The organism is Lysinibacillus sp. NPDC096418 (assembly GCF_044762775.1).
Classification (GTDB): Bacteria; Bacillota; Bacilli; order Bacillales_A; family Planococcaceae; genus Lysinibacillus.
Window position 1 is genome coordinate 1 of sequence record NZ_JBIWEY010000009.1, and the last position, 57671, is coordinate 57671.

Genomic DNA, 57671 nt, shown 5'->3' on the forward strand with positions numbered 1-57671 from the left:
TACTTGCGAAACGAATCGAAGATAAGCGTCTGCTTAAGTTAATCCGTAAATACTTGAAATCGGGCATCATGATAAATGGTATCGTGACAACTAATAAAGAAGGTACTCCGCAAGGAGGTCCCCTAAGTCCACTGCTTTCCAACATCGTACTTGATGAACTGGACAAGGAATTGGAGGAAAGAGGTCATAAATTTGTAAGATACGCCGATGACTGCAATATCTATGTGAAAACAAAGAAATCAGGCAATCGGGTCATGAACTCTGTTACTTGGTTTATTGAAGGGAAACTTAAGTTGAAAGTTAATCTGAATAAGTCAGCAGTAGACCGTCCTTGGAAAAGGAAGTTTCTTGGATTCAGTTTCACTAATGGTATAGAACCAAAGGTTCGCATCGCCAAAGAAAGCGTGAAACGGATGAAGAACAAAATCCGAGAGATAACCTCTAGGAAGAAACCTTTTTCGATGGATTATCGAATCCAGGAACTCAATCAATACCTGATAGGGTGGTGCGGTTACTTCGTATTGGCAGATACGCCAAGTGTTTTCAGGAACTTCGATTCGTGGATCAGAAGAAGACTTCGAATGTGTACGTGGAAGGATTGGAAGCTACCAAGAACCAAGGTGAGGAAACTCATAGGGTTAGGCGCCTCGAAAGGAAAGGCTTACGAATGGGGCAACTCACGTAAAAGTTACTGGAGAATATCCAAAAGCCCAATACTAGACAGAACCCTCGGCAATACCTATTGGGAAAGCCAAGGGCTGAAAAGTCTGCAAGTTCGTTATGAAAATTTGCGTTATGTATCTTAGTTGAACCGCCGTATACGGAACCGTACGTACGGTGGTGTGAGGGGTCGGGAGTTAATCACTCCCTCCTACTCGATTCGACCAATTGTAACAGCTAAATCACTATGCCCAAGAGCCTTACTAATAAGAGCTATAATTACTACCTTTGTGCTACGATACCCTACCGCTTCACAGGAGGCGGAGACTAATTCTACGACCTCCCATGAAGTTATTCCTTCACGTCATACATAGTCATTGGCAATTCTCCCATTTCTGTTTATTTCCGTAGAAGTTATCAAGATCATCAAACGAAGCTCTGAAAATATTTAAATTAAAGTCATTCACCTCCAGCGTACCTTGAATGAAACCTAGCATGTCTTCTGAGACGTTAGAAGCGTCCTCAGCCCATTCGTTCACCACTTTGTATACTTCTTTGTCGTAAGCTGTTGAGCGGGTCATAAGGACCGATGTACCTAAGTTCTTAGTGATGCCGTTATAAGCGTTGATTGCATTATCGAAATTTAGTGATCCACCTTCATTAAGTGCCACACGTTTAAACTCTAGGTAATTCGCATACATTTCGTCTAAAGTGATTGCGTTTTCAGGTGACAGACAAAATTTATCAGTAGCAGGCTCGTGGATCACCTCAACCGCTTTTACCTCTTCGGATTCTACTAACTTAGCAATTTCACCTTTCGAGCTCAAACTTTCTTGCTTGATCTTTGTAGGAAAACTATCGGTAGATATGAGATACCATATAACTATGATACCGATCACTATAATAGATGTTAAAAATGCAATTATTACTTTGTAAACGTTATTCTTTTTCATTGTTCAATAACCTCCAAATTGTTCCCAGGAATATAACCAAGTTTTGTTTCTCCACCACTACATTCTTAACTAACCATAAATCTTTCGTTGTTTTTAAGTTATATTTTACCATAATAGGAAGTGTTGTGTGGGTAAAATATGTTTCCTGCTTTTTGAGGTAGTCAACATGACGCATAAGATTCCAAGTGGTACTAATGAAAGAATAGTTAAATTTTAAATGGATTGTTATCATGTACGGCAAAGAAGAAGTGGAAGAGGGGTATCAGAAGAGCAGAGCATTGTAGATAAGCTGTATATGCTGATTGTGAATGATAAAAGCATTAAGGATACGTAAGCGAACAAACGGTTTTCTGAAATGGTAGAGGTAGAGTATTTATATAAAATCAACGGTAGAGGTGAAGTGGACACACCTGTAAGAATAAGGATTGCCTAGCAATTAAACTTCTTAAACAGTTCGGAAGAACCTTAGAAGCTCCCACTTCAAATTTGCGATAGCTAATTAGTTCACGATACATCAACTGGATATATAATGGAAAACTAGGGGCGTTTTTTGGAAAGAAGAAGATAAAGAAAATGATTACAGGGTATTTCCCCAGTGGGAGTTAATGCAAAGCTTCGGTAAAAGGGACAACTAAATTATATCATCAGGATTGGGGAATTGGCATACCCTCATTTGGTGAGCCGTAAATTAGAAAAACGGCGCTAAGTTTTGGGAAGGGCCAATGCTCGTGCCGCGATTACCAACTTTATGTATTATAGGAGTCTCTAAAGTTGGTAGTTCAACAATTATTGGCAGCAGTACTTCATTATTTCGAGTAAAACTCGATTAAATGTAAAAGGGGTGTATTGTCATGAAAAAATTATATGTATTATTCTTTGTTTTAATAATTTATGGATGTGATGCTACAAGTCAATCACATGATATTAATATGGACCCTGATATATTTCCTTACCCTCAGCTGTTAGAAGATATAGTTGACAAGCAAAGTGAAATTAAGAATAAAGAGCGATTTGAAACGTTTTATAATAATGTTAAACAAAACAGATAGTATAAGATTGGTCAGATATACACATGAAGGTAATCTGGTGTTTTATTACCTTGAATACCAGAAAGAAATAATATATTTAAACATTGATACTCGAAGCAATAATTATGAGGAAAAAAGTCTTATTCAAACAAATTGTGACTCACTAAAAAAAGTTCAAACGAACATTGATGAAAAATACTCAATTATAGGCTGTGATCAACCTATCGACAATAACATTTTAATTATTGGAAATAGTAGTTAGTATTTAATTTGAAACTTTTCAATAAAGGGATTCTCAGTTTTTTACTATTTGGAATTCAATTAAATCTTTTAATTAGAAGCCGCCTAAACGTGTAATTCGTGTACTGAAGCAATATCTCTTTAGGAACATGCTTTACGATAGTTAGCAAAGAAGGTAGATCATTTTCTAGAGCGTATTCGTCCCATGTCGGTGTTGAAAAATGCGTTCCATGTTTCTTTACAATATCAATTAAAAATTCCTTATCATATTTTTCTCCAAGCCCGACACCAGCACCTTTATTTCCAACTGCTATTTTAACCTCATTCCAAGAGTCAAAAATACGAATAAGCCCAAAACTAGCATTTACTCTATATCAAGGATTTAATGTTTCTACAGTTAGTTTAGATAATGAAAAAAACTACTAGATAGTCTCGTGAGGTCAGATAAACGTAAGTAGTACGTACCTTTTGATTTCATTTTAACGCTCGTATCATACAATCTTTCACCAGGCTTTAAAGTCCATTTTAATCCAGATTTCCCTAACATAAACATTATATAGATAAAAATAACCAGCTTTATAAATTGTTTCATTACTTCCTCCAATTATTTTTGTAAATGTTATATATTTTATTATTTTTATAAAAATAATGTTTTTGTAAAAGATTGATATGAGACGAAAGAAATTAAATAAGACAAATAATATACCACTTTCAATTCTTGTTTTAGTTTATTTTAACAAGCCCACTTAAACTAACCTGCTCTGTGTTAGTTTAAGTACTTTTCTTCACAATCTCTCCTTAATTTTAACATAGTTAACCAAATATTCCTCATTATGTTATTCAATTAAATGGCCCGTTTTTTGAATAGAATGACTAATATAAATTGTTGTTTGGCTTAAATGTACCATCGGGGTAGCCTGTTGTAATATTAGCTGCAGCTAATTGGCTAACTGCTTCATAGGCTATGTGTCCTTTTTTTACATCACTAAATGTTTTTGTTCCTGTAGGTAAATCAAACGCTCGGGCGATGAAGGCAGCCATATGTCCTCACGTAACCTTGTTTGCCCATTTGAATGTATCATCGTTATATCCATTGATAATACCAGCCTCAACTGCTGATTGTATGTATCCACTGTTTGGATTTGACTTAGGGACATCTTTAAATTTTGTAGTACGGGGCGCTCCATCTAGTTTCACGGCTTTGGCAACAATGACACCGTGCTCCAGTAAATACAAAATGTCCTTGAAATTACTATGGCTTGGTGGTACGTCGGTAAATACTTGACTGGCACTTGCATTCTGAATTGGCAAAGTCATTGCTAGTACCAATATGAAAGCAAAAAAACTCAAAAAATATTTTTTTATATAAAATCCTCCTAGTAATAATTATAGGGGGTGATAGAATGTTTAACAATTATTCAGTATCAAAGAAGTATTATAGGTATTGATTAGCATATTTATATTATTTATTGCATTGTTAAAAATAGAAAGATGTTTTATCTTCTTAGAAAGGGGCAATTCGTAGGCTGTGAACGTTGATTTTTCACGAAATAGACTCACGTATTTGAAACAAAAATTGTTCGATATACGTGAAGTTAATTATCTTTTGTTATAGTATTCGAAATATTAAAGATGATAAAAGTGAATAAGAAATTATGAATATTATAACTGTAATGATAGTTGTTCTACCGTAGGTAAATCATAAAATTCAAGAGAAGGAAATCGTATGTATTCGTTAAGATTCTAGATGTATTATGAATCTACTTCTAAATAAAACTGTAAAACTTAATAATATTTAACATATAATAAAAATATAGGTGATGTTAACAAATCTTGTGTAAGAAGAAATAATACTTATAAATTGGGGATGGTTAATTTATGAAAAAAAAATCATATTTACTTGTTTTGTTTACTTTGGGATTTTTAATTTCGATTTCTCTATATTTTTTTAGTTCATCATCTTCGATTGATGAAAGATACTGTAAGAAATTCACGGATTTTTTTGATGAGAAATTTATTTGTGAGGAATTAATATTAATTGATACGATGAATGGTGTCGCAATTGTTCGTTCCAATGATAGTATTGTTTTTGCATTTTTAGATAATAAAATGAATTTTAAGAATTCAATTAGGTCTTTTGCTTTAGATTCATTACAGCTTTCTGGAGATAAAATAGAGTGGCGTGCAACGTCACATGAAACTTCTAACTATATTTTAGGTATCGCAACAAATGATGTAGAACAAATAATTATTCAAAGTCCTTCACATATGATACCGAATAATATCAATTATAATGGAATCAGGATTTTTTATAGTGTTTTTAGTAGTTCGGACGAATTACTACCAGTCTTTATTAATGGTTTTGACGGTGAAGGTAGTCTTATATATGGAAAAGAAAAATAAACTAAGGGTATGTTTGTTTAAATCTCGTATATAGCAATACAAAAAAGAGTTGACTTATTTTTATAGGTTCAACTCTTTTTTGTATGAAAATTAACGACAAAAAATTGGAACAGCGATATATCATGTCCTTACGAAATGACTTGTTTGAAATGCCTATTAATAGCTATATCAATGTAACTTGCGGTTATTTTCCGACAGGGGTATTGTCGGTCAACGACAGGGGTATTGTCGGTCAACGACAGGGGTATTGTCGGTCAACGACAGGGGTATTGTCGGTCAACGACAGGGGTATTGTCGGTTGAAATGTAAGTGATTGGAAAGGTAGTATTATATTAACTCGAGTGAAAGAAATAGAATTACCAGGCACTTAGTAAAGAATCTACAAAATGATACATGTATTGTTTGATATCAGATGATCTATTTTAATTGCAGATGTGTATATTCAAAAGAAACAATATTTAAAATAACACTAAGGAGTGGTTTGATGATAAAAAAATTATTGTCAAGTGCATTTGTATTAGCAATTATGCTGCCTAGTCCGGCCCTTGCTAAAGAAGATTCCAATTTAGATAACTTTAACTTACCTGTAGGAAATGTAGATATAACAGAGTTACCACTTGAATATCAGGAAACACTTGCTAAGCGTACTAAAGAAGTTGATAAGTACTTTGAAGAAATTGGGAAGTTAAGAGCGGAAATTAATTTTAAAGAAAGTGAAATTAAAAATCAGAGAGAACAAGGTTACGTAACAGCCAATATGTTTTCGAACTTGGATGCCCTTAATGATCAATTAGAGTATTTCGAGAATAATTCTTTAGAAATGGCAGGTTTAGAAAAAATCGGAACACAAGAACCACAAATACAACCATTCTCTAATAATAATCAAGCTGATGTTTCTCCACCAACAATATATTATGATGCTGATACAAATAGCTATGTATTATCAAGTGGATGGAAGTGGAATACAATTAATCCCGATAATAATAACAGTTACTACGATGCATTTGGAATTAGGGTTAATCAGGAGCCAGTATCTGTATTCTCATACGGAATATCAACTTATGACTATTACGGAAATTCCTACAAGCCTGCGTTTACTGAGCCAGAAAGTAGCACTTACGGATACATGCTGACTTTTGAAGATAAAGCAATTGGTCGTAATTATACTGCTCATAGTGGAACCTCATTCATGTTTTTCAAATACTATAATGGAATTCCTAATGGCAAGACAGTTAATTTCAACAGTGAGTATGTTCACACATATGAAAAAACTACTCTAAATAATCCAGGCGTCGGAATTAATTCTTTCTTTGGAACATTTTCTTCTAAAGAATCAGGATGGAGAGCCAAAAATTCATCTTTTAAAACATATCAGTAAATGGTTTTTCTGTATCTAAAGAGATTTTTAAAAAGTGTTTTTACTTAGGAGGTAGGAAATTATGAAAAAGAAAATATTGGCAGGTATACTAGGGTTATCTATTTTACTTCCAACACAAGCATTCGCTAATGAGACAGTTACATTTGATAAGTTAGATGTTCCAGCGGGGAAGGTTGATTTAACGGAATTACCACTCGAACACCAAAATAAATTATCAGAGCGTAGTAAAGTAATTGGTAGTTATTTTGATGAATTAATGAATATTAGAGCAGAAATTAGTTCTCTTGAAATTGAAATGTCACAACAGAGAAATCTTGGGGGAATCAGTCCATATAAACTGACTCACCTCAATGAATTGAATGAGAAATTGAATTATTATGAAAATAATTCATTGGAAATTGCAGGCTTAGTAGAGATTGATCCTGATTCACAGGATTCTTTAGTGCAACCATTTTCTAGTAAAGATCAAGTGACAGTAGACAAGCCGAAAGTATATTTTGATAATGATTCTAAGCTTTATGTCGGTGAAACGAATTGGAGATGGACATCAAATTCTGATATTAACAACTCGGGAAATGATGGAATTGGTATTACTAATACTCAAGAGACACTGTCTATTTTTGATTTTTATGTAAATACATGGGATCAGAAGGGGAATAAATATTATAATATAGGTCTTAACCCAGAAACTAGTAGTGCGGGTTATCACCTGGAATTCAACGATAGTTCTAACGGTGCCACATATAGAGGACACATAGGACAATCATGGTTCTTTTTCAAATTCTATAATGGAACACCAGTTAATAAATCTGTGAATTTTAATACTACTTACACTCACACTTATAGCGGTACACTAATAGATAGTGTTACAGTAGGTTGGGGAACTTTTAGTATAGGATTTATAGGTAGTAATAAATGGGATAGAAAGAATGAAGCAGCAATTTCTTTCTAGAAGCCAATAAAATAATTATTATTTGAAAATGGGGCTATCCCAAAAGTCAGTGATAACTGACTTTTGGTGATAGCCTTTTTAATTAAGCAGGAAATATTCAAGTATTTCATAAAAACTTGATTATATATCCTGGTTTTTTATACATAGTCCTTTTGGTTTGGGGGGAAGTATAATTATGCAGACATCACTTTCGGTGGTTAATTACAGTCCTTTATTGTATGCGATGTAACTAAACCCTCCATACGTTTATCATTCAAGGCTTTCAGTGCGTCGATTTTATCTGAATTCGCCATGTTAACATATAGGGAAGTGGTTTCTATGCTAGAATGTCCCAAGAGATCCCTTAAAATCGTAATGTCTCCGCCGTTTTTAACAAAGTCAACGGCGAAAGAGTGGCGGAGCTTATGAGGGTAAACGCCATTATCAAAATAAGCTTCCGTATACTTACATACAAAGTATTGAATTGCTCGTATACTTATTGCTTTTGAAGGTCTACGAAAACTGGTGAATAGGAAAGGGCAAATAACCGCATTAGGATAACGGTTATTACGAACATCAATAAATTGCTTTAGATAATGAAAAGCAAAGTCCATTACATAAAATGTATCCTTTTTATTCCCTTTTCAGACAATCTTGATTGTCTGATTTGTAAAATTAATGTCTTTCATTTCAAGTCTGGCTAATTCTCCAACGCGGATTCCGGAGGCCAGGAGTAACGATATAGCCGCCGATTTCTATCAATGAGTTGTTAAGCTGTTAACTGAGAAGGCTCGATTCCTAAATAATGAATTACAAAAGAGATACTAGTAGGCGAATAAGCATTTATCTTATCATCCAAATAATTGAACATTTCTTTGATTTTGATTTTATTATCTCTTTCATCAAAGTACTTATAAGTAAATGCTTTTAATAATGTTGTATATGTAATAACCGTTTGCTTTTTAAATAAGCCATTTTTTAATAGTATGGTAAATCTTATATCTTCAGATATTTCCTCGTTTTTAGAAATATGGTGATTAGCTGCTTTGAAATTGAAGATCTTTGCAATGCAATATACCATATAATTTATATTTGTCGATATCAATATTTCCAGTTATTTTAGATCTTGCTGCTTCTTCACATGCAAATGCATATACGACATTACCTTTTGTGTGTTTGATAACCTCTATAGTTTTTAAGAACTCTTTTTCTTGAGATTTATAATGTTTTTTAAATTGTTGAATATCTGTAATGTAATATCGATCTATTATTGCAAAATTGGTATCTAATATAAACAGAAATTTTGTTGATTTATTTTGAATTAACAAATCGTCAATATCGTTTATTTTTCCATCTATCCATGCAGTTGATAATGTTGTCATTTTCTCAGCTCCTTTTAAATTAATCAGATATCGCCTTTTATCTCAATTTGATAAGGAGGAACATTAGTATAGTACTGTTTTCGAATACCTATAAAGTGAATGCTAGTAATTTTTCCGTTACTTAAATGGAATTTAAGTTGTTCTATATATTCTACAGTGCCAGTGAGAATTAGATAACCTATGGCTATAGTCCTTATTCGAGTAGGAGAATAATTTTCATCTTGTAAAGTAGAAATTAAATTAGGAATAACCTCCTTTAGACTACTGTTTGTAGGATTAATAATCATGGTTTCTAAAAGAATATTTGTCATGTCACTTGTATTTGAAGAAGAAGGAATATTTAATAAAATTCGCTCAGCTCTCATCTTAGCTATTTCATCATCTGAAACAGATTTACCCATACCAATTCCTACAGCCATTCCTGATAATGCAGAGCTATGAGTACCATTTACAATTTCTAAATCTACTTCAATTTTTTCCATGCTATTTTCTACAATTATATTGCTATTTTTTACTTTAACTAGGTATGCTTGATTTCTGAAAGAAAATGGGATAATATTTTTTTGTTGATTTAATTCTCTAAGTTTACGTTCTATAGAATTAGGTGGATTTAAAATAGTCATTTTATAAATATTAGAACTTAATTCAATGAAGTTATCATATTCATAACTAATTGACCCTAACCAAAAGCTATTCTGTGAACTATTAATTTCTTCAGTTTGAGAGGATAGTATGTCTTCCTTAACTCGTGAAGTTATACGTTTTATTTCAACTGGAACTCCTGATAATGTTGAAGAGTGTAGAACAGGAATTTGTTGCCCTGAAAACTCAATAGATAGTTTATTTGTAATGAATGAGTAAAGGTTGTAAATATCAATTATTCCATCTGCATTCGCTGCAGAACCAGATAACCCTTGAATTAGATAATCAGTAAAAGCACCATGTCCTTTTCGGTCATAAGCATACTGAGAAGGTTGACACGCTGCAATAATTATTTTACCAGAACCTGTTATTTCTAATCCTCTAAGTACCTCTCGTCCTCTAACAATAGCTCCACTATGGCAAGTATCGAGTAAAGTTATGACTGTTTTAGCACTACAATTTTCAATCCAAGTATTCACATCACTCATTCTAATCATAGTGTTAGCAGTATCATTTGTTAAACCGTCATAAGGTACTAAAAAACCTTCTTCTTGATATAGATGACCATGTCCAGCCCAGAAAAGAAATAAAACATCATCTGCTACAGCAGATTCGAAAAAATCTTGTAAAGCAAAATTAATAAGGCGATTTTTTACAATGTTCCCAGTGTATTCTTGAACGTTTTCGTCTTCAAAATTTGAAGGTGCTTCAGTTAGTAATGTTTTGATTTCTCTAACATCATTTAATGTATTCGGTAAAGAAGAGAAACCTGGATCAATATTTAAATTTGCTGCTACTAAAAACGCTTTATATGCCATTTATTTACACTCCTTTTTAAGAAATAAATATAATTACTATATTATAACATGTGTGGAATATTATAAATTACAATATATATAATAGTAGAAACTAATTATTATAGTGATTACATAATTAGTGTTTTATTAGACAAAACATTATTAAAAATGGAATTAGCACAATATAATAAAATGGAAACTAAAAAAGCACCTTGAATGTTGATGTATCAAAGGTGTATAGTGATTTACATTTTTAAAAGTAACCATAAGCTGGTATTGATGGTGCGGTGAAAACTACACAATTGAATTTACTGTACGACTAATTAACAAATCAAACATATGAAGTTGTTATAACTAAGGAACCAGGGGGTACTTATGCTGGTGGTAAACACGGATTTAATACATTTTTTAATTAGTTTTAATCAATCTTTTTTATAAAAACTAATTACATATTAAATAGAAACCCATTCCTTTTGATCAATCTTTTTTCAAAACGAATGGGTTTCTTCTGTTATAAAATCAACGTTTGCGGCAAACTTTTGATCAAACTTTTGATCAAACTTTATTCAAAACCAACATCTATCTCGTCAAATTTGACGGATAGACACTTTTTGGTGTGGGGGATACTTAAAGTGTAGACGGTTTGTGAGGGAAATATTCAAAAAAACAGCCTGCCTTTGCCAAAAAAATCGACCTAGACAAACTGTTTATTATTAAGTATGAGTCATACTTCTTTTTAGTTTTACTGCTAGGAATAGCATGATGATACTACCTACCATAATGACAGCAAATGCTGCATGAATGCCTGATAGTTGCGCTTGGATGTTTGCATCAGGTAGATGCTGTAATTTTTCGTAAGAGCGTGCACTTACCGTTGATAAAATAGTCGTTAATAGCGCTGTTCCAATTGAACCAGCGAGCATACGCGTCGTATTTGTCACTGCGGCGCCGTGTCTGCTAAGTTCAGTTGACAACTGGTTCACACTATAGGTAGTCATTGTCATCATCATAATGGATACACCGAATAAAAATAATGTATAGATAATAGAGATGACTATTGCGTTCGTGTCTAACGTAATGCGTGTGTAGCCTAAAGAAGTCATGAAGACAACCGTCAAACCGACTAAAACAAGCGGTCGTATACCTTGTTTATCGAGTATAGATCCCGCTATTGGAGACATGATCCCCATAATAATGGCACCAGGTAATAGTAAAAGCCCCGTTTGAAGTGTAGACTTTTGCATTATTTGTTGAAGGAGTACAGGTGTTAATAGCTCCACACTATACATGGCTAATGCAATGAACGCACCGATGATTGTGGCGAATAAATACTGTTTATGAGTAAATACACGAAGATTGAGCATAGGTTGTTCAGTAGTAAATTGACGCCAGATGAATAGTGCAATAAATAATGCCCCGACACCGATAATGATTTGAATAGTGATAGAGCCAAACCCTTGTGTTCCGGCCATAGAAAAACCATATAGTAGTGAACCGAAGCCAATAGTAGATGTTAGAACACCGAAAATATCGAAGCGGGGCGAAGTCGTCTCTGTTACATTTTTTAAAAAGAAATAACATAATACGATATTTAGTAATGTAAATGGTAAAACGACGTAAAATAATGCACGCCATGAGTAATGCTGTAGGAGCCAACCAGATAATGTTGGTCCGAGTGCAGGCGCAAAGGTCATTGCAATACCAATCATCCCCATTGCCTTACCTCGCTCATTGGGTGGGAATAGACTAAATATGACAATGTGCACCAAAGGCATCATTACGCCTCCAGCTACAGCTTGGATTAAGCGTCCAGTGAGTAGCATATAGAAATTTGTAGCAAAGGCACTAATAAAAGTACCTGTCGCAAAGATTATTAGTGCGCCAATAAATAATTGTCGCGTTGTGAATTTACCAATTAAGTAGGCACTCATTGGAATGACAATCCCGTTTATTAGAAGGAATCCTGTTACTAACCACTGAGCAGTGCTGAGCTCAATATTGAAAATATTACTGAATTTTGGGATAGCAACATTCAGTAATGTTTGATTGAGTAGAGAAGTGAAGGAGCCAAGAACTAAGAGAATCAGCATGATAGTCCGTTTTTTCGGCTCTAATTGAATTGTTGGTTGCATAATAAATCCTTCTTTCTAGTTGCACATGCAACTAATTTGGTTGATACTAATACAATAAATGCAATTAGTTGCAAGTGCAACTAAAATAACTTAATCTTATTTTGAAAGGAGTTAAAAGTATGTCAAACCAATTACCAGAGTCAATCGGGCAATTAAACTCGATGTTATATCGGTATGGAAATATTTATATGAATGAGCAACTAAAGCCTTATCAGCTAAGTGCAGGGCAATATCAATTTTTACTCGTATTATTTTACCGTGAGGGTATTTCTCAGGATGAAGTAGCGTCTATTCTTAAAATGGACAAAGGGACAACTGCACGAGCCGTTGCTAAGTTGGAAGCTGAAGATTATGTGAGACGAGAAGTAGATGTGATGGACAAGCGTGCGAAAAAGCTCTTTCTGACAGAGAAGGCACGCCAATTTGAAAAGCAGTTGAGAACTATTTTAGAACAATGGAAAGCGATTTTAACAAGTGATCTGACAGAGGAAGAGCAAGAACAAGCCTTTGAATTACTTGGGAGGATTGCAAAAAACGCAGAGCGTTATTTAGAGAAAGCAGAAGATTAATGACTGGGAAGAGGAGTAAGGAATGGTTTTTTCTTTTTTGAGAAAAACTTCGCAAGAAACCACAATTATGCATGATGATCGAAGAAAAAGCCATGGTGGAAACGATTATTTGTTTCCACCATGGCTAAATTCATTTTATGGACTTTTTCAGCGCCTTCCAGCGTTTGCGAGCAGTTTTAATTAATCGTGATTTAATTCTAAAGCAATTTCTGGGTTTTTTTCGACTTCGCGTAACTTATTGAAAGAAGTGATCGCAACTTCGACTTGCGCGTCATTTGGTTCGCGTGTCGTTAACAATTGTAGCCATAAACCCGGGTAGCCAAGGAAACGTAATACAGGGATGTTACGGCAAGCATTTGTTGCTTGTAGTACTTCAAACGAAATTCCAAGTACGACAGGGATTAATAAAATACGGTTCACGATGCGTAACCATAATGGATCAGTTGGTACTAAGAAATACACGAACATTCCAACAATTACAGTAAATAATATGAAACTACTACCACAACGATAATGTAAACGAGATTGGGCTTGTACATTTTTTACTGTAATTTCCGCACCGGATTCATAGCAATTAATGACTTTATGTTCTGCGCCGTGATATTGGAATACACGTTTAATAATTGGTGTTAACGAGATCAAATATAAGTACGTCAATAATAAAATAAGCTTAAAGCCGCTTTCTAGTAAAATCTGTCCGGCTTTACCAGTTACCCATTTTGAAAATAACTCTGCTAAAAAGACCGGTATTAGCGTAAAGGCAAACTTACCAAATAAAAAGGACAGTACACCAACAAGTGCAACTCCTAATATCATCTGAAGCTTAGAGCCTTCCTCTACATGTTCTTCTTCCTCACCAGGAGTTACATCATAGCGATCCCCTGAAAACTGCATATGTCGCGATCCGATACCTGCAGATTCGATAAGTGCTACAACGCCACGAACAAAAGGAATTTTCTTTAGCTTTTGCAGGATAGGTTTTTGAACTTTTTTATAATGATAATAATCGATGGAATCATCGTTACGGCGAATGGCTGTAATCGTATGTTCCTTTCCTCCGAACATAACACCTTCTAATTGTGCTTGTCCCCCATATACAGGTGAATTGCTCAAGGCTGACACCACTCTCTATAATTATTTCAAATTTGCCTTGGCGTCACAGTACATTTTAGTCCAGTAACATGTCTGCCTAAATTTTGAATCGTGTTTCCACGATTATGTTTGTAAAATTTGTAGCAGCGCCGGAGGCTAATTAATATATTCCTGTATTATTGTACTAAATTTAGCGAAAAACCTCTAGAGGATTGCATAGCAAAATTTTTAAGTGGCAACACTAGTTGTATTATTTTGTCCGTTACGCGATACGGATGAAAGTACAATATGTTTTAGTAAAATGCCTAAGTAATTCCAAATAGGGGGAGAAAAAATTGAAAGTTGCCAGTATTACAGCAATTGTAAGTGCGATTACTTTAGCTATTTGTTTAAAGGGGCTACACTATTTTCATTTAATTAAATGGAATCCGATTGGTTTTTATAAAAAATGGGAACTTTTTGAGGGAAGTTCAAAGTTGTTTCAATGGAGCACGTTAACGCTTCTTTTATTTTTGTTTGCATTTCTTTTATATGTTATTTTGCAATACGTCCATATCATTCCTGCAGTTTTTTCATCCTTATTATTAGGTTTACTGTTCACTTTAATAATTGAGTGGGTTGCACTTGATTTGCCTTTACAGCTGGATTCCTTTAAAAAATTATCGATCCCATTTATTGTCGTTGTGGTTTGTTTATTACGATTTTTACTGGAAACAGCGAATTTCCATATGAAAGAGCATACAGCCGAAAAAGGAAATTAGTTGCCGTGGACATTCGATATGATAAAATTAAGTGCAATTACATAGAAAGAGGCGAATGCGCTTGAAGTTATTATGTTTAAATGGACCGAACTTAAATAGACTTGGTAAAAGAGAGCCTACAATATACGGCTATGAATCGTTAGATGATGTGAAAAATAATGTACAAAACCTCGCACAAACACTAGGTGCTACAGTAGAATTTCGTCAATCCAATCATGAAGGTGTTTTAGTGGACTGGATACACGAGGCAGAAGATGAACAATATGATGGTATCATTTTTAACCCAGGTGCATATACCCATACAAGTATTGCTTTACATGATGCGATTGCGGGGGTAACGGTACCAGTCATTGAGGTACACATCTCTAATATTCACAAGCGTGAAGCATTCCGTCATCATTCATATCTTGCACCCGCGTGTCTCGGACAGATTTGCGGGCTAGGTACGAAAGGATATGAGCTAGCACTACGCACTTTCATCGAGAGGGGGAATTGATTTGCTAAAATTGCAAAAGCTACGTACAGAACTGCAACATCAAAACATCGATGGTATTTTAATTTCGAATGAATATAATCGCAGGTATATGACAAATTTTACGGGGACTTCAGGCATAGCCATTGTTTCTCAAAATGATGCAGTTTTTATTACAGACTTTCGTTATACAGAACAAGCAGCTGCACAAATCAAAGACTTTCGCATTGTGAAGCATGAAGCAACAATAATTGAAGAAATCGCGAAGCAAGTAAAAGAAATGGGTATCAAATCATTGGGGTTTGAGAAAGATACTGTAAGCTATGGCACGTTTGAACTATACAAAAGCGTGATTCAGGCAGATTTAATACCGATTTCTGGGCTTATTGAAAAAATTCGCTTGATTAAGACGGAGCAAGAGATTAATATTATTAAGGTTGCGTGTGAAATTGCTGACCACGCATTTACACATATTTTAAACTACATTAAGCCAGGAAAAACTGAGCTTGAAGTTTCGAATGAATTAGAATTTTTCATGCGTAAACAAGGGGCAACACAGTCTTCATTTGATACGATTGTAGCATCTGGTCTTCGATCTGCATACCCACATGGTGTGGCGACGAACAAAATCATCGAAAAAGGTGATTTTGTCACACTTGACTATGGTGCACTGTATAATGGATATATTTCAGATATCACACGTACAGTAGCAGTCGGTGAACCTTCTGAAAAATTAGTGGATATGTACAATGCTGTACTCGCTTCTCAGCTTTTAGCAGTTGAAAAAGTTGGTCCTGGTTTAAAAGGGATCGAGGCGGATGCAATTGCACGTAATTACTTAAAAGCAAGAGGTTATGGTGAGGCGTTTGGTCATTCATTAGGACATGGGATTGGCCTTGAAGTACATGAAGGTCCTGGTCTATCAATGCGTTCGGAAACGGTCCTTGAGCCGGGTATGACTGTCACAATTGAGCCAGGAGTTTATTTACCAGGTATCGGTGGTGTTCGTATCGAAGACGATATACTAATCACAGAAACAGGAAATGAACGTCTAACACATTCAACTAAGGAACTTATTATTTTATAATCAATGGAGGAAAACAAATGATTTCAGTAAACGATTTTCGTACAGGTCTAACAATTATTGTGGATGGCCAATTATACCGTGTAATGGATTTCCAACACGTAAAACCAGGTAAGGGTGCTGCATTCGTACGTTCAAAATTACGTAACTTACGTAATGGTAACGTACAAGAGAAAACTTTCCGTGCTGGTGAGAAAGTAGAAAAAGCACAAATCGATAACCGCAAAATGCAATATTTATATGCACAAGGTGACGAGCATGTATTCATGGATATGGAATCTTATGATCAAACAGAATTAGCTTCTTCTGCAATCGAGTATGAGCTGAAATTCCTTAAAGAGAACATGGAAGTACACATTCAATCTTACCAAGGTGAAATGCTAGGTGTAGAGTTACCAAACACTGTTGAGCTAGAAGTAACAGAAACTGAACCAGGTATTAAAGGTGATACAGCTTCAGGTGGTACAAAACCTGCAACACTTCAAACAGGTCTTACAGTTCAAGTACCATTCTTCGTTAACCAAGGCGATATCTTAATTATCAACACAACGGATTCTTCTTACGTATCTCGTGCGTAATATAAATATGTTTTAATCATAAAAACCTGTCCTTTAGAAAAAAGGGTAGGTTTTTATGTTGTTTTATACATAGGATTGTTTACTTTCTTAAAATTGTGACATTAGGGTAGGAAATAGTCTATATTTTAGTAGAGTAGAAGATAAGATTGTATCCTCCGATAGATGGTCAGAAATAGAAGGAATGTATACAATTAAATCAAGAGGTGAGAGATATGTTACATACATTTGAAATGCAATATCCAATTATTCAGGCACCAATGGCTGGTGTCACGACACCAAAGTTTGTGGCAGCTTGTGCAGAGGCAGGCATTCTAGGTGCTATCGGGGCAGGTTATTTAGACGGAAAGCAAACACAAGCGTTTATTCAAGAGGTTAAGAAGCTTAGCGCAAAACCGTTTGCGGTGAATTTATTTGTACTTGAAGAGCCACGTATCGATATCGATGTATTGCAAAAGGCACGTATGGCTCTACAACCCTTTTATGAAGAGCTTGGGCTTTCACCTGTGCAAAGTGTAATGTCGAAGGATTTATTTGAAGAACAGGTCCAAGCTGTAATTAATGAGGAAGTAGCAATTTGTTCTTTTACATTCGGTATTCCCACTGCAAACACAATACAACGTCTTAAAGAAAAAAATACGTATCTAATCGGTACGGCGACTACTTTAGAAGAAGCCAAACTTGTAGAAGCGGCAGGACTGGATGCGGTCGTGTTACAAGGTAGTGAGGCTGGGGGGCATCGCGGCTCATTTACGGAGCCGATGACACTTCTCACACGTAATGAGCTACTTCGTCAAGTGGTGGGTGAAATAGCCATCCCAGTAATTTCAGCAGGGGGAATTATCAGTAAAGATGATGTGACAGAGGCACTAGCGAGTGGGGCCCAAGCAGTACAAATTGGTACAGCTTTCTTAGTGGCAGAAGAATGTGAAATTAATGCAACCTACAAAGCAGAAGTGCTGAATTCAAAACCACAGCAAACGACGATTACACGTGCTTTTACAGGTAAGCCGGCACGGGGACTTATCAATGATTTTACAGAGCGGATGAAGGATGAGGTGGTAGCACCTTATCCACTACAAAATCATTTAACGACTACTATTCGTAAAGAGAGCATGAAGCAAGGGAATAAGGAATATTTATCTCTTTGGATGGGAGAGAATAGTTATTTAGCTAAACCAGGTACTGTGAAGGAAATTGTAGCAAAATTTCTATAAAGAATTGATCTCTATACGTTTGTATAGAGGTCTTTTTTTGTGCGCAACTTCATATATTGCTGTACACGAGGGGGCGTATGGATGGAATTACAAGACGTATTGAGAGTCGCGGGAGTGGGACTAGTTGTTGCGCTTCTTCATGTTTTCTTTGATCAAACAGGAAAAAAAGAGTTTTCATTCTTTCTATTTTTTATTGCTTACTTGTATATGACAGCAGAACTACTGCGCTTTTTACGACTGTTTTTCCATGAAATATTAACCTTTTTCCAATGGTTGACCTCATCAGGGTAGTGTAGATGCAAATTGTCCTCGTAGCTGTTGTCATGCTGCTTTTATTATTGCTTATAAAAGAAGTTATACAGCCACTCCATGCGTTAATTAGTGTAATGTTTACGTTCTTCTTATTTAGTCTATTGTTTACTATGTTACTGATGCCATTTGTCAAGCAGTTACATGAAATGTTGGCATTTTTACCGTATGCAAAAGCAATTTTAGTGAGTGCTAGTCTTTTCTATGTGGGGCAGTGGGTATCACTCTTGCTAGTTGAGCATAGCTACAAAGTGCTCGGTGGTATTGTTTTAGATGCGGTGAAAGTCGTCATAATGTTGTATTGGTTAAAGGAATTTATAGAAGTATTGCAGGAGGTGTCGTCTATTTTACAAAGGCTAAACTAAGGAGCGAAGCCATTGCAGGCGCAAATACTATCGTTTTTAACAGATCCGTTTTTTCTTTTGCTCAAGATGACACTGATTTTATGTGGCTATGTCGTGATTATTCTTATTGTTAATATAATCGTACCAGAGTTTGAAAAAGGGACAAGGCTATTATTTTTTCTTATTGTATTAGCGACTGTCGGACCGGTAGTTGTCGACTCATTTCGACTAATTGATGAAATTGCACAAGGACTTTCACATATATTCATGGCCTTCTATCCAATTCTTACGTCCACCTTTTTACTTTCGAGTAGCATCATGGCCATAGCATCGTGGCAACCTTTTTTGCTCTTTTTTGTACAAGTATTAACGATAATAAGCAGTAAGTGGCTGATCCCAGGGGTTTTATTGGCAGTTGTTTTTGATGTGAGTAGCGTCATTGTAAAAGATATTTCATTTACGAGAATTGCCGAGTTCATTCGCTTTACGATTTTAAGTATCGTGTCGGCATCTGTTATTTGTTACATCATTTTAATGTCTGCAAGCGGTGTAGCAACATTTAGTGTCAATCGAGCTGTTGCAGAGCCTGTAAAAAAATTAATCGAAGAAAATATTCCTGTTGTGGGTTCATTTATCGTCGATAGCTTTTCGATGTTTCAGCATATGTCGCAATTTTCGACCTCCCTTACAAGTATCAGCGCGTTTATTGCAGTAGTAACGGTTGCTTTTATACCGACTGTACAGTTAGTGGTTACTGCGTATTCATTAAAATTATTGGCAGCAATTTTAGAGCCAATAGCTTTTGATGATATTTGTAAACTACTGGATCTTGTCAGCAAGTCTCTGTTTACATTATGTGCAGTGTCATTTTTGATTGCTTTTTCGTTTATGTTCACTTGTTTTTTCCTTATCGTTTTCGCACAGGTAATGGTTGGAGGGAGATAACTTGATACTTTTATTCGCGTTGCTCTTTATTTGTCAGATCTTCGTATTTTTAACGGATGACAAGCAAGTCATCTCTCTCACAAAACTGGTGATTACGTTAATTTTTTTGCAACTGTTATTAAAGATTCCATTTATCAATTCATAGGAAGAAACAAGCGTACATACACTTGAAAAAGAGTGGATGAAAGGAGGCAATGTACAAGTGATGTGGAAAAGACACGCAAAAAAACACTACCATTAATGGTCTTAATGTTGATTGTCGCCTCCGTAGGATTTTTCATCATGCTTCCAACTACTCAAACGAATTCAACTGACAAGAAAGTTGCCTATACGGATGAGGAAAAGCTTGAACAAACGCTAAAAGCGATGCAAGGTGTTGGGGAGATTAAGATTTATTTTTACTATGGACAGATGACTTCTGACATAGAGGAAAATAACTTGTTTAGTCAATATTTTAGAAGTACTGACCAAGGCGCGAAGAAAGATGTTACTGGCATGCTTATCGTCTCAGAGGGTGCTGATGATATTTTCGTGAAAAATGAAATTCGTGCTGTCGTCAGTCAAGTGATGCAATTGCCAATGCATAGGATTATTATTGTTCCAATGGAAAAATAAGGGGGAAGATGGATGCGCGTGCGTAGAAGAACGGTTTGGTTTATGACATTATTAAGTCTAGTAGCTGTTATTTCTGTATACTATTTAGTTGATCCAGCAAAACAATTTAATGGTCTAACAATATTTAGTGACGATACTTTACAAGAAACATCGATTATGGGTGTAACAGATCAAGATGGTGCAAAACAAAGTGTGACGCAGGAGGTTTCATCACCAAGTCATCTATTTGAAGAATTGCGCATGCAAGTTAGTGACGAAAGAAGTCAGCGACGTGAACAATTAACTCAAAAAATTGGTTCTGAAGAATTCACAGCTGAAGAAAAAAGTGAAGCATATAATGAAATCGATAGCCTTATTAAACAAGAATCAGTTGAAGCAACGTTAGAAATGTTGGTGAAATCATTAGGCTATCCAGATGCATTTGTACGAGCTGAGGGAGCAAAAGTAACTGTAACTGTAATGGCAGAAGAGCAGTCAACTGCCAAGGCTGATGAAATTGTTTATTTGGTAAAAACAGAAATGGAAGGTACGAAAGACGTGAAAGTAGAATTCAAGGCTAATAGTTATTAAAAGATAGTGAAAAAATAGAATATTCAGGTTATTAAACTGTTATTGTTATATATCAGTATAATGAAAAGGCTTTCGTTTAGTATAAGAAAGCCTTTTATTTTGTTTATATTTACTTAATTTTCATTTAACTATTTCAAATTATCAAAAAAAAATATAGAATAGTACCTGTAGTAGATTTTATTTAATAAGGAGAGTTAGAAATGTTCAAAATTCAAGAAATTCGTGAAATTATTAAATTGGTAGATTCTTCTTCAATCGACGAGTTCGTATACGAAGTAGAAGGGGCAAAAGTTAAATTGAAAAAGAATGGTGTAGTTGTGACTGAAGCAGTAGCACCTAAAAAAGAGGTAGCAGCACCTGTTGTACAACAAGCGGCACCTGTAGCAGCGCCAGCAAAGGCTGAAGAACCAGCAGTAGCTGCACCAGCAGCACCAGTAAACAACGACCCATCGTTACATAAAATTGTATCACCAATGGTTGGTACTTTCTATGCAGCTTCAAATCCAGAATCACCAGCTTACGTTCAAGTTGGCGACAAAGTTGGCGATGAAACAATCGTATGTATCGTAGAAGCTATGAAGCTTTTCAATGAAATCGAAGCAGAAGTTAAAGGCGAAATCGTTGAAGTTCTTGTAAAAGACGGCGAATTAGTAGAATACGGTCAACCATTATTCCTTGTAAAAGCTGAGTAAGGAGTGCACACTACCATGAAAAAAGTATTAATAGCAAATCGCGGCGAAATCGCTGTTCGTATCGTTCGTGCTTGTAAAGAACTAGGCATCAAATCTGTTGCCGTATACTCTGAAGCAGACGCAGAAGCATTACATGTGAAATTAGCAGACGAAGCATATTGCATCGGTCCTAAACTATCGAAAGATTCTTACCTAAGTTTCCCAGCATTACTTAGCGTAGCGCAAAAAACAGGTGCAGACGGGATCCACCCTGGTTACGGTTTCGTATCTGAAAATGCAGACTTCGCTGAGGCGTGTGAAAATGCGGGCATTAAGTTTATAGGTCCTTCATCTGATTCTATTAAAATCATGGGGATTAAAGACGTTGCGCGTACAACAATGGAAGCGGCGGATGTTCCTCTAGTTCCAGGTACTGGTATCGTACCAGATATCGAAACTGGCCGCGAATGGGCTGCAAAAATCGGTTACCCAGTAATCATCAAAGCAACTGCTGGTGGTGGCGGTAAAGGGATTCGTGTAGCGCGTACAGAAGAAGACCTAATTAAAGGGATCGAAATTACGCAAAAAGAGGCTGCTGCAGCATTCGGTAACCCAGGCGTATATTTAGAAAAATTCATCGAGTACTTCCGTCACTGTGAAATCCAAGTTTTAGCGGATGGTCATGGTAACGTTGTACACTTAGGCGAACGTGACTGTACAGTTCAACGTCGTATGCAGAAGTTAGTTGAGGAGGCTCCATCTCCTGCACTATCTGCTGAACGCCGTGCTGAAATGGGTGCAGCTGCTGTGAAAGCAGCACAAGCATGTAACTATGAAGGTGCTGGTACAATTGAGTTCATCTATGACTATCAAGAGGACAAGTTCTACTTCATGGAAATGAACACTCGTATCCAAGTAGAACATCCAGTAACAGAAATGATTTCTGGTGTCGATCTTGTGCAACAACAATTAAAAATCGCATCAGGTGAGAAACTTCCTTTCACACAAGATGATATTAAATTAAATGGTTGGGCAATTGAATGCCGTATTAACGCTGAAAACGCATATAAAAACTTCATGCCATCTGCTGGTACTGTAGACACTTACATTACACCAGGTGGTTACGGAGTGCGTATTGATTCTGCTGTTTACGCTGGTTATACAATCCCTCCGTACTATGATTCAATGGTAGCAAAACTAATTGTTCATGCAGATACGCGTGAAGAAGCAATTGCGAAAATGAATCGTGCGCTAAGTGAGTTTGAAGTGTCTGGACCTGGTATCCATACGACAATTCCTTTCCACGAAGCACTAATGAACAACGACGTATTCAAATCTGCGAAATTCAATACGAAATTCTTAGAAGAAAACGACGTATTAGCTGTGAAGAAGTAGACGTAGTTTGAATTAGCGCTATTCTAAACGTTCATTGAGCGTGAAGGTTGCGACTTCAAATTACGGATATTTATTCGACGGTGGAATAGAATTAAGCATAAAACAAAGCGGAATATCGTAAATGTTTTACCCTCTAACTAATAATTGTTAGGGGGTTTTTGCGTGGTTAGAAAAGGTCAATGTACGGGGGGGCGATTTAGAACATCCACCGCCGATTGAATTGATTAAGCGGTCACAAGAAAATAGCGACGAGACTTTAGGACAAGCTAAACTGCGAATTATGATTGACGTTAATGCAACAAATTCAACGAATAATCGTATCAGTGTGCGTTCGGTGTTCTTAATTGTTAAAGAACAGATGCGCTTAGCGAATATTAGGAAGCAGACAATTAAAGAGAATAAATACATTTATAATCGGTTACTTAATCACCGGGCGGTATATTAGGAAAAACTATAAGCGAACTCACTCGCGCCAACGAGTCGATTCGCCAAATATGCGCTAGAGTCAGCGCCAACTGGCTTTAGCAAACGAATATGAAGGATCATTGCGCCAACAATGGTTGATGAAAACTAGGTGCGCCAACACCTAGTTTTTCTTATTCTAATCAACTAAAGTACTTGTTAGTTCAATAATAAACCTACTAATTATTGATAACTACTGACTCACTAAATATTTGTTTTTAACATCTTTCTTTATTCAATTAGTCTGCCCTACAGCTACAATCTTGCAAGTTGAAATTGCAAATCTAAAGATTGGTTGATTAGGACTTATTGGTAGTGTACCTAACACAATACCAAGACCTGTTTGTTCCACGTTAAAATCCACTGCAGTAGACCCGTTACTGGCCAAAAGATTAACTGTTGAACCAATAAGTGTATTCAGCAATTGTCTAATTGGCCGTTCGCGACAATTGCATTCACACCCAGAATCAACAGGCGGCAACAAATTGATAGTAGGTCCTGGTGGGAAAAAGCCTACCCCTGTTACATCAGAAATATTTACTACGTAGGTTGTAGTTCCATTTGTAACAGTAACTAAAAAATCATTCACCTCAACAATAGTGAATAAAAAAAGGAGAGGAGGTACATTAGGTGCGTCTGCAATAGTACCAAGAATTACAGTTTGCCCAACAAGTTGTTGTAAGACGGACTGAAGTGGAGAAACACAACAGTCACAAAGACATGAAGATGTAGGGATTGAAGGACAACAACTATTAAGCGCTGTGTATTTAACCGGAGGACAGTGACCGTTAGGTGTTATTCTAGTAATTTTCTTTTTTTTAGACATAATTTCACCCCGCTATTTCTTATAGAATATGCTTTTAAGAAATATTAGATTGGATTAAAAACTACTCAAGCTATTATTAAACATGGACAAGCCTGCACCGTTAGTAGAATAGCAATAATCTCTCAGAAACCAGAGGGGAATAATTAAATGTTTTTGCGAAAATCATGTCCGAAAACGGGATTTTGTTCGGGTATGTATAGTAGGGGAGTTTAAACAATTTTAAATCGCAAGTCGACGTTATTTTATCATGCGAAGGCTAGAACGGCTAAATCAAGTGTGATTACAAAGACAATTCGACGAATGTTAGGGCTGGTGTTAGGCGTTTATTGTACGTTTTTAGTTCTATTGAATAACAATTATCAAAATGCCCTACAAACGCTATGAGTTAAAATATAGTGGCTTTATCACGCCAACTGAACCTTTTTATAGTATAATAAGCGTAATAACAGCAATTGAAGCTTGTAATGTGTATGGGAAAGGATGATTTGCATGGCAGAGAAAGTAGGACAATCATTTGTACAACCAGCGCCATCTGGTAAAGAAGAATTAGGGAAAATTGAAGTAGCTGCGGAAGTCATTGAAATTGTAGCAGGTATTGCGGTAAGTGAAGTAGAAGGAATCTCTGCAACACGTGGAAACATTGCAACTGGTGTTGTAGAACGTTTCGGTAAAAAAGTGCACAATAAAGGCATTAAATCAGGTGTCACAGAAACTGGTGAAATTTCAATTGATGTCTTTTGTTCAGTAAAATACGGATTTGCCATCCCAAAAGTTGCAAAAGACGTACAATCACAAATTCGCCAAGCGATTTTAGATATGACTGCACTTGAAACAGCAGAAGTAAATGTTCATATTACTGGCATACACTTCGAAAAAGAAGAAGCGGCAGTTCAAGAATAAGAAAAAACCGTTTATGACACTAGTCGTAAACGGTTTTTTGATTGTTAAAGAAACTATGAATTTTTAACCTGTTGATAACCTAGGGCATAGTTGTGGCCTAGGTTAAAGAACTACATCCTCAAGGGCTCGCAAGCAACTGTCGGATGTAAACGAACGCTTACGCGTATTTGTTTATGTTTATACACCAATATGTTTTGGTTTTTTCCAAAATAGAGCGAGTCCAACGCCTACTACTAATACAATAGTTGCAAAATAATATGGATAATTTAAGTTTACATCGAATAAAATACCGCCGATAATCGGTCCAAATACATTCCCGAGACTTGTAAACATTGAGTTCATGCCTCCAACGAAGCCTTGTTCATTTCCTGCGATTTTTGATAAATAGGAAGTGATCGCCGGTCGGATTAAATCGAAACCTACGAAAAGGAAGAATGTAACAAATAAAATTGACCAATAACTACCGACAATTGTCATCGCAAATGTTAGAATAGCTGACAATGCCAATGAATAACGAATAAGCTGAATTTCACCCATTTTTTGTGTGAGCCAGTTAAACAGTACAAGCTGTGCGATTGCACCGACAATACCACTACCCGTAATAATAATTGCAATATCCGCTGGGGTGAAGCCGAATTTATGATCGACAAATAGGCTAAACAGTGATTCAAATGCGGCAAGGCCAAATGATAATACAAAGATCAATATAAATGCTATGAAATATAGAGGACTGAAAATGCGTGTAAAGCTTCCGAGTATAGAGGGAGCTGTATCTGTATCATCTTCAGCACGTGTTGGCTCTTTTAGTAATATAAGTGATAGGATACCTGCAAATGCACCAAGTATACCGGCTACGAAGAACGGTACACGAGTACCTATTTCCGCTAAAAAGCCGCCAATCCCCGGTCCGACGATAAAGCCAGTACTAATGGCTGCACTCATAAAGCCAAGTGCTTTTGGGCGTTGATCCATCGTTGTGATGTCCGCAATAAATGCTGTAACTGCTGGCATAATAAAGGCAGCACTCACACCACCAAGCATACGTGATATGAATAATATTTCAACTGATCGACCTAAACCAAATAAAAATTCAGATACCCCGAATATAAATAGACCTATGACAATCATTATTTTTCGGCCGAATCGGTCTACCATGCGTCCAGCAATTGGTGACACAAGTAGTTGTGTAATAGCAAATGCTGCGACCATATAGCCGACTACCTCGCCGGTAATGCCTAGTTCGTTCATTAAGGTCGGTAAAACTGGAATGACTAGACCAATGCCTAAAAAGGCGATGAATAGATTTGAGAGTAAAATACTTAAGGTGACTTTTTGAGTTTTTGTCATGGTGTTCTCCTTCATTTCAATACAGAATTCGCGATTAGCGCTTATTTGAACATATTTTATAAAATAAACCCTATAGTAACTATAGAGTCAATTGAATTGTTTTAGATTAAGAGAATGTATTTCATATTTACTGTTTTTTCCTGATTTTTAATTCAACAATGAACTCTTTTTCCTGTGAGGTTGCTAATGTAGCTGGCATATAAAGTTCAAAAACTTTGTTTTCAACAGGAAAGTCCCGAGATTCCACATAATGCTTTAGTTTTTCGTAATAAGAAAAATACGTTTTAGGATCATAAATGAATGCAATGCAATAGTATGTTCCAGCAGGTACTATGGTTTGCTGTACATCTGCGGACAATTTTGAAAATGTACGATTTGTTAAAAGTGGGGTGAAAACAGCATCGTATCTAATATCATCCACATGGTTGTAGTTCGCAAGTTGATAAATGCAACCGTAACGGCTATTGAGTACACTTCCTTCTTTTTCTAAAATTTTCGTAAGTGTACTATAGTAAGCGTTTGGGATGTATGTTGGAGTTAGTTCAGTTGTTTGGACTTGTAATATGGGCATCTCTTCTTCGTTTCGCGAGTAAACTTCACCGAATACAGGAATATCTATTTGTTCTTGTGTCTGCTTCTTAGTTTTTAATAGTGTGAACTTTACTTCGTTTAAACGATTGATTTTTTCCTCGATGCGTTGTTCTTGCTGCTCTAAAAAAAACAGTAGTTCCTCAGGTGTTAGAAGCAGCGCCTTTTTAATGTCCTCAAGAGGGATACCAATATATTTTAATGATTTAATGATATCTAAATAAAACAACTGTTCATCTTTGTAATAGCGATAATTACTCGATGTATCAATGTAAGATGGTTTGAATAAATTAATTTGATCGTAGTAACGAAGTGTTTGTACTGATAGGTTCGATAATTTCGCAACTTCCCCTATTGTATGGTAGTGTTCCTTCATAATTAAAAAGCCTCCAGGTAAGAAATGACTGCATTAAGGTAGAAATTAATTGGTACATTTCATTTCATCATGCTAAAGAAACACCTCTGTATGATAGATTTTGATATTTTTTAGTATACCATTCATGCATTCAAAGAAATAATGCTATCTTTTTGTTTTTGACTTTAGAATAAACATGCACTAAGTTGCTTGAAAAAGGTTTCAGATTATTGAAAACTTGCGTTAAACCATGTATCTTGCATGATTTTATGCTATTATAAACCTTAATGCCACTTATGAAGGAGAGCTTTACATGAAACGACATGAAGCACGCGAAAAAGCGTTGCAAGTTTTGTTTCAGCTAGACAATACGGATCTAACAGTCGAAGAAGCAATGGAGCACATTAAAGGCCAACCAACTAACGCTTTTTACGAAAAGATTGTAAAAGGAACAGCTGAAAATTTAGAGGAAATCGATGCGGCATTAGAGCAGCATTTAGAAAAGTGGTCACTTGCCCGCTTGCCGAAAATCGAGAGAACGGTTTTACGTCTAGCTGTATATGAACTTTTATACATGCAAGAGACACCAAAAAGAGTAGTACTTAACGAAGCAATCGAGTTATGCAAAACATTTGGGGACGATGGGTCGTCTAAATTTGTTAATGGCGTACTTTCTAAATTTACAGAACAATAATCCCTTTAATCAATATACTGATTAAAGTTTACCGTCCGGCGTATGTTGCATTTGTTCCTAAGTGACAGTTGTAGCATACGTCGAGGTATGTTTGAGAGTTGAAAATTGGAAGGAGTAACTAAAGTTTATGTCAAGTGCAATTATTAATGGTAAAGTGATTGGTCAAGAAATTCGTAATTCAGTAGCGGGTCGCGTTGCTAGTTTAAAAGAGAAAGGGTTAACACCTGGTTTAGCAGTAGTGCTTGTAGGGGATAACCAAGCTTCAGCTACATACGTAAGAAATAAGCAAAAATCTTGTGAGGCAATTGATATGTTTTCGGAGCTAATAAAGCTTCCAGAGGAAACGACACAAGAAGCTCTACTAGAACAAATTGAACTATTAAATAAGCGTGAAGACATTCACGGTATTTTAGTTCAGTTACCACTTCCAAAGCATATTGACGAGGACACAGTTATTGCTACTATCGCTGTTGAAAAAGACGTTGATGGCTTCTCGCCAGTAAGTGTTGGAAAAATGATGCTTGGCCAAGAAACTTTTTTACCATGTACGCCGTTTGGTGTGATGAAGCTTCTTGAATATTCAGGAATTGAAATCGCAGGAAAACATGCAGTCATCGTTGGTCGTAGTCATATCGTTGGTAAACCAATGGGGCAACTACTATTACAAAAAGATGCAACAGTGACATATACGCATTCAAAAACACCAGATTTACCTTCATTCACAAAACAAGCGGATATTTTAATTGCAGCCGTAGGTCGTGCAAACTTCATTACGAAGGAGCATGTTAAAGAAGGAGCAGTTGTAATTGATGTCGGTATTAACCGTGATGAAAACAACAAGCTATGCGGCGACGTAAACTTTGCAGATGTAGACGGCATTGCGTCTCATATTACACCGGTACCAGGTGGCGTAGGACCAATGACGATTACAATGTTACTATTCAATACAGTACAAGCAGCTGAAAACAAACTTGCAAATCAATAAAATGTATGTAATTTAGTAGGAAAAAGGGTGTCTCAATTTACTTTTGAGATACCCTTTTTCTAAGTGAACTTTTTAGTTTCAAATGCGTCTAAAGAAAAGCTAAATACGTATACTTACTATGGAGGTTTTTAATGGAGAACTTTGATGTAATACTCATACTGAAATATATTATTATCGGACTTGTGCAAGGGTTCACAGAGCCGATTCCTGTGTCTTCAAGTGGACATGTAATGATTGCCAGTGAGATTCTTGGAATGGGGGAGCAAGGGTTTACCTTTGCTATTTTAACGAATACCGCATCCCTATTTGCAGTAGTCTATATATACCGAGAGGATATCCTTCGTTTAATTTCTCATTCGATCAAGTATATAACAACGAAGCAAAGACGCTATAGAGCCGATTTCCGCTTTGTATTGTTCATTGTGATTGGTTCAATACCAGCAGGTGTGTTAGGTGTGCTATTAAGTGACGTCATTGCGGAAAATATTAGTATGACAACAATTGCAATTATGCTGTTTGTGACGGGGATTGCACTTTGGTTAATTCGAAATATGCGTGGTACAAAGCGTGATGAAGATTTAACTGCAAAAGATGCCATTCTTGTCGGGTTAGGGCAAGCTGTTGCGTTAACACCAGGCATTAGCCGTTCGGGTGCAACAATTATTTCAGCGATTGCAGTTGGGATGAAGCGAGAAACAGCACTACGCTTTTCATTTATGCTTTATATTCCTGTAAGTCTTGGGGGTGTTGTGCTCGGGATAACAGACTTTTTAGGTGAGCCAGATAAAGGTGCACTTGCTGTTCCGTATGCTGCGACATTTATCGTGACATTATTCATGACATACTTTGCGATGCGCTGGTTTATGGGGATCATGAAGAGTGGTAAGCTAATCTACTTTACGTATTATTGCTTTATTGTAGGGACATTATTACTAATATTTTATTAAACAATAAGCCTCTTGACGCCATTTTCGTTAAGAGGCTTTTAATTGTTATGTCTATTTGTCAAGATAGTGATTAATATTTAAAGTATTACAGAAGAAGTATGGTGAGTGTGATAAAATAATCAGGCGAGTATGTTTTTATCTTCTGCAAATCAACATTTTCACACTTCATTTTCAGCAAAAAATGTTATGATATGTATAGTTTTGATGAAAACTTGATATAAGAAAAGGAGCCGGAAAATATGTCGTCAGCTTCTTATTTAACTGTAAAAGCGTTAACGAAATATATAAAACGAAAGTTTGATGCCGACCCGCATATGCGAGATGTATATGTTAAAGGTGAACTGTCGAATGTAAAACTTCATCAGTCAGGACATATTTATTTTACGCTAAAGGATGACGGAGCTCGTATTGCGGCTACGATGTTTAAAACAGCGGCTACAAAGCTGGCATTTGAACCAAAGGAAGGCATGCAAGTATTTATTCGTGGGGATGTAAACGTTTACGAAGGTTATGGAACCTATCAATTGTATGCGCAAGAAATGCAACCAGATGGTGTCGGAAGCTTATTTGTCGCATTTAATCAGCTAAAAGAACTGTTACAAAAAGAAGGTCTTTTTAAACCAGAATGGAAACAGCAGATTCCAAAGTATCCTGAAAAAATTGGTGTATTAACGTCAACAACAGGTGCAGCGATCCGTGATATTTGTACGACTTTAAAGCGTCGATATCCGCTTGCTGAAATTTTAATTTATCCAACTTTAGTGCAAGGTGCACAAGCTACACCAAACATTGTACAAAACATCGAGAATGCAAATAGAGATGCTAAGTGTGACGTGTTAATCGTCGGACGTGGTGGTGGTTCGATTGAAGATTTATGGGCGTTTAATGAGGAAGCGGTGGCTCGAGCGATTTTTAGTAGTCGTATTCCGATTATCAGTGCGGTAGGTCATGAAACAGACACAACAATTGCAGATTTTGTCGCGGATTTACGTGCGCCTACACCTACGGCAGCTGCGGAGATGGCTGTACCAGATCAACAAGAATTGTTTCAGCGTGTCTTGACCCAAAAATCACAACTCCATCAAATCGTACGTATGCAACTTACAACAGAACGTAGTCGTCTAAGTAAACTACAACAGTCGTATCCATTATCGATGCCGGAAAGATTATACCGTCCGTTTACAGAAAAATTAGCCCAGCTAGATACAGGGCTTCAAAAGGCAATGCAAGTGGATTTGATGAAAAAATCATCCCAACTACAAAAGCTTCATGGAACTATACAGCAGCATTCTCCTAAAAAAGCTTTAGCCTTCCACCGGAGAGAGCTCGAAGTGAGTACGCTACAATTAACACGTGCTGCTGAGCAATTTGTTGCAAAGCAAAAACAACAATTTGGAGCGTCCGTAAGAACACTTGAAGCACTTAACCCACTTGCAATTTTGACGAGAGGGTTTACAGTAGCATATAAAGACGATAAAGTGCTAAAATCATCCGCGGATTTAAAGCTAAATGATACCGTGACACTTTCTTTTTATGACGGAAAGGTGACAGCTGAAGTAAAAGAAATAAAGCCGAACAGTGAGGGGGAATAGACGTGGCAAAACAACAACAGACTTTTGCAGAAGCGATGACAGCATTAGAGGAGATTGTTCGTCAGTTAGAGCAAGGCGATGTACCTTTAGAAAATGCGATTGATTTATATAAACAAGGCATGGAATTATCGCAATTTTGTCATAGCAAATTACAGAATGCTGAAGAACAACTCATTTCCATTGTACAAGAGACAGGAGAAACGAAAGATTTTGATCCGTTAAAGGGAGAGAATTAATTCATGAATGAACAGTTAAAGCAATTTATAGAAGTGAATACACCACAAGTAGAAGAAAAGATGTATGCACTTGTTGAAAAAATTGAGGCACCTACAGATTTGAAAAAATCGATGCTTTATTCACTTGAAGCAGGTGGAAAGCGCATTCGTCCACTATTTGTACTTGCTGTCTCAGAACTTTATGGAAAAGGCAAACAAGACGCTTTTATAGTTGGTGCAGTGATTGAAATGATTCATACATATTCACTCATTCACGATGATCTGCCAAGTATGGATAATGACGATTATCGCCGTGGCAAATTAACAAACCATAAAGTATTTGGAGATGCACTTGCAATACTTGCTGGAGATGCATTAAATACATTCGCATTTGGTGTGTTAGCACGTATGGATCTCTCCGCGGAAAAACGTATTGAGCTCGTCAATCTACTGAGCGTGGCTGCTGGAGCTGAGGGCATGGTAGGCGGTCAAGTTTTAGATATTGAAGGTGAAAAACGTCAATTGAACTTAACAGAACTTGAACATGTGCATGTCAATAAAACAGGTGCGCTTCTTCGCTTTAGTATTGAATCGGGTGCAGTATTAGCAGATGCGTCTCCAGAAGAACGTGTAATCCTAGTTGAATACGCGCATCATATCGGGCTAGCATTCCAAATTCAAGATGATATTTTGGATATTGAAGGTACATCAGAAGAGCTAGGAAAAACTGCGGGGAAAGACGTTGCAAGCGACAAAAGCACATACCCAGCACTTCTTACATTAGATGGTGCTAAAGAAAAGCTTTCTGAGCATTACAATTATGCCATAGCAGCACTTGACAAATTAGAAGTTGATGCAAGTTTACTACGTGAATTTGCGGCGTATATTGTTCATCGTAAAAACTAAGAGAAAAACAAGGCTTTTTAAGCTAGGGTTATGCTAGAATAGGTGAGGGAAGTTTGCGAAAGTAGCAAACAAAAGTGTTCGTACTTTTAGCATAACGATAACACTGTTATAATAGTGGAAACACGATTGCGGTGAATAATTTATTGAAAAGGTGTGTGAGAAAGGTGGATTTAAATAAGATTTCTAGTCCATCCTTTTTAAAAAACTTAAATAAGAGACAGTTAGAACAACTTGCAAAAGAGATACGTTCTTTCTTAATCGAAAAATGTTCTGTCACAGGTGGTCATATTGGGCCAAACCTAGGTGTTGTGGAGCTAACTATTATGCTTCATAAGATGTTTGACAGTCCAAAAGATAAGTTTTTATGGGATGTCGGCCACCAAGCTTACGTGCATAAAATTTTGACAGGTCGCGCAAATCAATTTGATACATTACGTCAGTTCAAAGGGCTTTGTGGTTTTCCAAAGCTTGTGGAGAGTGAACATGACGAATGGGAAACTGGTCATAGTTCGACGTCCTTGTCAGCTGCCATGGGGATGGCTGCAGCACGTGATATAAAAAAAGAAAAAAACTACGTTGTACCAATTATCGGTGACGGTGCTCTAACTGGTGGGATGGCGCTTGAAGCGTTAAATCACATCGGACACGAAAAAACAAATATGATTGTGATTTTAAACGATAACGAAATGTCAATTGCACCAAATGTTGGAGCATTACACAGTGTTTTAGGTCGTTTGCGTACAGCGAAAGAATATTCTAAAGCTAAAGAAGAACTAGAATCACTCATCAACAAAATTCCTGTACTCGGTGGTAAGCTCGCTTCAACAGCAGAGCGTGTAAAAGATAGCTTAAAATATTTAGTGGTTTCAGGTGTGTTCTTTGAGGAACTGGGCTTTAAATACTTAGGACCGATTGATGGACATGATTTTGAAGCACTTGAAACAACTTTATTGCATGCGAAAAAAGTTAATGGCCCAGTGCTAGTTCATGTTATTACGAAAAAAGGTAAGGGCTACAAACCAGCTGAGGATGATACAATCGGAAACTGGCATGGAACTGGTCCTTATAAAATGGAAACAGGTGCATTTGTTAAATCAGAGACGAAAGGTCCTGCCTGGAGTAGCTTGATTGCTGAAACAGTACGTAAAATCTCACATGAAGATGAACGTGTTGTGACAATTACACCAGCCATGCCTGTTGGTTCAAAGTTACAAGGGATTCAACAAGATTTCCCGCATCGTTTCTTTGATGTCGGGATTGCAGAGCAACATGCAGCAACAATGGCAGCAGGGCTTGCTACGCAAAAGATGAAGCCGTTCCTTGCGATTTATTCAACGTTCTTGCAACGCGCATATGACCAAGTGCTACATGATATTGCACGTCCAAACTTAAATGTGTTTATTGGGATTGACCGTGCTGGCCTAGTTGGTGCAGACGGTGAGACACATCAAGGTGTGTTCGATATTGCCTTTTTACGTCACATTCCGAATATGACGATCATGATGCCAAAAGATGAAAATGAAGGTCAACATATGGTTAAGACAGCTATTGACTATGAGGGTGGTCCGATTGCACTTCGTTATCCTCGTGGCAACGGCATTGGTGTGCCACTGGATGATGAGTTGAAGGTATTACCAATCGGTAGCTGGGAAGTACTTCGAGAAGGAAAAGATGCGACGATTTTAACATTTGGTACAACGATTCCAATGGCAATAGAAGCAGCAACATCTTTAGCACTACAAGGTGTAGAGGTTGAAGTAGTGAATGCTCGCTTTATTAAACCGATGGATGAAGAAATGTTACATCGTATTCTATCAAATCGTAAGCCGATTCTAACAATTGAAGAAGCAGTTCTTCAAGGTGGTTTTGGCAGTGGTGTGTTAGAGTTTGCACATGATCATGGTTACCAAAATGCTTTAATTGATCGTATAGGTATACCAGATCAATTTATTGAGCATGGTAATGTTGATCAATTATTAGATGAAATTCACGTAACAGCAGAAGAAACAGTAGCGCGTATTCACGCACTATTACAACATAAACAGCAAGTAGGTTCGAAATTACAATGACAAAACAACCGAAAGAACGAGTAGATATTTTACTTGTAGAACGCGGTTTATGTGAAACTCGTGAAAAGGCGAAGCGCTCCATTATGGCAGGGCTCGTCTTTTCCAATGAGATTCGCATTGACAAAGCAGGCGAAAAAATTGCGATTGACGCGCCACTACAAGTAAAAGGATCCGATTTAAAATATGTAAGTCGTGGCGGCTTGAAATTAGAAAAAGCGCTACAAATTTTTGATATGTCTGTAGACGGCAAACTTATGCTTGATATTGGCTCATCTACAGGAGGCTTTACAGATTGTGCGCTACAAAATGGCGCAAGACATTGCTATGCCTTAGATGTAGGTTCCAATCAACTTGCATGGAAGATCCGTTCAGATGAGCGTGTAACAGTGATGGAAAAAACTAATTTCCGCTATACGACAGCAGCTGATTTAACGGAAGGCTTGCCAGAATTTGCGACAATTGATGTGAGTTTTATCTCGCTATCTCTTATTTTACCTGTATTAAAAACTGTGTTAATGCCAGGTGGAGATGTCATGGCTTTAGTAAAGCCTCAATTTGAAGCGGGTAAAGAAAATGTCGGTAAAAAAGGTATTGTCCGCGATAAAAAAGTACATTTGGAAGTTCTTGAAAAAACAGCTAAGATGGCAACAGCAGTCGGTTTTGTTGTCAAAGATGCATCATATTCTCCAATAACAGGTGGCGAAGGGAATATTGAATTTTTATTCCATTTAGTGAATCCTAAAGACGGAGAAGTCATTCCTGCATATACAGCTTTTAATGCACTCGTTGAAGAAGCACATAGCACTCTAAAATAGCACGTGCTCGGGCATCCGAGCCGTGTTTTTTCTTGTGCTTTTGCGTGTGAAATGTTAGTGTAAATATACAAATATTTAACTATTTATAAGAGGTGACAGATATGAATAAAAGTCAACGACATATTCGAATTCGAGATATTATTGCTAATCATGAAATAGAGACCCAAGACGACTTAGTCGATTTCCTAAAAGAAGCTGGATACAACGTAACGCAAGCAACAGTGTCACGAGATATTAAAGAATTACATTTAGTGAAAGTGCCATTACAAGATGGTCGTTATAAGTATAGTTTACCGGCAGATCAACGTTTTAATCCTGTGCAAAAGTTACATCGTGCACTTGCGGATGCTTTTATCAGTATTGACGGTGCATCTCACTTTCTTGTCATGAAAGCTTTACCTGGTAATGCAAATGCCATTGCCTCATTACTAGATCATTTAGATTGGCCAGAAATTTTAGGAACAATTTCTGGAGATGATACGATTTTAATTATTTGCCGTGACGAAAACGAACGAGAAAATACCAAAAATCGATTATTGGAAATGTTATAAACGAGATGTATAGCAAGGTGAATTTGATACAGAGGTGACAATTTGTGTTAAGAGAACTTAGTATTCGAAACTTTGCCATCATCGAAGATTTAACGGTGAGCTTTTCTGATGGTTTAACAGTTTTAACGGGAGAAACAGGTGCTGGAAAATCCATCATTATTGATGCTGTGCATTTACTAGCAGGTGGCCGTGGGAATTCAGAATTTATCCGACACGGAGCAAAGAAAGCAGAAATCGGAGGACTGTTCCACATTTCTTCTGATGAACATCCGATTTATAAAAAGTTGGATGAAGCAGGCATTGAAGTGGAAGAAGACACGATTATTTTACGCCGTGATTTAAATGATTCTGGAAAAAGTGTATGCCGTGTTAACGGCAAGCTTGTCCCACTTTCGGTTTTGCGTGATATTGGTTCAAGTCTTATTGATATTCATGGGCAGCATGAAAACCAAGAATTGATGGATGAAAAGCAGCATATAGACTTGCTCAATCAATTTGCGGCAGAGCGACTAGCACCAATTCAAGAAAAATATAGTGAAAATTTTGAGGCGTACCGTGCACTGCGAAAGGTACTAGCTTCAATTTCAATTGATGAGCAATTAATGGCACAACGCATTGATTTATATCAATTTCAAATAAAAGAGCTTGATGATGCGAATATTAGTATTAGTGAAGAAGATGATTTACTTGATGAACGCCGTCGTCTCATGAATTTTAATAAAATTTTTGAGCGATCAAGTACGGCTTATGAAGCAATTCAAGGTGATTCTAGAGGTTTAGACTGTATCGGCAATGCTATGGGTGCATTAGATGATGCGGCCGCTATTGATGAGCATTTTAAGGAATCCTCTGAAGCGGTGACTTCCGCATTTTATGCACTGCAAGATGCTGCGTATCAAATCAAAAATATTCTCGATGAATTGGAATTCGATCCAGCTCGTTTAAATGAAGTTGAACAGCGTTTGGCCTTAATACAAAATTTAAAACGTAAATATGGTTCGACGGTTAAAGAAATTTTAGCTTATCATGAAAAAATTAAAACAGAGCTAAATGAATTATTAAACCGTGATGAAATCTTGCAAGTAAAAGAGCGCAAAGTGCTTGAAATGGAAGCAGTTTTAACGGACTTAGCAGAACAGTTATCAGCTGTGCGTAAAGAGGCTGCAATCCAGCTGAGTGAAGCGATTATGGCAGAACTGCGTGAATTACATATGGAAAAAGCAAAGTTTATCGTGAATTTTGATTTGTTGCCGACCTTTGATATAAATGGTAAGGATCAAGTTGTTTTCTATATTTCGACAAATGTAGGTGAGCCACCAAAGTCTTTACCGAAAATTGCATCTGGTGGAGAATTATCGCGTATGATGCTTGCTTTAAAAACAATATTTTCTTCATCAAACGGTGTAACATCCATTATTTTTGATGAAGTGGATACAGGTGTGAGCGGTAGAGTGGCACAAGCAATTGCAGAAAAAATTGCGGCAATCTCCATAAATTCGCAAGTATTATGTATTTCACATTTACCACAAGTTGCGGCGATGGCAGATCATCATTATTTTATAAAAAAAGAAGTCGAACACGATCGTACGTTTACGTCACTTGCAGAAATTGATACAAAAGCGCGCATTGAAGAAGTGAGTCGTATGATGTCTGGTGCAGAAATCACCGAATTAACCTTACAACATGCAACTGAACTTTTAAATATGGCAAATGAGAGAAAAAGTAAGATGCGTTAATTTAAGAAGAAGTCTAGAAACAGGATGAAGTGTTTCTAGGCTTTTTTCATTTTACACAAATATTTACCGCTTATAAGAATGAGACAACAACACATAGTAACAAGACAATATTGAAAAGGAGGTGTCATATGAATCGTCATTGGCGTCAATTTGTCACACTGCCCATGCTCATTGTTTTGTTATTTATGCCTATTCAAGCATTAGCAGCAAAAAAACTTATTCCAATGGGTGAATCCATTGGAATACAGCTTCAATTATCACATGTATTCGTAGCACATGACGTACTGCTATCCTCCAACAAATGGGTGAAAGGCGGTACTGTCGTTGAAAAAATAAACAATGTATCTGTTAAGACGCTCGCGGATGCACATCAGGCCATACAGAATAGCGGTCAGCAGCAGTGGACTATTCAAAGTGAAGGTAAACAGCAAATTTTAGAACTACAAGAGAATGAGGCAGATAATGTAATTTCTTTTTTGAAAGATGAAACAGATGGTATAGGCACACTGACATATATTGATCCAGAGACACAAAATTACGGCGCACTTGGACATCAAATTGTAGACTCTTCCATACAAAAAGCCCCTATTTTTCACGATGGCTCAATTTTTTTAGCTTCCATCCATCAAATCCGTAAAAGTACGCCAGGACAACCAGGTTATAAAATTTCATCCATTGAAAATCAACAAACACGTTTAGGCAGTATCGATAAGAATACAGTCTATGGTATTTTTGGCCGATGGGAAGTTGGTTATCAAAAAAGATTGCCCAAAGCGATTGAAATTATGCACGAAAAAGATATAAAAATTGGGAAAGCTGAAATTTATACGGCAATCGAGGGTAGTAAAGTGGAGACGTTTACCATCAATATTACAAAAATTGAAAATGAACGACTTGAATTCATTGTATCTGATGAAAGGCTTATTGAAAAAACCGGTGGGATTTTACAAGGTATGAGCGGTAGCCCAATTATTCAAGAGGGTCGTTTTGTAGGCGCTGTTACACATATGTTTGTAGAAGAGCCGAAAAAGGGTGCGGCTATTACAGTGGAAGAGATGTTAGACAAATCATCTTAGCTAATGGGCGAATTCAAGTGAAATTTGTATAGTGCGTAATGGATATGTAAAATAGAAGGATGTGTTAAAAGTGGATGATCCATTTTTAACACATCCACTAATATTTTATACAATATATTATCTCCCTCATTAGTTTTTTGATACATATTTAAGCAGATATTATCAACTCTTTGTGAAAAAGAGTAGTTTTATCTAGTAGTTTTATCTACAATAGAAATAACGACAATCGATAAATTGTTGGAAAATACAGTTAATTGTCGATTTACAAAGAATATCTCAGACTACATACTCATTTTTAGAAACAAAAAAGGAATTTGATCAAAAATGTCGAAAATTCCAAAGTGTGTCTAAAAAACATAAAAGGGAGAAATAGTTCGATGCTTTGACAGAAATTTCAAAGCGAAATTCAAAAGGAGGAATTGCAATGTCAAAAGTGAAAGTGGCAATCGCAGATGATAATCGTGAATTATTGAAAACTATGGAGTTATACTTTCAAAATCACCATGAAATAGAAGTAATCGCAACAGCTTCAAACGGGAAAGTTTGTATTCAAATGCTGGAAGAGTATTCACCAGATGTTTTATTACTTGATATTATCATGCCGCATCTTGATGGTTTAGCTGTTTTAGAGGCAATGTATCAAAATGAAAAAATGTCAGCAATTCAAGTAATTATGTTAACAGCATTTGGTCAGGAAGATGTAATGAAACAAGCTGTTGATTTAGGCGCTTCATATTTTATGCTCAAGCCTTTTGAATTCGATCAACTGGTCCAAAAGATTTTACATTGTGCTGGTCAAAAAGCAACATTGCCGAAAAAGGCAAGTATATTACAACCTGCTGCACCTCAAAAATTAAATCAACATCAGTTAGACAGTACAATAACAGCCATTATTAAAGAAATCGGCGTTCCTGCACATATTAAAGGCTATTCGTATTTACGTGAAGCGATTCAGATGGTCTATGAGGATATTGAGTTATTGGGCTCAGTGACAAAAATCTTATATCCAGAAATCGCAAAAAAATTCAATACGACACCATCTCGTGTAGAACGTGCGATACGTCATGCGATTGAGGTTGCATGGAATCGTGGCAATTACGAATCGATTTCGTCGATGTTTGGCTATACAGTGCATCACTTAAAGTCGAAGCCGACAAATTCAGAGTTCATCGCCATGATCGCAGACAAGATTCGTATTGATATGATGGCGAGCTAAGTTTAGATATATCAGCGTTTATACTAGTTATAGTTGCTAGTCAATTCGATTTATAAAGTAATCACCTAATTTTTAAAACCTATAATTAACAAAATACAAACGTGTTAATTTTGACACGCCTTCATTTATTGGTTTCCTAGAAAATCAAAAGTGAGAGGGTGTCTTTTTTGTGTTCAAAAGAGAGTATGATTCCTTTATGTTGCATTATAAGGCTAAACATTTGTTGCAAAGACCTGGAGTTTATATGAACAAACTGAAACGTTCTTTAAAATTTACTTATAAAGAAGGAACTTGAGTTGGAATAGCATTACGAACCTTCTACTTTTAAAACCAATTGCTGACAAATCATTGTCTGTAGTAAACTAAATAAATGCAAAGGATTATGCTATTGCTTAATTGAGGAGGATTAAAATGGAGAAAAATATAGCGACTATACATACACTAGCTGTTGGTATGCCGAAAGAATTGCACTATAGTAACGGGCGATCAATGATTACAGGGATTGATAAACGAGAAGTACACGAAGTTTATTTGGCGACTCGTGGTTTTGAGGGGGACGATGTAGCAGATAAAAAACACCATGGTGGACCTGACCGCGCTGTTTGTTTATATCCTGCGGAGCATTACATACAATGGGAAAAGGAACTGGGTAAAACGTTGCCAACAGCAGCATTCGGTGAAAACTTAACAGTAACGAATATGATGGAAGCGGATGTTTGTATTGGAGATACTTATAAAATTGGTGATGCCATCATTCAAATTACGCAAGGACGTGTGCCATGTAGTACGATTGATAAATATACTGAGGCAAACACATTGCTTAAACGCTTAATTGAAACAGGTTATACGGGCTTCCTTGCGCGCGTGCTAAATGAGGGAACAATCCGTGCAGATTCGAGAATTGAATTAATAGAAAGACATCCTGCACGTATATCGGTTTTGCATTGTAATGAAGTGTATTTTAAAAACAATGACGCACTCGCGATGAAACGCATTCAGGCAGTAGATGCATTAGCGGAGGATTGGAAACAAAAATTAGAAAAAAGGATCCAGTTATTACAGAGTCGAGTAGAGAAATAATGTGTATGTAAGATGGCTGGCTTGTACTTAATAGACATAAGCGGTGTCACATCTATCGTCGAGACGAGTTTTGACTGATCACGTTTACCATGTGACTTAATAGAAAAATCTCTATACGCTTTGTAAACGAGGTATAACACTTAAACCAAGTAATGTATGAACCACTAGTAAGGATTGAGTGGGAATAATTAAATAACAACTCTAAAAAGCTTGGAGAGCCTATTTTCATAGGTTTTTCTAAGTTTTTTATTTTAGTGATATCAAATTTAATACCAATATAACTTTAATTGAAATATATATTTCAGGCGAGTTAATCGCCAAAAGTATGCGAATGTCATTTGATTAAAGTTCTTTATTCTTATATATATTGCGTCACTTCCTGTGACAATTGTCTGTGCGAAGCTGGCTTATCGGACGTTCCCTGGAAAGCGTCAGTTGGAACGGAAATACGACCTAATTTTGGTAACTAACATTTTAAATGGGATAAATTAGGTGTAATTTGTCGTATTCATGCTATAATTGCAATTGTATGTATTGAAAAATATGGGAGAGGAAGCGCGTTTGTTAGGCAATTATCAATTTACTATAGGGGAGGGCAAAAACATCTAATAAGGTGTAAGACATGTATGAATAATTTGAAAGAAATTTTATCAAAGGCTAATAGAATTGATATGTTTTCACCATACTTCTTTTTACCTTTTATATTAATACTTTATTTTTTCGTAAGTTTGTTTGATTTCCATCGGTTTGAGCAATTTAGAATAAGTGAGTCGATTTGGCCGGCTGTTATTTTAGCACTAGTATGCTATTACATAGGTGTGTATATTATTGATAAATTAAAATGGATAATTCCATCATTTGGATTGTCGTTTTGGGGGAAATACGTGGTTCACTTTGTTGTATTCCTAACATTACTTGGATTAGCCAGCTTTTTAATGATCCTATTTAGCGGAGGATTAGGTATTTCTGATGAATCGAATCGCCGAAATCTTAGTCCAAAGTTATACTTCTTTAGCCAATTATTATGGTTTGGCGTGTTATTATTGCTTTCTTATAAAATGATTTTGGAAGAGAAAATGACCTTAAAAAAAGCATTCGTCTATGGCCTGATTTTCGCTGCAGTAATGTTCTTATTTTTATTAAATGGATATCGTACGCCATTAATTATTATGCTATTTACGGGTATTATTATTTTCCACTACGTTGTAAAACGAGTAAAATTGACTTGGTTCCTATCCGCATTATTCATTATTGCTGTAGCATTTTCGATGTTCGGCTTCATACGTGTCCTTACAGAAGATTTAACGATCGAGTCTAATTCGCGTGAGCAACCAAATGTGGATTTGACAATTGAGGAAAAAGCAAAGCTATTAACTGCTGAGCAAAAGGTAAATTTAACACCGAAGTGGATTCGTGCAATAAACCAGGAAAGTGTAACAGGTCATATTGTGTTAAGCACCATTATAGAGTATACAAAGGAAGAAGATTACTTGAAGGGTGAAATTCACCGTGGCATTTTCAATACCGTATTACCAGGAGAACAAACTTCGCCACGTATGCGGGTAACGGAGGTTGTAAATTCTATAGGTGCTGAGAAAGGTAAATGGATTACACGTCCAACAAGAACCACAACACCCACATTTATTGGTCAACTATTCCTTGATGGAGGCTATTTATTAGTAGCGATTGGCTTCTTATTATATGGTGCATTAATTTCTCTAATCTATAATAAAGTAAAACGAGCTGGTATTCGCAGTTTTCACGCAGTTGCCTATGCGTTTGTTATTACAGTGTTTACTGTGTCGATGCATACGGGCTTCCTCGATTTAATCTTTATCTTGATGCTTGGATTTGTCGTAATTGCTTCGTCAATTATTAAAATCGATAAGCCAAAACTTCAATATTAAATGACGATGGGTTGTCCAAGTAAAGAGGATGGCCCATTTTAAGATGATTTTTCCGGTGTATAGGAAAAATATACTATTACCTTCTATGAAAATGGAGAACTATCTGGTGCAAGAAATACTTAGCAATCTTTTTTGATTTTTCACAAAAAAAACAAACTAGTATTAAGTAGTAGCCTGTATAATAAAAATGAATGACATATTAAACATAATTATAGGGAAAACTGCAAAAATATAAATTAAATATGATAATCTACATATAAATAGGAGTATTTTCCTTGTCCATAGGGTCAAATGTCTCTAAACAAATGATAATAGATTGTATATACTTATTACATAATAGTGGGAAGGAGGAGGTAACGTGATTTTAGTTCGAAATGATAATTTTGAAATAACTGAAGATAATGGAAAAGTTTTTATTGTTACATTTAGTGCCGGCTTTCCTTTAAAAGATTTCGATGGAATTTTACGAAGTCATCCCCGTTTAAAATTATCCAATTTTTCTATTTTAAAAAACGTATTAACAACAGAGAGCGTAAGTCCAGTTGAGATTGGACGATGGCTTCCGAATGTAGAAGCTGAAATTTCGCGAGACAAAATGTCTGCCTCTGTATTTATATATGAAACAATGGATTATATTCAAAAAAACAAGGATCAGCTGAAACAACAAGTTCTGGAGGCACTGGCTGATAACAATATTGTTGAAGGTATTTTGGATTTTGATATTTCAACGATAGAACCAGGAAAGGCATTTTTAATTGCAAAAGGCACGCCGCCAAAAGCAGGCGCAGATGCACAAATTACATACTTACCGAAGCCTGAGAGAAAACCTGTCATTCGAGAGGATGGAAAAGCGGATTACTTTGATATGAATTTCATATCAGAAATATCTGAAGGATCTTGGCTTGGCGAGAAAATTCCTGCTACTGCAGGTGAACCGGGGAAAAACATATTAGGTGAAAGTATTCCGGCAGTATCAGGTCGAGACTTACCAATTCGTTATGATAAAAAATCTGCCTATGAAGTTGAAGAAGAGGGTAAAATTGTTATTCGCTCAAAGATTGCCGGGGTTTTAGATGATGTAAAAGGCATGATTGGTGTAAATCGACATTTACCTATTCATGGAGATGTAGGTGTAGAAACTGGAAATTTAGAGTTTAATGGCTCTTTAAGTATTAGAGGTACTGTAACTGCTGGATATACAGTCATTGCGACAGGAGATATTTCGATTGATGGAGCTGAAGGAGTTAGCGGTGCTAAGCTTATTAAGTCAATTGAAGGAGATGTCTTTATTCGAGGTGGAATTTTTGGTCTAGGCTCAACGCTTGTAGAGGCTGGTGGAAATATTTTTGTGAAGCACGTGAATGAAGCTAACTTAGTAGCAAATGAAAGTATTCACATTGGTTTTTATGCATTAGGTTCTCAGTTAGAAGCACATTCGATTTTTGTGGATGAACGAAAAGGTAAGATTATCGGTGGGCGAGCAGTAGCAAAAAGCTCAATTGTCACAGCTATTTCTGGAAATCGTCTAGAGCGTAGAACAGATTTAATTATTGAAAGCGTCAACAAGCAGGAAAGCTACGCTAAAATGCAAGAGAAGGCTGTACAGTTAAAGGAATTACAAACTGAAATAACAGGATACGAAGATAAGATAAAAAGTCTATTACCGATGATTAAGCAAATGAATACACAGCAAGTGGCGGCGTTTGAAGAAACGAAGCAAGCTTTGTCTAAATTGAAAGCAGAAGCGGTTACTGTGGATCGCGAGATTAAGTTAATGATGGACGAATTACGTCATGCAGGAAAAGAAGAAATTACGGTGACGAAAGAAGCACATCCAGGCACTTATATTCAAATTGGTAAAAAATCATCTTTATTAAGTAAAATGACTAACGGTAAATTTTTGCTAGAGTTTGGCGAATTAAATGTGTAGTGATGACTACGTACCTGTTTTTGCGCATCGAGGGGCTTCTGCTCATGCACTTGAGAATAGTTTCAAAGCGTTTGAAAAAGCGAGGGAACTAGGGGCAGACGGTATTGAATTAGATATTCAACTATCGAAAGACGGGATCCCAGTTGTGTATCATGATCCGCAGCTATCACGGTTAGCGGGTAGTAATAAGCTTGTGAATGAATGTAGTCTTGAGCAATTGCAACGCTTTAAGTTAGGTAAACCTTGGAAACGGCTTTTTTCCTCATACAAAATTTCAACTTTTGAAGAAGTTTTAGTATGGGCAAATCAGTATCAAATGCCGCTGAATATTGAGTTGAAATCAACGATATTAGAAAATACAGATGCACTTCTTCGTATGCTAAAAGGCTTGCAATTACCAGCGGGTAGTCATTTTTCATCCTTTCATTACGAATTGCTGAAACTTGTGAAGCAACAAGCGCCGCAATATGAAACAGCTTTAATCGCAACGAAAAAGTTGAATTGGGATTTGTTAAGGGATTATCAAGCAATAGATAGTGTGCATGCCCATAAAAAATATTATAAGCCTCGCTATTTGGAGGCATGTGTTGCGAGTGAAAAAAAATGTCGCTTTTATGCAATCGATAGTAGTGAAAGGTTTATCGTAAATCCTCACCCTATCGTTATTGGTTGGATTACAGATTTTCCGGATAAAGTTATCAAAGAACAAAAACGAACTAATACTATTAATTAATATCTTTATAAATATAAAATAGCTATCTACTAAGACAGTTCTGTCTTAGTAGATAGCTATTTTTATTTTTTTTGGAAGCGCGGAGCCACTTTTCCTTTTTTTCGATCGCGATGTAATAAGAAACCTGCGAAAAAGCCAAAGCCGACAACGAAGAAGAAGATGCCAACAACAAATTGTAGCCATAAAAACGGGAAAGGTGAGATGAGCTTACCAAACAATGTATCACGCATAAATTTAATGCCACCTGCGGCCATCAGACCTGGAATAAGCATTACGATGAATGCAGCAAAACGAGCCATGCATGTCCCTCCTCATACCTATTCCTAATTGTACCTGTGGGTGAGGGAATGTCAAGAAATGACACGACAATTGAAGGGCGATATATATTGAAAATAGGGAATAGAATAATAAAAAATCTACTGAATTTTTAGAAAATTACAACTTAATAGAGAAAGAGTAATAAATGTTGCGAAAATGTGAAATAGTCAGTATTGTAAAATTAAATGGAAGATTATTATCCATTTAGTAGTTTTTTTTACAAGTTTTCTTCACAAAAAGGAAAGGGATTGCAAAATACACTTTCTAAAGCAAAGGGGCGAGTTTTTATGGAAATCTTCAAGTATATGGAAAAGTATGACTATGAACAAGTGGTGTTTTGTCAAGATGCAGCGTCAGGGTTAAAAGCGATTATCGCGATCCATGATACTACGCTAGGTCCTGCACTTGGTGGTGCACGTATGTGGACATATGCTACCGAGGAAAATGCAATCGAAGATGCACTACGTTTAGCGCGAGGTATGACGTATAAAAACGCAGCAGCAGGCTTAAATCTTGGTGGAGGTAAAACAGTAATAATTGGTGATCCATTTACTGATAAAAATGAAGAAATGTTTCGTGCATTAGGGCGATTTATTCAAGGCTTGAACGGGCGCTATATTACAGCAGAAGACGTTGGTACAACTGTTTCAGATATGGATTTAATCCACGAGGAAACAAATTATGTCACAGGCATTTCACCTGCCTTTGGTTCATCGGGTAATCCATCTCCTGTCACTGCATTTGGTGTATATCGTGGAATGAAGGCTGCCGCAAAAGAAGCATTTGGTACAGATATATTAGAAGGGCGTACAGTATCCGTTCAAGGGCTCGGAAATGTGGCATATAAGCTTTGCGAGTATCTACATAATGAGGGTGCAAAGCTGATTGTTACAGATATTAACCAAGCGGCGATTGATCGGGTAGTGAACGATTTCGGAGCGATAGCTGTTGCACCCGATGAAATATATGCACAAGATGTTGATATTTTCTCACCATGTGCACTTGGCTCGATATTAAATGATGACACAATCCCGCAGTTAAGGGCTAAAGTCATTGCTGGTTCTGCTAATAACCAATTACAGGAATCTCGTCATGGCGATCAATTGCATGAACTTGGCATCGTCTATGCACCAGATTATGTGATTAATGCAGGGGGGGTTATAAACGTGGCGGATGAACTGTATGGCTATAATAAAGATCGTGCGATGAAGCGTGTTGAGGGTATTTATGATAGCATCGAAAAAATCTTTGCTATTTCAAGACGTGACCACATCCCGACGTATATTGCGGCCAATCGATTAGCAGAAGACCGTATCGCACGTGTGGCAAAATCGCGTAGTCAGTTTTTAAAAAATGAAAAAAATATTCTTCATGGTCGTTAATGTTAACTAAAAAGTCATGAGAAGTCGTTTGAACGACCTCTCCTCTTTAGAGATAGAAGGGGGAATTGGGAATGGCTCAAAATTATGATGTGGTCATTATTGGTGGCGGTACAGGTGGTTACGTGGCAGCTATCCGAGCGGCACAATTAGGTCTTAAGACTGCGATCGTCGAAAACGAGAAGCTTGGCGGTACATGTTTACACAAAGGTTGTATTCCTAGTAAAGCACTTTTGCGGAGTGCGGAAGTTTACAGAATGGCCAATAAAACAGCGAGTGACTTTGGTGTTGAAATTGAAGGGGTAACATTACAATTTGATAAAGTACAAGCGAGAAAACAAGCAATTGTTGAACAGCTTAGTCAAGGTGTGAATACCTTAATGAAAAAAGGGAAAATAGATGTATATGAGGGATATGGGCGTGTTTTAGGTCCTTCCATCTTTTCACCAATGCCAGGCACTGTTTCTGTAGAACTTCGTAATGGTGACGAAAATGAAATGTTATTACCAACGAATGTCGTTATAGCTACAGGCTCTAAGCCGAGGGGAATCGAAGGGCTAACGGTTGATGGAAACTACGTCATGAATTCAGATCATGCACTGATGATGGAAACATTGCCAAAGTCTCTACTAATCGTTGGAGGCGGCGTAATTGGAATTGAATGGGCTTCAATGCTTTGTGATTTTGGTGTTTACGTAACAGTTATAGAATTCGGTCCAACTATTTTACCAGCTGAAGATATGGATGTTGTAAAAGAATTAACGAAGCAACTTGAAAAAAGAGGCGTACGCATTGTGACGAATGCCAAGTTAAAAGTTGATACATTTGATATAAAAAATGATAGCGTTTTCATTTCTGCGCAAGTTGAAGAAATCGAAGAGCAGTTTGAGGCAGATAAACTACTGCTTTGTGTAGGGCGAGAAGCGAATACTAAAGGTATTGGTTTAGAAAACACAGAGATAGAAGTAGAAAATGGTTTTATCAAAGTGCAAGACACATACCAAACGAAAGAGTCACATATGTATGCGATTGGTGACGTTATTGGTGGGTTACAGCTTGCACATGTTGCTTCACATGAAGGCCTGTCAGCAATTGAACATATAGCGACAGGAAAAATAGGTGTGTTAGATCCGTTGAGAGTCCCAAAATGTGTATACTCGTATCCTGAAGTGGCAAGTATCGGTTTAACTGAAAAAGATGCTAAGGAGCAAGGATTTACATTGAAAATCGGCAATTTCCCATTCAAAGCGATTGGAAAGGCTTTAGTGAATGGTGAAACAGAAGGGTTTGTGAAAATTGTAGCGGATGTTCAAACAAATGATATTTTGGGCATCCATATGGTAGGACCACATGTGACAGATTTAATTGGGGAAGCGTCACTTGCAAAGTTATTAGATGCTACACCATGGGAAATCAGTCAAGCAATTCATCCGCATCCTTCATTAAATGAAGTATTAGTGGAATCTGCGTTAGCAGTAGATAATCGTGCCATTCATTTTTAAAAGGACTCAATGGGGAGTTCAGCAGAAGCGTTAATAAGCGTTTCACAATACGAAAGGGGTGTTCGTATGCAAGAAGTTCAAATTCGACATGAAGAGTTAGGATTAACAAATGAGCAGGTAATTGAAATGTTTGAAACAATGTTAATGGCAAGACGCTTAGATGAGCGTATGTGGCTATTAAATCGTTCCGGGAAAATTCCATTTGTGATTTCCTGTCAAGGGCAGGAAGCTGCTCAAGTGGGTGCTGCATTTGCACTAGATAAAAATAAAGATTATATAGCCCCGTATTATCGGGATATGGGTGTTGTGTTACATTTTGGCATGACGCCTAGAGATTTAATGTTATCAGCTTTTGCAAAGGAAGAAGACCCAAACTCCGGAGGGCGCCAAATGCCAGGTCATTTCGGGCAAAAGCGAAATCGTATTTTGACAGGCTCTTCGCCCGTAACAACGCAAGTGCCGCATGCAGTGGGTGTTGCATTAGCGGGACGTCTGCAAAAAGAAGATTTTATCACATTCGTGACTCTTGGTGAGGGGTCTTCAAACCAAGGTGATTTCCATGAGGGGGCTAACTTCGCGGGAGTGCATAAATTACCAGTAATTATAATGGTAGAAAACAATCAGTATGCGATTTCTGTCCCGGTAGAACGTCAATTAGGCTGCGCTAAAGTATCCGATCGCGCAATCGGTTATGGTATGCCAGGTATTACTGTGGATGGGAAATGTCCTTTGCAAGTATACAAAGTTGTGAAGGAGGCAGCTGAGCGCGCACGTAATGGTGGAGGATCAAGCTTAATTGAGACAGTGACATTCCGTTTAACAGCACATTCTTCAGATGATGATGATCGCCAGTATCGGACTGCTGAAGATATAGCAGAAGGAAGAGCGAAGGATCCAATTATTTCATTTGAAAAATATTTACGGGAAACAGGCATTATGGATGATACGCTTCGTGCTGAAATAGAAGATCGCGTAATGGCTGAGGTGAATGCGGCGACAGATTATGCAGAAGCAGCGCCGTATGCCAAGCCTGAAGATACATTGAAATATGTTTATGCACCAGTGGATGGAGGTGACCTGTAATGGCGGTAATGTCTTATATTGATGCAATTACGTTAGCGATGAAGGAAGAGATGGAACGTGATGAACGAGTTTTCATCCTAGGGGAGGACGTTGGTCGAAAGGGCGGCGTCTTTAAAGCAACTACAGGACTTTACGAACAGTTTGGAGAGTACCGTGTTTTAGATACACCGCTCGCAGAAAGTGCTATTGCAGGTGTTGGTATTGGCGCTGCAATGTATGGAATGCGTCCAATTGCAGAAATGCAGTTTGCAGATTTCATAATGCCAGCAGTCAATCAGATCGTGTCAGAGGCAGCAAAAATTCGTTATCGTTCGAATAATGATTGGTCTTGTCCGATTGTAGTACGTGCACCATTTGGCGGTGGTATTCATGGGGCACTTTATCATTCACAATCGGTAGAGTCTTTATTTGCAGGTACACCAGGTTTGAAAATTGTGATTCCTTCTACACCGTATGATGCAAAGGGCTTATTAAAAGCAGCTATTCGTGATGAAGACCCAGTGTTATTTTTTGAGCATAAGCGTGCATATCGTCTTATCAAAGGCGAGGTACCAACAGATGATTATACACTGCCAATTGGGAAAGCAGATGTTAAACGTGAGGGAGAAGATATCACAGTTATTACTTACGGATTGGCGGTACATTTTGCCTTACAAGCAGCGGAGCGCTTAGCAGCTGATGGTATTTCTGCACATGTATTAGACCTTCGTACTGTTTACCCACTAGATCAAGAAGCGATTATCGAAGCGGCGAGTAAGACTGGCAAAGTGTTACTAGTCACGGAGGACAACAAAGAAGGTAGTATCATGAGTGAAGTTGCAGCAATTATTGCGGAACACTGCTTATTTGAACTAGATGCACCGATTAAGCGATTAGCAGGGCCAGATGTACCAGCTATGCCATATGCACCAACAATGGAGAAGTTTTTCATGATTAATCCTGAAAAAGTGGAACGTGCGATGCGTGAGTTAGCCGCATTTTAACTTTATCTTCAATCAGCAGATATATTCAGTTGCAGAAAACACCCACCACTATTGGTAGTGGTCGCAATTACACCGAAGCGTATTTGATAGGAGGAATAGATGATGGCAGTTCAAAATATTACAATGCCGCAACTTGGAGAGAGTGTCACTGAAGGCACGATTGAAAGGTGGCTTGTCCAGCCGGGTGATAAAGTAAAAAAATATGACCCATTAGCGGAAGTTATCACGGATAAAGTAAATGCTGAAATACCATCTTCCTTTGAAGGCGTTATTTCAGAGCTTCTTGCAGAAGAGGGGCAAACACTACCAGTTGGTTCGGTTGTTTGTTCCATCGAAATTGCGAGTGACAGCGAGTTACCACCGCCACCACCTCCGAAAAAGTCAGCGGTGAGCTCAGCTATTCTAAATGCAGGGGTACAAAAGAAACAGGAAGTACCTAAAACAGTACCGATGCCCGCACAAACTGAAAAAACAGTGCGTTCAGATAAGCTACGCTACTCGCCAGCAGTGCTCAAACTCGCTCAAGAGCATGACATAGTACTTGATCAGGTTGCGGGAACAGGGGAGGGTGGCCGAATTACGCGTAAGGATCTACAACAGCTTATTGATGCAGGTGGTGCTCCGACAAATATTGCTTCCTCAGTTGTTTCAACTCAAACACCTGTAGATACTACATCATCAGCGCCATCTTCAATCCAGCAGGAAACATCAGTTCCGTCACAACCATTAGCACAGGGGCGGGATATTGAAATTCCGGTAACGAAGGTGCGACGCGCTATTGCCAATAATATGGTGCGTAGTGCACAAGAAATCCCACATGCCTGGATGATGATGGAGGTCGATGTAACGGAATTAGTTAGCTATCGTGATCATATAAAGACTGAGTTTAAACAAAAAGAAGGCTATAATATTACTTATTTTGCGTTCTTCGTGAAGGCAGTGGCGCAAGCTTTAAAAGAATTTCCAATGTTGAATTCTGTTTGGTCAGATGACAAAATAATTCAAAAGCATGACATTAATATTTCAATTGCTGTGGCGTCGGATGATGCATTATTTGTACCTGTTATAAAACACGCTGACGAAAAATCGATAAAAGGTATTGCAAGAGAAATTTATGAGCTTGCAGGAAAAGCGCGAGATGGAAAACTGACGATGGAAAATATCCAGGGAGGTACATTTACTGTAAACAATACGGGCGCATTCGGCTCTATGCAGTCAATGGGAATCATAAATTATCCCCAAGCAGCTATCCTACAAGTGGAAAGTATTGTGAAAAAACCGGTGATTTTACAAGGTGGAATGATTGCCGCAAGGGATATCGTAAATTTATGTTTATCGTTAGACCATCGTATATTAGATGGATTGATTTGTGGTAAATTTCTAAAAAGAGTGAAAGAAATACTCGAAAACACAAGTAAATCTTCAACATCAGTCTACTGATGAGTGTGCGGAAACCTGTTATATAACGGTTTCCGCATTTTTTTATGCTTTTCGACACGCACTTTGTAATGTAGAATAGCAAATAGAAACTACTAAGGGGGGAAGCTATTAGCGTCCGCATGTCAAACAACATGAAAAATATTGAATTTGAAAAGCCGTCCTATTCTGAATGGCAAGATGCAGCAATTAAAGCTTTAAAAGGGAAACCATTCGAGTCTCTTTTAACGAAAACAAGTGAAGGTATTACACTTGAACCACTGTATACACAAGAAAGTCTTGTAGCAAAACTTGGTGAAGAACTTGACAAACAAGTAGCCACAATCCGTTCCCTGCAAAATACTTCTGTATTTAGAGTGGCTCAGCAAGTTTATGCAGATTCAAGTGAAGTATTCTTTGCACAGCTTGATGATAGTTTAGCTCGTGGCAATGAAATTGTTACAATTGATAGTCGCGTAAACTTCACATGGACTGAAGAAGTAATCGCAAAATTGGCTCCTTATTTATCGGAATATTCATTCAAAATTACGGTGAAAAATGCTAATGACCCATTAATGGCAGTCTTCGAAAAAATTGATGCTAGTAAACGAGAAACAGTAAATGGCTACATCGTATCGAAAGAGCCAGTAGTACTTTCAGATTTCTCAAATGTGCGAACTTATGGTGCGGATACAATCGTTTATCATAATCAAGGTGCAAATGCTGTCCAAGAGTTAGCTTATGCGCTAGCAATAGCAGCTAAATACGCTGAACAGACAGAAAATTTCGAAGCGTTTGCTAATAATTTTTATGTTTCATTTGCTGTTGATACACAATTCTTTACAGAAGTCGCAAAACTTCGCGCATTTAAAGTACTTTGGAAAGCGTTCTCATCGGCGTATGGCGTCACAGAAAATGTTAAAGTACCTACATTAGCTGAAACTTCACTTCGTGGTTTCTCTAAATTAGACGTATATGTAAACTTACTACGTGCTGCAAATGAAGCGCTTTCGGGCCTAATTGGTGGTGCGGATGTATTTACAGTTCACCCACATGATGCGTTAACAAAACCTACAGAACAATCTGTTCGTATTGCACGTAACGTATCTTTAGTATTAAGAGAAGAAACAAATGTCCTAAAAACAACTGATCCAGCAGGTGGCTCTTACTTTGTTGAATCTTTAACAGCAGACTTTGTGAAAGAAGCATGGGCACTATTCTTAGAAATTGAAGCAACAGGTGGCATTGACGCTTATGCAGCAACTGGTAAATTATCTGAAGAATTAGAAGCTTCTTATCAAGCACGAGTAAAAGCGGTACAAACACGCAAACAATCGTTAATTGGTACGAATATTTATGCGAATCCAGCTGATGTTCTTGAAAACGAAACTAACCCGCTATTTGAAGATATTAAGCGTATTGCGATACCTTTCGAGCAACTACGTGCTGAAATGACTGCAACTAATCTGAAAACTGGTATCTTAACATTAGGCTCACTAAAAAGTTCGAAACCACGTGCAGATTTTGTTTCAGGATTCTTAAATACTGTAGGACTTGTACCAGAAAAAAGTGGTCAAATTTCAACGGTAGAAGAAGCATTGGCTTGGTTAAATACGACAGAAGCAAAATATGTTGTAATTGCAGCAAACGATGACTTTACAAAAGAATTATTGCCTGCCATTTTAGCAGGCAAACCAGAGGGTGTCATAGTAGACGTAGCTGGTAAGTTTAAAGATGAAGAAGAAGCTTGGTTAGCAAATGGCTTGAATGGCTTTATTTTTGCAGGACAAAACATCATTGAAAAATTGAATGCAGTGTCTGTTAGCATCAAGGAGGTAGCACGATGAGCAAGCCAAATTTTAGTACAGTTGAAATCGAAAAAGTATTAGCAAAAACAGCACCAAAAGCGTCAGAAGAAATGTTCATGACGAATGAAGGTATTGAAATAAAAGATATTTACTCTAAAGAAGATATCGCAGATGCAAAACACTTGAATGACGTGGCTGGAATTGCGCCAAACACTCGTGGTCCATACCCTACTATGTATGTAGCACGTCCTTGGACAGTACGCCAATATGCTGGTTTCTCAACAGCGGAAGAATCGAATGCTTTCTATAAACGTAACCTTGCGATGGGTCAAAAAGGTCTTTCGGTTGCCTTTGACTTAGCAACACACCGTGGTTATGACTCTGACCATCCACGTGTAACTGGTGACGTAGGTAAAGCTGGGGTAGCTATTGACTCTGTAGAAGATATGAAAATTCTATTTGACCAAATCCCACTAGACCAAATGTCAGTTTCTATGACAATGAACGGTGCGGTTTTACCAATCCTTGCATTCTATATTGTAGCTGCTGAAGAACAAGGGGTTACTCCAGATTTATTAGCTGGAACAATCCAAAATGATATTTTAAAAGAGTACATGGTTCGTAATACGTATATCTATCCACCAGCAATGTCGATGAAAATTATTGCAGACATTTTCGAGTTTACAGCGAAATTTATGCCGAAATTTAACTCGATTTCTATTTCTGGTTACCATATTCAAGAAGCAGGTGCGACAAACGACATCGAGCTTGCGTATACACTAGCAGATGGCCTTGAATACGTACGTACAGGTCTTAAAGCTGGTATTGATATCGATGCCTTTGCACCACGTTTATCGTTCTTCTGGGCAATTGGCATGAACTATTACATGGAAGTAGCTAAAATGCGTGCGGCGCGCCGTATTTGGGCACAAATGATGTCTACGTTTAACCCGAAAAACCCAAAAACATTAGCATTACGTACGCACTCACAAACGTCTGGCTGGTCTTTAACAGAACAAGATCCATTCAATAATGTGACACGTACATTAATTGAAGCAAATGCTGCGGCAATGGGGCATACACAATCATTGCATACGAATGCACTTGACGAAGCGATTGCACTTCCAACTGACTTCTCAGCGCGTATTGCTCGTAATACACAGCTATTCTTACAAGAAGAAACGGGTATGACGAAAGTAATCGATCCATGGGGCGGTTCATATTATGTTGAGAAATTAACAGATGAAATTACAAAATCTGCATGGGCATTAATCGAAGAAATCGAAGAGCTTGGTGGGATGGCAAAAGCTATCGAAACGGGTCTTCCTAAGATGAAAGTTGAAGAAGCAGCGGCAAAACGCCAAGCGAAAATCGACTCGAAATCAGAAACAATTGTCGGCGTAAACAAATACCGCCTAGACAAAGAAGAACCAATCGATATTCTTGATATCGACAACACACTTGTACGTCAAAAACAAATCGAGCGCTTAGATGCTATGAAAGCAGCTCGTGACGAAGCAGAAGTACAAAAACATTTAGCACGTCTGACAAAAGCAGCACAAGATGGCGAAGAAAACTTACTTGCAGTAGCAGTAGATGCAGCGCGTGCACGTGCATCTCTAGGTGAAATCTCTGATGCTATCGAAGCAGTTTCTGGTCGTCATAAAGCCGTTATTCGTTCAATCTCTGGTGTTTATTCTGCAAACTTCTCTGATGAAGAGCAAATTACAGAAGTACAACAAATGACAGAAGAATTCAAAGAAAACGAAGGTCGTCGTCCACGTATTTTAGTCGCAAAAATGGGACAAGATGGTCATGACCGTGGTGCAAAAGTAATTGCAACGGGCTATGCTGACTTAGGGTTTGATGTAGATATTTCTCCGTTATTCATGACGCCAGAGGAAACTGCGCAAATGGCAGTAGAAAATGACGTGCATTGTATTGGTGTATCTTCATTAGCAGCTGGACACAAAACGCTAGTGCCAGCATTAGTTTCTGAACTAGAAAAGCTGGGACGCGAAGATATTATTATTATCGTTGGCGGCGTTATTCCAGCTCAAGACTACGAATTCCTTTATGAAGCTGGCGCAGTAGCGATCTTTGGACCAGGTACAGTAATTCCAGTATCTGCACAAAAAATCATCGAAGAAATCTACAAACGTTTAGGTTATGAGGAAGTGTCTGAATAATGGACAAAAAAAAAGGGATAGAAGAAAGTGCGCTTTTTGTTATGGACGGCGTTGAGGCAACTCACGACGGTATGCAATACGGTACACCGAAAAAATTCCGAAAGAAAAAAGTAGAAAAAATTGATGTTCATGAGCTTGCACGGGAAGTACGAGCAGGCTCACGTACGCAATTATCGAAAGCAATCACACTCATCGAAAGCTCAAATACTAGTCATAAAGCACTCGCACAAGACCTTTTACAAGAGCTTCTTCCTCATACAGGCAATAGTGTCCGGATTGGGATTACTGGCGTACCAGGGGCAGGGAAAAGCTCATTCATTGAAGCATTCGGAACGATGCTATGTGAGATGGGGAAAAAGGTAGCTGTTCTTGCGATTGACCCAAGTTCTTCATTATCCGGTGGCAGTATTTTAGGTGATAAAACACGAATGGAAGAGCTCGTGAAAAAGCCTAATGCATTTGTTCGGCCATCACCGTCTGCTGGTACCCTTGGGGGTGTCCATAAAAAGACACGTGAAACGATGCTTGTCTGCGAGGCAGCAGGTTATGATGTGATTTTGATTGAAACAGTTGGCGTTGGACAAAGTGAAACGTACGTACGTGGTATGGTCGACTTTTTCTTACTGCTCGTTTTAACAGGTGCAGGGGATGAGCTACAAGGTATGAAAAAAGGGATTATGGAATTAGCAGACGCGATTGTTGTGCATAAAGCAGATGGTGATAATGTACGTCTAGCTAAAAAGACCGTTTCTGAGTACAAACAAATTCTTCATTTCTTACAGCCCGCAACACCAGGTTGGATGTCTACGGCATTACCAGTAAGCTCATGGGAAAAACGTGGTCTCGACAGAGTTTGGGATATTGTCGATGAATTCAAACAAACGGTTGTAGCGAACAA

The 57671-nt window shown here is 37.3% G+C and carries 55 protein-coding genes and 2 pseudogenes (1 of these 57 running past the window's edge); 45 read left to right on the top strand and 12 right to left on the bottom strand.

Translation table 11 applies throughout. The features are described 5' to 3' along the window. Positions 1–806: group II intron maturase-specific domain-containing protein (locus tag ACIQZG_RS09695; RefSeq protein ID WP_402754979.1), on the top strand; the 806-nt coding region annotated here is incomplete at its 5' end. A 228-nt stretch (positions 807–1034) separates the two neighbouring features. Here ACIQZG_RS09695 and ACIQZG_RS09700 read toward each other — a convergent pair. Next, positions 1035–1613: a hypothetical protein gene (locus ACIQZG_RS09700; RefSeq protein WP_402754980.1), complete on the bottom strand. Its 579-nt coding sequence runs from the start codon at positions 1611–1613 to the stop codon at positions 1035–1037. Positions 1614–2464: 851 nt separating this feature from the next. On the opposite strand from ACIQZG_RS09700, the gene ACIQZG_RS09705 reads away from it, so the two are divergent. Both ACIQZG_RS09705 and ACIQZG_RS09710 read left to right on the top strand, forming a co-directional pair. Then, positions 2465–2662 (top strand): hypothetical protein, encoded by a 198-nt coding sequence (locus ACIQZG_RS09705; RefSeq protein ID WP_402754981.1) that lies wholly within the window; start codon positions 2465–2467, stop codon positions 2660–2662. After that, positions 2643–2903, top strand: a complete 261-nt coding sequence (locus tag ACIQZG_RS09710; RefSeq protein WP_402754982.1) for a DUF4362 domain-containing protein — start codon at positions 2643–2645, stop codon at positions 2901–2903. Before ACIQZG_RS09705 ends, ACIQZG_RS09710 begins: the two co-directional genes overlap by 20 nt. Positions 2904–3754: 851 nt before the next feature. On the opposite strand, the gene ACIQZG_RS09715 is transcribed toward ACIQZG_RS09710, so the two are convergent. Then, positions 3755–3922 carry an S-layer homology domain-containing protein gene (locus ACIQZG_RS09715; protein WP_402754983.1) on the bottom strand — a complete coding sequence of 56 codons (168 nt, stop codon included), beginning with the start codon at positions 3920–3922 and terminating at the stop codon, positions 3755–3757. A gap of 6 nt (positions 3923–3928) precedes the next feature. Continuing rightward, entirely contained in the window at positions 3929–4198 is a 270-nt protein-coding gene (locus tag ACIQZG_RS09720; protein ID WP_402754984.1) for an S-layer homology domain-containing protein, read from the bottom strand. Positions 4199–4759: 561 nt separating this feature from the next. Here ACIQZG_RS09720 and ACIQZG_RS09725 point away from each other — a divergent pair. The 3 genes from ACIQZG_RS09725 (at position 4760) to ACIQZG_RS09735 (ending at position 7614) form a co-directional block, all read left to right on the top strand. Further along, the gene (locus ACIQZG_RS09725) at positions 4760–5284 is read left to right on the top strand and encodes a hypothetical protein (RefSeq protein ID WP_402754985.1); all 525 of its coding nucleotides are present in this window, start codon (positions 4760–4762) and stop codon (positions 5282–5284) included. Positions 5285–5768: 484 nt separating this feature from the next. After that, the gene (locus tag ACIQZG_RS09730; protein ID WP_402754986.1) at positions 5769–6662 is read left to right on the top strand and encodes a hypothetical protein; all 894 of its coding nucleotides are present in this window, start codon (positions 5769–5771) and stop codon (positions 6660–6662) included. Positions 6663–6723: 61 nt separating this feature from the next. Further along, a complete protein-coding gene (locus tag ACIQZG_RS09735; RefSeq protein WP_402754987.1) occupies positions 6724–7614 on the top strand; it encodes a hypothetical protein in 891 nt (296 codons plus the stop codon). Positions 7615–7811: 197 nt separating this feature from the next. Here the strand turns inward: ACIQZG_RS09735 and ACIQZG_RS09740 are convergent. The 4 genes and pseudogenes from ACIQZG_RS09740 to ACIQZG_RS09755 form a co-directional block, all read right to left on the bottom strand. Then, positions 7812–8336 (bottom strand): annotated as a pseudogene (locus ACIQZG_RS09740) (tyrosine-type recombinase/integrase). Positions 8337–8630: 294 nt separating this feature from the next. Beyond that, a complete protein-coding gene (locus tag ACIQZG_RS09745) occupies positions 8631–8975 on the bottom strand; it encodes a hypothetical protein (RefSeq protein WP_402754988.1) in 345 nt (114 codons plus the stop codon). A 23-nt stretch (positions 8976–8998) separates the two neighbouring features. Further along, positions 8999–10435 (bottom strand): caspase family protein, encoded by a 1437-nt coding sequence (locus ACIQZG_RS09750; protein WP_402754989.1) that lies wholly within the window; start codon positions 10433–10435, stop codon positions 8999–9001. A gap of 692 nt (positions 10436–11127) precedes the next feature. Continuing rightward, on the bottom strand, positions 11128–12546 hold the full coding sequence (locus ACIQZG_RS09755; protein WP_402754990.1) for a DHA2 family efflux MFS transporter permease subunit: 1419 nt from the start codon (positions 12544–12546) through the stop codon (positions 11128–11130). Between the two features lie 119 nt (positions 12547–12665). Here ACIQZG_RS09755 and ACIQZG_RS09760 point away from each other — a divergent pair, with 119 nt between their 5' ends. Beyond that, positions 12666–13115, top strand: a complete 450-nt coding sequence (locus ACIQZG_RS09760; protein ID WP_402754991.1) for a MarR family winged helix-turn-helix transcriptional regulator — start codon at positions 12666–12668, stop codon at positions 13113–13115. A gap of 180 nt (positions 13116–13295) precedes the next feature. Here the strand turns inward: ACIQZG_RS09760 and ACIQZG_RS09765 are convergent, their stop codons facing one another. Continuing rightward, positions 13296–14228, bottom strand: coding sequence for a DUF1385 domain-containing protein (locus ACIQZG_RS09765; protein ID WP_402754992.1), 933 nt, complete (start codon positions 14226–14228; stop codon positions 13296–13298). Positions 14229–14542: 314 nt separating this feature from the next. On the opposite strand from ACIQZG_RS09765, the gene ACIQZG_RS09770 reads away from it, so the two are divergent. The 13 genes from ACIQZG_RS09770 (at position 14543) to ACIQZG_RS09830 (ending at position 23610) form a co-directional block, all read left to right on the top strand. Next, positions 14543–14968 (top strand): hypothetical protein, encoded by a 426-nt coding sequence (locus tag ACIQZG_RS09770; protein ID WP_402754993.1) that lies wholly within the window; start codon positions 14543–14545, stop codon positions 14966–14968. 61 nt (positions 14969–15029) lie between these two features. After that, positions 15030–15464 carry a type II 3-dehydroquinate dehydratase gene (aroQ, locus tag ACIQZG_RS09775; protein WP_402754994.1) on the top strand — a complete coding sequence of 145 codons (435 nt, stop codon included), beginning with the start codon at positions 15030–15032 and terminating at the stop codon, positions 15462–15464. A gap of 1 nt (position 15465) precedes the next feature. Next, positions 15466–16527 (top strand): M24 family metallopeptidase, encoded by a 1062-nt coding sequence (locus tag ACIQZG_RS09780; protein ID WP_402754995.1) that lies wholly within the window; start codon positions 15466–15468, stop codon positions 16525–16527. Between the two features lie 17 nt (positions 16528–16544). Beyond that, positions 16545–17102 carry an elongation factor P gene (gene efp, locus ACIQZG_RS09785; RefSeq protein WP_402754996.1) on the top strand — a complete coding sequence of 186 codons (558 nt, stop codon included), beginning with the start codon at positions 16545–16547 and terminating at the stop codon, positions 17100–17102. Between the two features lie 212 nt (positions 17103–17314). After that, a complete protein-coding gene (locus ACIQZG_RS09790) occupies positions 17315–18316 on the top strand; it encodes an NAD(P)H-dependent flavin oxidoreductase (RefSeq protein ID WP_402754997.1) in 1002 nt (333 codons plus the stop codon). 81 nt (positions 18317–18397) lie between these two features. Then, positions 18398–18607: a hypothetical protein gene (locus ACIQZG_RS09795; RefSeq protein ID WP_004231117.1), complete on the top strand. Its 210-nt coding sequence runs from the start codon at positions 18398–18400 to the stop codon at positions 18605–18607. 5 nt (positions 18608–18612) lie between these two features. After that, positions 18613–18990, top strand: a complete 378-nt coding sequence (locus tag ACIQZG_RS09800) for a hypothetical protein (protein WP_402754998.1) — start codon at positions 18613–18615, stop codon at positions 18988–18990. A gap of 12 nt (positions 18991–19002) precedes the next feature. Then, positions 19003–19914 carry a stage III sporulation protein AE gene (locus tag ACIQZG_RS09805; RefSeq protein ID WP_402754999.1) on the top strand — a complete coding sequence of 304 codons (912 nt, stop codon included), beginning with the start codon at positions 19003–19005 and terminating at the stop codon, positions 19912–19914. A 177-nt stretch (positions 19915–20091) separates the two neighbouring features. Further along, positions 20092–20529: a hypothetical protein gene (locus tag ACIQZG_RS09810; RefSeq protein WP_402755000.1), complete on the top strand. Its 438-nt coding sequence runs from the start codon at positions 20092–20094 to the stop codon at positions 20527–20529. A gap of 12 nt (positions 20530–20541) precedes the next feature. Continuing rightward, positions 20542–21099, top strand: a complete 558-nt coding sequence (locus tag ACIQZG_RS09815; protein ID WP_402755001.1) for a SpoIIIAH-like family protein — start codon at positions 20542–20544, stop codon at positions 21097–21099. A gap of 200 nt (positions 21100–21299) precedes the next feature. After that, entirely contained in the window at positions 21300–21791 is a 492-nt protein-coding gene (gene accB, locus ACIQZG_RS09820; protein ID WP_402755002.1) for an acetyl-CoA carboxylase biotin carboxyl carrier protein, read from the top strand. Between the two features lie 15 nt (positions 21792–21806). Beyond that, a complete protein-coding gene (gene accC / locus ACIQZG_RS09825; RefSeq protein ID WP_402755003.1) occupies positions 21807–23165 on the top strand; it encodes an acetyl-CoA carboxylase biotin carboxylase subunit in 1359 nt (452 codons plus the stop codon). A gap of 220 nt (positions 23166–23385) precedes the next feature. Next, positions 23386–23610 carry a hypothetical protein gene (locus ACIQZG_RS09830; protein ID WP_402755004.1) on the top strand — a complete coding sequence of 75 codons (225 nt, stop codon included), beginning with the start codon at positions 23386–23388 and terminating at the stop codon, positions 23608–23610. A 252-nt stretch (positions 23611–23862) separates the two neighbouring features. On the opposite strand, the pseudogene ACIQZG_RS09835 reads toward ACIQZG_RS09830, so the two are convergent. Then, positions 23863–24357 (bottom strand): annotated as a pseudogene (locus ACIQZG_RS09835) (bclA protein); the annotation flags it as partial. A 585-nt stretch (positions 24358–24942) separates the two neighbouring features. Between ACIQZG_RS09835 and ACIQZG_RS09840 the strand changes: the two are divergent. Beyond that, positions 24943–25353, top strand: coding sequence for an Asp23/Gls24 family envelope stress response protein (locus ACIQZG_RS09840; protein WP_402755005.1), 411 nt, complete (start codon positions 24943–24945; stop codon positions 25351–25353). A gap of 177 nt (positions 25354–25530) precedes the next feature. Here ACIQZG_RS09840 and ACIQZG_RS09845 read toward each other — a convergent pair whose 3' ends face one another. Together ACIQZG_RS09845 and ACIQZG_RS09850 are read right to left on the bottom strand one after the other, a co-directional pair. After that, positions 25531–26700, bottom strand: coding sequence for an MFS transporter (locus ACIQZG_RS09845; protein ID WP_402755006.1), 1170 nt, complete (start codon positions 26698–26700; stop codon positions 25531–25533). Between the two features lie 127 nt (positions 26701–26827). Further along, complete coding sequence (locus ACIQZG_RS09850) at positions 26828–27664, bottom strand: MerR family transcriptional regulator (protein WP_402755007.1); 837 nt, start codon at positions 27662–27664, stop codon at positions 26828–26830. Positions 27665–27956: 292 nt separating this feature from the next. Here ACIQZG_RS09850 and nusB point away from each other — a divergent pair, with 292 nt between their 5' ends. The 16 genes from nusB to ACIQZG_RS09930 all read left to right on the top strand — a co-directional run bounded on the left by nusB (position 27957) and on the right by ACIQZG_RS09930 (position 46095). After that, positions 27957–28337 carry a transcription antitermination factor NusB gene (nusB, locus tag ACIQZG_RS09855; protein ID WP_402755008.1) on the top strand — a complete coding sequence of 127 codons (381 nt, stop codon included), beginning with the start codon at positions 27957–27959 and terminating at the stop codon, positions 28335–28337. Between the two features lie 127 nt (positions 28338–28464). Continuing rightward, positions 28465–29322 carry a bifunctional methylenetetrahydrofolate dehydrogenase/methenyltetrahydrofolate cyclohydrolase FolD gene (gene folD / locus ACIQZG_RS09860; protein ID WP_402755009.1) on the top strand — a complete coding sequence of 286 codons (858 nt, stop codon included), beginning with the start codon at positions 28465–28467 and terminating at the stop codon, positions 29320–29322. 131 nt (positions 29323–29453) lie between these two features. After that, positions 29454–30269: an undecaprenyl-diphosphate phosphatase gene (locus tag ACIQZG_RS09865; RefSeq protein ID WP_402755010.1), complete on the top strand. Its 816-nt coding sequence runs from the start codon at positions 29454–29456 to the stop codon at positions 30267–30269. A gap of 239 nt (positions 30270–30508) precedes the next feature. Next, complete coding sequence (xseA, locus tag ACIQZG_RS09870; protein ID WP_402755011.1) at positions 30509–31861, top strand: exodeoxyribonuclease VII large subunit; 1353 nt, start codon at positions 30509–30511, stop codon at positions 31859–31861. Between the two features lie 2 nt (positions 31862–31863). Next, positions 31864–32097, top strand: a complete 234-nt coding sequence (xseB, locus tag ACIQZG_RS09875) for an exodeoxyribonuclease VII small subunit (RefSeq protein WP_402755012.1) — start codon at positions 31864–31866, stop codon at positions 32095–32097. A 3-nt stretch (positions 32098–32100) separates the two neighbouring features. Beyond that, on the top strand, positions 32101–32982 hold the full coding sequence (locus ACIQZG_RS09880; protein ID WP_402755013.1) for a polyprenyl synthetase family protein: 882 nt from the start codon (positions 32101–32103) through the stop codon (positions 32980–32982). A gap of 164 nt (positions 32983–33146) precedes the next feature. Next, the gene (gene dxs / locus ACIQZG_RS09885; protein WP_402755014.1) at positions 33147–35051 is read left to right on the top strand and encodes a 1-deoxy-D-xylulose-5-phosphate synthase; all 1905 of its coding nucleotides are present in this window, start codon (positions 33147–33149) and stop codon (positions 35049–35051) included. Beyond that, complete coding sequence (locus tag ACIQZG_RS09890) at positions 35048–35866, top strand: TlyA family RNA methyltransferase (protein ID WP_402755015.1); 819 nt, start codon at positions 35048–35050, stop codon at positions 35864–35866. Before dxs ends, ACIQZG_RS09890 begins: the two co-directional genes overlap by 4 nt. A gap of 101 nt (positions 35867–35967) precedes the next feature. Beyond that, positions 35968–36417 carry a transcriptional regulator AhrC/ArgR gene (ahrC, locus tag ACIQZG_RS09895; protein WP_219361662.1) on the top strand — a complete coding sequence of 150 codons (450 nt, stop codon included), beginning with the start codon at positions 35968–35970 and terminating at the stop codon, positions 36415–36417. Between the two features lie 44 nt (positions 36418–36461). Further along, positions 36462–38153, top strand: a complete 1692-nt coding sequence (recN, locus tag ACIQZG_RS09900) for a DNA repair protein RecN (protein ID WP_402755016.1) — start codon at positions 36462–36464, stop codon at positions 38151–38153. A gap of 128 nt (positions 38154–38281) precedes the next feature. Continuing rightward, positions 38282–39229, top strand: coding sequence for a SpoIVB peptidase S55 domain-containing protein (locus tag ACIQZG_RS09905; RefSeq protein ID WP_402755017.1), 948 nt, complete (start codon positions 38282–38284; stop codon positions 39227–39229). 424 nt (positions 39230–39653) lie between these two features. After that, positions 39654–40445 (top strand): sporulation transcription factor Spo0A, encoded by a 792-nt coding sequence (spo0A, locus tag ACIQZG_RS09910; protein ID WP_402755018.1) that lies wholly within the window; start codon positions 39654–39656, stop codon positions 40443–40445. A 411-nt stretch (positions 40446–40856) separates the two neighbouring features. Beyond that, positions 40857–41525 carry an MOSC domain-containing protein gene (locus tag ACIQZG_RS09915; RefSeq protein ID WP_402755019.1) on the top strand — a complete coding sequence of 223 codons (669 nt, stop codon included), beginning with the start codon at positions 40857–40859 and terminating at the stop codon, positions 41523–41525. 626 nt (positions 41526–42151) lie between these two features. Then, positions 42152–43432: an oligosaccharide repeat unit polymerase gene (locus ACIQZG_RS09920; RefSeq protein ID WP_402755020.1), complete on the top strand. Its 1281-nt coding sequence runs from the start codon at positions 42152–42154 to the stop codon at positions 43430–43432. A gap of 358 nt (positions 43433–43790) precedes the next feature. Continuing rightward, on the top strand, positions 43791–45362 hold the full coding sequence (locus ACIQZG_RS09925; protein WP_402755021.1) for a flagellar assembly protein A: 1572 nt from the start codon (positions 43791–43793) through the stop codon (positions 45360–45362). Next, the gene (locus ACIQZG_RS09930) at positions 45355–46095 is read left to right on the top strand and encodes a glycerophosphodiester phosphodiesterase (RefSeq protein ID WP_402755022.1); all 741 of its coding nucleotides are present in this window, start codon (positions 45355–45357) and stop codon (positions 46093–46095) included. Before ACIQZG_RS09925 ends, ACIQZG_RS09930 begins: the two co-directional genes overlap by 8 nt. 62 nt (positions 46096–46157) lie before the next feature. Here the strand turns inward: ACIQZG_RS09930 and ACIQZG_RS09935 are convergent, their stop codons facing one another. Beyond that, positions 46158–46394, bottom strand: a complete 237-nt coding sequence (locus tag ACIQZG_RS09935) for a DUF2627 family protein (protein WP_402755023.1) — start codon at positions 46392–46394, stop codon at positions 46158–46160. A 306-nt stretch (positions 46395–46700) separates the two neighbouring features. Here ACIQZG_RS09935 and ACIQZG_RS09940 point away from each other — a divergent pair, with 306 nt between their 5' ends. From ACIQZG_RS09940 to meaB, 8 genes are all read left to right on the top strand, one after another. Then, entirely contained in the window at positions 46701–47795 is a 1095-nt protein-coding gene (locus ACIQZG_RS09940) for a Leu/Phe/Val dehydrogenase (RefSeq protein ID WP_402755024.1), read from the top strand. A gap of 71 nt (positions 47796–47866) precedes the next feature. Next, on the top strand, positions 47867–49294 hold the full coding sequence (gene lpdA / locus ACIQZG_RS09945; protein WP_402755025.1) for a dihydrolipoyl dehydrogenase: 1428 nt from the start codon (positions 47867–47869) through the stop codon (positions 49292–49294). A 66-nt stretch (positions 49295–49360) separates the two neighbouring features. Continuing rightward, positions 49361–50377: a thiamine pyrophosphate-dependent dehydrogenase E1 component subunit alpha gene (locus ACIQZG_RS09950; RefSeq protein ID WP_402755026.1), complete on the top strand. Its 1017-nt coding sequence runs from the start codon at positions 49361–49363 to the stop codon at positions 50375–50377. Then, complete coding sequence (locus ACIQZG_RS09955; RefSeq protein WP_402755027.1) at positions 50377–51360, top strand: alpha-ketoacid dehydrogenase subunit beta; 984 nt, start codon at positions 50377–50379, stop codon at positions 51358–51360. Before ACIQZG_RS09950 ends, ACIQZG_RS09955 begins: the two co-directional genes overlap by 1 nt. 102 nt (positions 51361–51462) lie before the next feature. After that, positions 51463–52800: a dihydrolipoamide acetyltransferase family protein gene (locus ACIQZG_RS09960; protein WP_402755028.1), complete on the top strand. Its 1338-nt coding sequence runs from the start codon at positions 51463–51465 to the stop codon at positions 52798–52800. 131 nt (positions 52801–52931) lie between these two features. Then, positions 52932–54623, top strand: coding sequence for a methylmalonyl-CoA mutase family protein (locus tag ACIQZG_RS09965; protein WP_402755029.1), 1692 nt, complete (start codon positions 52932–52934; stop codon positions 54621–54623). Continuing rightward, the gene (gene scpA / locus ACIQZG_RS09970) at positions 54620–56773 is read left to right on the top strand and encodes a methylmalonyl-CoA mutase (RefSeq protein WP_402755030.1); all 2154 of its coding nucleotides are present in this window, start codon (positions 54620–54622) and stop codon (positions 56771–56773) included. Before ACIQZG_RS09965 ends, scpA begins: the two co-directional genes overlap by 4 nt. Then, positions 56773–57671, top strand: the 5' portion of a protein-coding gene (gene meaB, locus ACIQZG_RS09975; protein WP_402755031.1) for a methylmalonyl Co-A mutase-associated GTPase MeaB. It continues 199 nt past the right edge of the window; 899 of the gene's 1098 nt are visible here — the first part of the coding sequence; it begins with the start codon at positions 56773–56775; the stop codon falls past the right edge of the window. Before scpA ends, meaB begins: the two co-directional genes overlap by 1 nt.

What these genes read in the sequence shown, in the direction of transcription:
- ACIQZG_RS09730 (WP_402754986.1), top strand. Translation starts at nt 5,769, where the DNA reads ATGATAAAAAAATTATTGTCAAGTGCATTTGTATTAGCAATTATGCTG.
- ACIQZG_RS09760 (WP_402754991.1), top strand. Translation starts at nt 12,666, where the DNA reads ATGTCAAACCAATTACCAGAGTCAATCGGGCAATTAAACTCGATGTTA.
- ACIQZG_RS09960 (WP_402755028.1), top strand. Translation starts at nt 51,463, where the DNA reads ATGGCAGTTCAAAATATTACAATGCCGCAACTTGGAGAGAGTGTCACT.
- ACIQZG_RS09720 (WP_402754984.1), bottom strand. Translation starts at nt 4,198, where the DNA reads ATGACTTTGCCAATTCAGAATGCAAGTGCCAGTCAAGTATTTACCGAC.
- ACIQZG_RS09930 (WP_402755022.1), top strand. Translation starts at nt 45,355, where the DNA reads ATGTGTAGTGATGACTACGTACCTGTTTTTGCGCATCGAGGGGCTTCT.
- ACIQZG_RS09755 (WP_402754990.1), bottom strand. Translation starts at nt 12,546, where the DNA reads ATGCAACCAACAATTCAATTAGAGCCGAAAAAACGGACTATCATGCTG.
- nusB (WP_402755008.1), top strand. Translation starts at nt 27,957, where the DNA reads ATGAAACGACATGAAGCACGCGAAAAAGCGTTGCAAGTTTTGTTTCAG.
- ACIQZG_RS09815 (WP_402755001.1), top strand. Translation starts at nt 20,542, where the DNA reads ATGCGCGTGCGTAGAAGAACGGTTTGGTTTATGACATTATTAAGTCTA.
- xseA (WP_402755011.1), top strand. Translation starts at nt 30,509, where the DNA reads ATGTCGTCAGCTTCTTATTTAACTGTAAAAGCGTTAACGAAATATATA.
- ACIQZG_RS09725 (WP_402754985.1), top strand. Translation starts at nt 4,760, where the DNA reads ATGAAAAAAAAATCATATTTACTTGTTTTGTTTACTTTGGGATTTTTA.
- ACIQZG_RS09750 (WP_402754989.1), bottom strand. Translation starts at nt 10,435, where the DNA reads ATGGCATATAAAGCGTTTTTAGTAGCAGCAAATTTAAATATTGATCCA.
- accB (WP_402755002.1), top strand. Translation starts at nt 21,300, where the DNA reads ATGTTCAAAATTCAAGAAATTCGTGAAATTATTAAATTGGTAGATTCT.
- folD (WP_402755009.1), top strand. Translation starts at nt 28,465, where the DNA reads ATGTCAAGTGCAATTATTAATGGTAAAGTGATTGGTCAAGAAATTCGT.
- ACIQZG_RS09920 (WP_402755020.1), top strand. Translation starts at nt 42,152, where the DNA reads ATGAATAATTTGAAAGAAATTTTATCAAAGGCTAATAGAATTGATATG.
- ACIQZG_RS09865 (WP_402755010.1), top strand. Translation starts at nt 29,454, where the DNA reads ATGGAGAACTTTGATGTAATACTCATACTGAAATATATTATTATCGGA.
- ACIQZG_RS09850 (WP_402755007.1), bottom strand. Translation starts at nt 27,664, where the DNA reads ATGAAGGAACACTACCATACAATAGGGGAAGTTGCGAAATTATCGAAC.
- ACIQZG_RS09700 (WP_402754980.1), bottom strand. Translation starts at nt 1,613, where the DNA reads ATGAAAAAGAATAACGTTTACAAAGTAATAATTGCATTTTTAACATCT.
- scpA (WP_402755030.1), top strand. Translation starts at nt 54,620, where the DNA reads ATGAGCAAGCCAAATTTTAGTACAGTTGAAATCGAAAAAGTATTAGCA.
- ACIQZG_RS09710 (WP_402754982.1), top strand. Translation starts at nt 2,643, where the DNA reads ATGTTAAACAAAACAGATAGTATAAGATTGGTCAGATATACACATGAA.
- spo0A (WP_402755018.1), top strand. Translation starts at nt 39,654, where the DNA reads ATGTCAAAAGTGAAAGTGGCAATCGCAGATGATAATCGTGAATTATTG.
- ACIQZG_RS09950 (WP_402755026.1), top strand. Translation starts at nt 49,361, where the DNA reads ATGCAAGAAGTTCAAATTCGACATGAAGAGTTAGGATTAACAAATGAG.
- efp (WP_402754996.1), top strand. Translation starts at nt 16,545, where the DNA reads ATGATTTCAGTAAACGATTTTCGTACAGGTCTAACAATTATTGTGGAT.
- ACIQZG_RS09735 (WP_402754987.1), top strand. Translation starts at nt 6,724, where the DNA reads ATGAAAAAGAAAATATTGGCAGGTATACTAGGGTTATCTATTTTACTT.
- ACIQZG_RS09845 (WP_402755006.1), bottom strand. Translation starts at nt 26,700, where the DNA reads ATGACAAAAACTCAAAAAGTCACCTTAAGTATTTTACTCTCAAATCTA.
- ACIQZG_RS09880 (WP_402755013.1), top strand. Translation starts at nt 32,101, where the DNA reads ATGAATGAACAGTTAAAGCAATTTATAGAAGTGAATACACCACAAGTA.
- ACIQZG_RS09940 (WP_402755024.1), top strand. Translation starts at nt 46,701, where the DNA reads ATGGAAATCTTCAAGTATATGGAAAAGTATGACTATGAACAAGTGGTG.
- ACIQZG_RS09715 (WP_402754983.1), bottom strand. Translation starts at nt 3,922, where the DNA reads ATGGCTGCCTTCATCGCCCGAGCGTTTGATTTACCTACAGGAACAAAA.
- ACIQZG_RS09965 (WP_402755029.1), top strand. Translation starts at nt 52,932, where the DNA reads ATGAAAAATATTGAATTTGAAAAGCCGTCCTATTCTGAATGGCAAGAT.
- ACIQZG_RS09905 (WP_402755017.1), top strand. Translation starts at nt 38,282, where the DNA reads ATGAATCGTCATTGGCGTCAATTTGTCACACTGCCCATGCTCATTGTT.
- ACIQZG_RS09840 (WP_402755005.1), top strand. Translation starts at nt 24,943, where the DNA reads ATGGCAGAGAAAGTAGGACAATCATTTGTACAACCAGCGCCATCTGGT.
- accC (WP_402755003.1), top strand. Translation starts at nt 21,807, where the DNA reads ATGAAAAAAGTATTAATAGCAAATCGCGGCGAAATCGCTGTTCGTATC.
- ahrC (WP_219361662.1), top strand. Translation starts at nt 35,968, where the DNA reads ATGAATAAAAGTCAACGACATATTCGAATTCGAGATATTATTGCTAAT.
- ACIQZG_RS09800 (WP_402754998.1), top strand. Translation starts at nt 18,613, where the DNA reads ATGCAAATTGTCCTCGTAGCTGTTGTCATGCTGCTTTTATTATTGCTT.
- ACIQZG_RS09955 (WP_402755027.1), top strand. Translation starts at nt 50,377, where the DNA reads ATGGCGGTAATGTCTTATATTGATGCAATTACGTTAGCGATGAAGGAA.
- ACIQZG_RS09745 (WP_402754988.1), bottom strand. Translation starts at nt 8,975, where the DNA reads ATGACAACATTATCAACTGCATGGATAGATGGAAAAATAAACGATATT.
- ACIQZG_RS09705 (WP_402754981.1), top strand. Translation starts at nt 2,465, where the DNA reads ATGAAAAAATTATATGTATTATTCTTTGTTTTAATAATTTATGGATGT.
- ACIQZG_RS09790 (WP_402754997.1), top strand. Translation starts at nt 17,315, where the DNA reads ATGTTACATACATTTGAAATGCAATATCCAATTATTCAGGCACCAATG.
- ACIQZG_RS09935 (WP_402755023.1), bottom strand. Translation starts at nt 46,394, where the DNA reads ATGGCTCGTTTTGCTGCATTCATCGTAATGCTTATTCCAGGTCTGATG.
- ACIQZG_RS09915 (WP_402755019.1), top strand. Translation starts at nt 40,857, where the DNA reads ATGGAGAAAAATATAGCGACTATACATACACTAGCTGTTGGTATGCCG.
- ACIQZG_RS09795 (WP_004231117.1), top strand. Translation starts at nt 18,398, where the DNA reads ATGGAATTACAAGACGTATTGAGAGTCGCGGGAGTGGGACTAGTTGTT.
- ACIQZG_RS09890 (WP_402755015.1), top strand. Translation starts at nt 35,048, where the DNA reads ATGACAAAACAACCGAAAGAACGAGTAGATATTTTACTTGTAGAACGC.
- lpdA (WP_402755025.1), top strand. Translation starts at nt 47,867, where the DNA reads ATGGCTCAAAATTATGATGTGGTCATTATTGGTGGCGGTACAGGTGGT.